This is a genomic window from Oceanobacillus sp. J11TS1 (genome assembly GCF_018333215.1).
In the GTDB taxonomy this organism is placed as follows: domain Bacteria; phylum Bacillota; class Bacilli; order Bacillales; family Amphibacillaceae; genus Oceanobacillus.
Window position 1 is genome coordinate 115,344 of record NZ_BORO01000004.1, and the last position, 55,045, is coordinate 170,388.

Consider the following 55,045-nt stretch of genomic DNA (forward strand, 5'->3'; position numbering starts at 1 on the left):
TTTCAGAGTTCTCTGGTACTTCTCCAAATACAGCTTCTCTTAACTTTTGATAGAAGTACTTATCACTGACGCCTTTAAATAATTGGTCTACAGTGAATTTCCCTTCAAACACAACATCAGCTAAAATGGAAGCCATCTCTGTTTCCTCATCTAGTTGTTGCTGTGCTGTCGGGCGGTAGTTTTCTCCTTTTTTCTCATTCTCAGCTTCAATCTTTAAATACATCCGTTTTGCTAGAACAGGGACTACCGGAGCTGTAAATGTTTTTAGTTCTCCATCAATGTGAATTTCTATATGCATTAGCCTTCAACCCCTCCGCCGCCAGTACCGGGTTTGTAATCACTATCAATTACCTGGTCAAACCAATCTTTAAAAATAGTCTCGTCTTTAACTTTAGGTGACTTGTCCCATAGTTTATATTTTTCTTTTCCATCATTAAGACGTGGCACTGACTCACCAGATAAGTTAGGTGTTTGATAAGTTGGAGTTTCCTGCAATGTTTCTTTATTTTCTTCTGCAGGAGCTAGTTTTACACGATAAATCCAAAAATACTCATAACCACCTCGTGCACTTAATGCACGGCCACCAATAGCAATATAAGGAGGATCATCATTAATACTATCTGTAAGACCTCCATTGTCATCTAAAGTCTTTCCTAAAATATCAGCTTCCACTTCTTCTTCCAAATATGCAGTATTAAGAGTAACTGCAGTCGGACCTTTTGCAGCGTCAGAAAATAAAACCCCATCATCCGCACGCAAGTTCCCACGGTTCACTGATGGTTGTAAATTCAACGCCATGGCTGGACCTAACTTTTTAATTTCACCATACGTTGTTTCCGATTCATTTTCTTCAGTAATTATTGCATAATGTAGATCTTTTAATCCTTTAATAGCCATTTAATCTTCCTCCTTTGATATATAACTAAATCGAATAATTCTTCGATACATTTTCATTTCTTGTTCATAGGTACCTGATTCAAACATTCTGCCGAATCCGGCTTTCTTCATTTCCTTTTTAACTTGTTTTACCAGAGCATTAAAATTACCAGCTGAGAAAACATCTACTTGGTAAAAGTGTTTTGTCCACATTTCTTCATCTTCTGCATTAATCCATGGAGATTGATTATATTCATTGAAGATAATGTAAGTCGATTCATCACCTACATAGGTTCCTTGTGATGTAGGGGCAAGAGCCTCTAGTGTATCTTTGACTAATTTATCTACACTCATGACATGCCAAGCCCCCTTTGAAATACGCCAACATATTGATCGAGAATATTTGCTTTGTTATTTTCATAAACAACGGATACTAACGGTTTAGGAGCAATAAAACGCTGTGCACGCACATTCCAAAATCCGAATTCATGCATGTATAGGTAGAATCCTGGTGCTTGGGCCCCGCCTTTTGTACCCACAAACAACTCATGATTTGATGGGTCCGTTCTGGTAATAGACCCCTGCGCCTCTCCAGATCTCCTGGTTAATCCATGAGAATAAACCTCGGAAGAAATTTTTTCTTTCAAAAAGTCTCCTCCTTTTATTAGAGCTTCATCCTTTAAGTCCTCTGCGACACCTTCTATTTTTTCTATTTCTCGAATCAGCTCATCAATACCATCAAATTCAATATTCATGAAATCACCTTCAATCGAACAGACATTGTCTTTTTTAGTCCGTCATCATCTTCAATAGATTCAATGCTGTGCTCTTTTCCTCTCCAAGTGACAATAAGATTGTTTGGGCGTTTTTCATCCGATAGTTTTGGTTGATAGCGAATTTGAAAATCTCTCATATTTTCATTATTCGACGTGGCAGCTGCATAAAAAGAGCGACCTTTTAATGTTTTCAGGCTCGCCCAAGCTCTCGTATATTCAATTGATTCAGTAATAGGAAATCCTTCATCATCCGTACCTCCTGCAGGCAGTTGAAATACCAATCTATGCCTCAGATCTCCTGAATTCATTCACTGTCACCAACCTTATAGCAATATCTTAACTGCTGGATAATCGCCTCAAAAGAATGAGGAATAGGGTAAGATGCGTTTCCGATGCGCGATAATTCACGATTATCGTACCAATGACCAACAAGAACAATGACAGCCATTTTAAACAGCTCATTGTTTTCATCTATCCTTCCCACACCATTCTCAATATACATCTTCGCTCTCTTCGTAAGAGATTGAAGTGTGAAATCATCTTCATCATGGTCAATACGCAAGTACTCTTTAATTTCTTCTACTTGCATAACATCACCTCAAATAAAAAGAGAGCGATATTATTCGCCCTCAATTAATGCTTTCAATGCTGTTACCTCATCGGCTGTAAATTGGTTGTCGCCTGGATCGCCTTTATCACCTTTGTTTCCTTTATCTCCTTTTGGACCAGGTTCCCCTTGTGGCCCTTGTTCTCCAGGATCACCTTTGTCTCCTTTTGGTCCACGAGGTCCCGGCTCACCTGTTCCACTACCGTTAGATTGTCGAACAAGCTTGGCAATTTTCCCTGCTTTAACTTCTTCTGCAACATAACCAATTCCAGTACCTTCGGCTGCAACAATCACACCATCTTCTCCAACTTCTACATAGGTTCCGGCAGATAAATCTTCACCTGCTTCCACTTCCCATACAGGACTATTTTTTAGTGTGACAGTAACTTCCGTTTCGGCCACAAGTTCTCCACTAGATCGAAAATCAGGAGTTCCACCAGGTTCAGTAATTGAAATAGTTGGAATACCATCTCCTCCAGCCAAAGATAAAAGACGATTACCAGGAACATCTTGTATAACGAATGCTTTAAAAGTAGTCATTATCCTTCAACACCTCCGTTGTCATTTCCGGTAGAAGATACATTAATTTGACCATATACTACTGCTTCTGGATCCCATTCACCAGTATCAAGACGCATGATTGCGCGAAATTCTGTTGTATTACTTCTCCAAGCATCCCCGCCGACTTTTGTCATTTCAATAGAAATTTGTTTTCTATCCCAATAGTTAACTGCTTCTTTCAGTACACCAATGATAAACGGCGCCAGCCCTTCGCTTGACGTTGCGATTGTCTTATTGGACAGAACGACAATCGGATGTGTTCCAGCAAAAAGTTTTCTCGTCGCTTGCGCTGGGTCTGGTTGTAGTAACGGACGGCCGTTTTTATCTTCCAACTTATCCAGATAATTAAATCCATCTTGGTTTGTGTAAATGACTGCTTCATTAGCAAACGCTGGATCCAACTCTACATTCAAAATATCCTTAATTCCTGTATAGTCATCAAGTACTTTTTTCTCGAATCCGTTTATTACTTCAAGGATAAAGTGGTTATCAGTAGCTTTTCCTTTTTTAGCAATCCATTGAATCAGATAATTTTCCAGCGCCTGGTCGCTATCTTCCAAGATGGAATTATAAACAGGTAAGAAACCTGCATAATCTTCGATAGCATAAGATTTTCGGTCGAATTTAGGAGAACCAATTTCTTGCATAGCATTTGGATCTCCGTATTCACTCAATGGAGCAAACGGTGTATGGTCTGCACGCTTCTCTAATGTTCTAGTTCCTTTATTTGTGGAAACTGGAACAACGTTAACATACTGCTTCAAATCGTCTGTTGTTTGGCGCAATTCGTTAATTTTGGTCTGGATGTCTTCTGGAATAACATACCCGCCATCTTCACCTTTTTCAGATGACATACGAGCTTTATATTGATTCATAACTTCCATTTCTTCGTTCGTTAACGTTTGTCCACGAACAGCTTTAAAGAAAACAGCCTTATACTCTGGCTTTTCCTCGCCCTTATTCGGCTTTGCCAAATTTGCTCCAGCTGCAGCTTGTGGCTCCGGAATATGAAGCCCTTCAAAATCATTTTTCAAAGCAAGGAAGTTATCAAGCTCCTGCTTGGCAGCCTTTGCCTTTTGAAGTTTTGCTTTCGCCTCGTCCTGCTTGCCATCATCCATAAGAGCTTTTGCTTCATCTTTTAAATCAGAAACATTTTGACGCAATTCCTGCTCTCTTTTTGTCATCCCCTGTGCACCATCCATTTTCACAGATAGCACTTTGTTGTCCTTCATTAATCGCTGTAAAGCTAATTCGAATTTTGTTTTCAATGTGATTCCTCCTTATTTTTGCATAAAAAATAGACCTCTAAATTTCTAATAGGTCCAGTTCATTTTGAAATTGAATTAATTCATTTTCATTATTTTGTTGTGGTTCTTCATCTGGTGCAGGGCTATCAGCTCGTGCAATTAATTTCTGTGGTGTCTTATCATATCTTGCTAAGATGTCTGTTGCGCATGCTGCAATGGTTTTTGATTCCTCTACTTCCACATTGAAATACTGCGCAGCTTCTTCACCAGTAAGCCAAGTTTCTTTTTCCATAAGGTCTTTGATAGTTTCAATATCTACACCTTCTTTAAGATTTTCCTCATAAATATTAACAAGGCCAGATTCCATTGTGTCTAGATCATCAGCTATTTTGCGAAAATCAGTCGCATTACCGATAGCTATCGTCAATGGTTTATGAATCATTAAAAAAGCATTTGAAGGGATATGAAGCGTGTCACCGACCATAGCTATAACAGATGCCATAGAAGCCGCTACGCCGTCAACATATACATTCTTTTTCGCTTTGTTGCGCTTTAGCATGTTATAGATAGCTTGTCCAGCGAATACAGAGCCTCCTGGACTATTGATATAAATATTTAATTCATCCAATCCATCTACTTGGTTTAATGCTTCTAAAACATCATCTGGCATCACATCTGCTTCATCCCATTTAAAATCCGTATTGTCTACAATCTCCCCATAAATATAAAGGTCCGCAGACTTAGAGGTGAGGTTTTTCACCGTCATTAATTGATTGTTTTTCGACTGGATAGGCGCTACGCTCACATAAACAGGGTAATTATTCTTCTTGATTGTCCTCACCTCCTTTCAAGCCTGATTTAGCAAGCTGGTACTCATCCGCGATATCCAGAGAAACATGGTTAAGATCTACTCGATGCTTATCACCGTTTTCTATTCCATCTCTTTCTTCCAATTCACGAACTTCATTAATGCTGAAAATACCCTTATCAAGCATTTTTTCATAAAACTCTGCCTGTGTTTTTTTATCTGCACGTAACAAGGTTTCTAAATTAAATTTAATGTAATATCTCAGCATTTCTCTTTCTGAAAATAAACCAAAAGTAAATTCTTCTTGGTATTGCGTATAAATAGGGCTAAGAGTATTCCGGATAAAATCAATAGCCCGTTGTTCGATATTAGAATGGGTTGACCTTTCCAGTTCGTTCACCATATGCATTGGTATATTGTAAAAAGTAGCGATTTCTGTTTTATCAAATTTCATACTCTCTACAAACTGTGCATCTTTCAAAGGCATCTGAATGCTTTGGTATTCTAACCCGGCATCTAAAATAGCCACACGCTGGGCATTATTTAATCCAGTATTAGCCTTTTCCCATTCATCTCTAACAACGTCTTTTGCATCTTGATTCAACATTCCCGGTACTTTTAAGACACCTGTCATAGAAGCTCCATTACGGAAGAATCGAGTTTTAAACTTATGAGCAGCCTGCGCACTTCCGATGGATTCTCTGATAACTTGGATAGGCGATTTTCCTTTAATGCCATCAGTGGAAAGAGAAGTAAGATGTATTACATCACCATTCCAAATTTTCACGTTATCCCCATTCGGCAAGGTAGTATGGTACCATAATTCATTTTTAGCTGTATCCACTATTGGCTCTGTTTGGGCAGGGTTTAATAGCCATAATGCTCTTGGCCGGCCATCAGCTCCCCAATCAATATTCACATATGCGTTCCCCCACAAATTACGGTGCGTCTCCATCAGATGCTTGAATTTAAACGGTCCTTGATATGGGTTTGGACGGGTTTCTAAAAGCTTGGCCACAGCATGTTTTTTGTCTCGGGTCCTGCCTGTAGTCGTCCTTTTAAATACCTGCATAGGTAAGGTTGCAATTCCATTCGCCAGTATATTGACACAGGCATATACTGCTGGCACACCGAGCGCTGAATTGACGGTAACCATCTCACCGCTATTTGTTTCATGGCCAAACATTCGCCTAAACCAAGGTGCAGGATTTTTTAAATCTGTTGTATCTGTTTGAGCCTTTGGAGTTAAGGCTTGTCTAAATATCAATGTCTATCACCTCCTTCACCTCCTCGCTATTACGACACCAATAATAAATAAAAAGGCAGCAAGTACATAATTGCCAGCCAAGATATTTGGACTAATGACAGTTATCAAATATGTGTTTACAATCCCTAAAATAACTGCTGATAAAATTAAAAAATCCTCCAACCATTTGGTGAAGAAGGAAATAAAAAATGCTGATATGAAATTCTTAATTGCTTTTGCCATATTCTACTCCCCCACAACTTCGATAGTCACAATAACTTTCTTACCCTTATATTTGCTGATATCATATTCAAAACAATCACTATCGTATATCGTACTAACATCATCTACAATTTCAAATCTTTCATGTCCTAAATCATCAAGGTACCTGATTACTGTACCTTCAAATATTTTTTCTTTCATATTTTCCCACCTCACATACTCCAATTATTTAAGAAATGAGCACTCAAATCTTGTGTTTGTTCTCCAGCTAATGCTCTACTTAAAGCATTAATGACCGCTGCTGCAGGGTCAATTCTTTCTATTGATTTCTCCTTGTCTAACATGATATTTTCCTGAGCATCTTGCTTTATGACGGCATTACTTAAAGCCCAATGTAATAACGGATCGCCAAAGTGCATAATTTGCTTCCTGTATACTCCACTTCTCAATTCTTTTGTTGGGAACGATAAGTGTCTTAAAAATTGCGGAATTTCCACCATTGTAAATCCATGGTTTTCTAATATTTGAACAAGATGAGTCGCATTCCATTTATCAAAATCAATCTCTATAATGTTGTACCCCTGTTCCCTCATATCCAAAATATGCTGTTCTACATAACTGTAATCAACTACACTTCCAGGGGTTGTTGTTAAGTAACCTTGGTCTCTCCATAAATCAAAACGAACATTATCTGTATTAATTCGTTCTGTTAATTTATCTTCTGGCATAAATGAATGTTGTTGAACAATGAATTTTCTCTCCGGCAGTTGAAACACCTTTCCGATACTTGTTAAATCTGTTGTGCTTGATAAATCCATTCCTAAAAATACTGGATAATCAATAACTGATTTCTTTATGATAATTGCGGCCTTCCACTTACCCATTCGCATATATCCATTTGGTTTAGCGTCAAGCCAGACATTCATGTTCTTTGTCATGAAGCTTCTCATTTTTTCAGGTTGTTCTAGAGCAACCTTTAACTCAGAACGAATTGCGGCCAATCCTTCGTCATACGTGGCAACAATTGGATTAGCTTTTATCCAATTGGATTCATCTTTAATATCATCAATCAAATTTCCTTCTTCGTCTTTATCCAATTCACAGATAATACCAAAATACTCATCATTCTCTTGAGGCATATCTGGATCAAGTAATTTGCTTACATACTCGTATTCCATGTAACACGGTTTTGACAAATCGAATCCAGCTGTTGTAATGATAATCATCAAAGGTTCCAGTCTCGCCATCATCCCCGATGCAAGCACGTCATAAATTTCACTTGTTTCATGGGCATGATATTCATCCACAATCCCAATAGATGGGTTTTTACCGTCACCAGTTTTTCTTGCCTCTTTCGACAATGGAATTATAACAGAACGATTTCTAAGAATTTCAATCTTCCCATAAGCTTCTTTCCATTTGCCTTCAAGCAATTCACTTGATTGAATACCTGTTCTTACTGCTTCATATACTTCTGAAGACTGGTCTCTTGTCCATCCAGCAATAAACGCCCGGTGTTTCTCGTCTCCGAAAAATGTAATATAAGCTGAAACAATAGCAAGGAATTGCGATTTAGCGTTTTTTCTTCCAAGTTGGATGTAAACTTTTCTAATCTTCCTAGCACCGTTACTCTTTTTCTTAAAACAAAAAATGTTAGTTGCTAAGAATAATTGAAAGTCTACTAACTCTATTCGTTGCCCTGCTAGGATTCCTTCTGCATGTCTAAATTCGTGGGCAAACCAATAAAAGTCCTCCAACTCATCTTCGTCAAAATAAAAAGGACTGTCATCATTTTGACAATCCTCATAATCATTCAAGAACCGTTGCACAGCCCATTTATGTTTTTTTCCTGCCTTGATTTTCCCTGTTAAAATACCGTCACAGTAATCAAGGACTCTTTCTAGTAAATTCACAATCTACCACCAAAGCGCTTTTCTGCTTCTGTTTTAGGTTTTTGCTCCTCCGTTTTCGGAATAACTAATTTCAAGCGAGATGTAATTGTAAGCCCTAGATCGCTAGCTGCAGAACGGCATTCATTAAAAAGTAAATTTTTGCTACGCTGCATTTGGGAATATAATTTAAAGTCATCTGCAGGTTTCGTTTTCCTTAAAAGCTTTACCAACTTAATATATTGATCTTTCGAATCGACATATCTAGCTAAATTGTCTACATCAAGATTGGTGAAAATATCTAAACGTAATAATTCTGTTGCGAGCTTTTCAAATTCATCCTTTTGTGATTTCAACAAATAGGACGGCGGTTCGATTTTATCGGTATGCCCTTTTATTTGTTCTTCTTGCTCTTGACGCTTCTTTATTTCTTCTTTCGTAAGATGGTTTGATTTTCCTTTTCCTTGAATAACAGATAAAGGTTGTTTGTTTCTTCCAGCCACGTTTTACACCTCCTTGAAAATTTTTCAAAAACGGATTTTTATGTGCACGTGAGGGGGCTGCGCTCCTGGTGAATGGACGTTTGTAAAAATTTATGGTGGGGGTATCCATTTATTTCTAGAATTGTTCATGATTTAGAAACAATTCCAAACGCCATTTACCAAACTGTAAATCTGTTTTCATTCTTTCGTTTATCATTTATAGTTTATTGTTTGTTGTCTTATGATCTATTCGATTGTGGCAAGAGTGACAAAGGCTTTCCAAGTTGTCTAAGTCTAAACGCTTTGACCAATCAACAAGTAGCTCAACGATGTGATGAACAACTTGCGCCTTCGTAATCTTCTTCTCTTTCAAACACCTCTGACACAAATGATTATCACGTATCAAAGCTAGCTCCCTAACACGCCTCCACTCTGGTGAATGGTAGAAGGCATTCGCCTTACTGTTGCGTTTATATTGATTGTAAATCCTATCAGATTCCTGCGCCATATTTGCATGAGAATCACACCAAGTTTTCCTGGTTAAATTATTACAGCCTATCTCTCTGCATGGTCTCAATGGTTTGAGCATCATAAATCAGCACGACCAAACCGAATGAGATTATCTTTAAGCTTAGACATGCGTTCATTGATTTGCTCCTGCAGTTCTAATCGCTTGTTTATATAATGGTCTCCTTTTAATTGTTCCTTTTTTTCCTGGAGCTTCCTTACTTTTTTATCAGTCACAAAAGATGTGTAATGATAATAACAGCGATCACATTCGAAATAGGTTTCCTCGATATTGTTTGGATGCTTTTTCTTTTGAAACTTTACGGTAAGTATCTCCCCACAATTATTACACGTAGCAAGCATTACTTATCACCATCCTTTTTATAAAGTAAAAAGACACCTCGCAATTGAGATGTCTTATATGTAAGTTATTTAATCTATATTATAGCCTTCCCCAGTAGAAATGAATTCTTTAAGTCGTTCTTCGCTTTCTTTTAAATTTTCCTTTTCTGTCTCAAGGGTTATTCCATCCATGTACCTTACAGTTGTTGCATTTGCAATGATCAATATATCTTCATTAACTCCGCTGTAAATACCCTTCTTTGTACTGAATTCCCCTAGATACTTTTTATAGTATTCATCTACAGTTCCTTTATCATCTGAATCTTCATAGGCAATTCCCTTATCGACATTAGTTGTAACAACGTCCATCAATTGCAATGCATCTTTAGCAACTTCTTCATTTACATCTTCATGTATTTCTACATTGCCACACGCTGAAAGAAACAGGACTAATAATAAAATAAATAATACCTTTTTCAATCTAATCTCCCCCATATCTATGTATAGGTCAATTATCCAATAACTATGAATTAAATTCAATAAATTCTTTTAAGAGGTATTTTCTTTATATTTTTCTTTATATTTTTCTTTAGGGTTTTTACATATAATGAAGGAAAAATTTCTACTGCCCACCTATTAGTATGCAGTACTGCACACTGTATAGTATGCAGTGGTGCTCACCTATTAGTATGCAGTGACACTGCCTACCGTGTAGTGTGCAAACAATCGTTCCTAAATTTTCGATACTACCAATTTATCACTGATAACAAGGAATGACACAACTTTTTTTAGGAATTATTTTGGAATCTTTTTGGATTTGGTTCGTATCTTTTTTGGAAGTTGTCAGAATACTAAAAGGCACACCTTATTCTGGTGTGCCTTTATCAGTAGGATTTATAACAGCAATATTTAAGTTTAAAGCTATTTTGTAAAATGCTTTCCATCTAATCTTAGAATATGTTTTTTCACTAATAGGTGGTTGAAATTTAAAATTATAAACATTGTAATCTGTAATGTATTCCGATTCCTCGCTCATGTACCTGGCCTCAATTAAATATCTCTCCATCTTAGGAAGACGTTTAACAGCTCGTTCAATTCGTTCACAATAACGGCGCCGACGTTCCTTCTCATCTACATTATGCATTGCGATGTTACCTGTCTGGTCTGATATGGTATTAGACTTACCGCCACCTATATCATCAATACTACTTGTTATGTTCGCTTCTTGCTCGTCATAGTAAACATATTTAAAAATACGATACTTTTCCAGTGCAGCTTCCACTTCTGTTTGTGTTGCTTTTCTGTCTAGTGCTGGTAATTCAAAGCTCATGCTCTTCCCCCTCGAATAAAATTAGGGAAGCCCTGCAAAGAACAGGGCTTTTCATCTATTAATCTAATAAGAAATCTGGATCATTAATATCAAAGTCTGGCAGTTCATCGTCTGAAATAGTTTCTTCTTTTTCCTTCAGCTCCTCTGAATCTTCATTCTCATTCGGGATGTCATCCATGCTGACTTGCCCTTCAACCTGAACGGTTCCATCTTTCTCCACTTGATAAGGCATGCCTTTGTGTGTATTTTCATTTTCGAAATCTTCCACGCTCATCTGGGATGGTTCAACAAATAATGTCACGTTATGCCCAGCAAAAGGATATAGTTTAATAACCTTGTCTTCCGTATCACCTTTAATATTAAATAGCAATTTGGTTTTCTTGCTGTCACGTTGAATGTTTTTATATTCAGCTGGGAAGTTTTCAATGTCTTGCTTGTCTACCTGTAAAGTAAGATGCGCCATTCCGCCAGCCATGTTCACTAACTCTTGAGATGATGGAAGCTCCTCGCCTTGGACATGAAATTCCAACACCTCTTTTTTATCGTCCTTCTGAATCTTTTTAAACAGTACACTTAATTCTACTTTAGCCATAATTGATTTCCTCCTTAAATTTACGTTCATATCCTCCACTGGTGAAGCTTCCAAACTATTTTTGACCCAATTATAGCCGATTAGGTAAAATCGTCTATGAGACAGTTTTAAACGCCTCAAAACGCTACGTTAGATTTTCGCCAACACATCAGCCTGTTGCTCATACAACACAACGCCTTTATGCTTGGATAATGCGATCCTTGCCATGATATAAGCATCCACCACGTTATCGCTGGAATGGGTAAAACCATAATGTTCCTGAACAGCATCCATAACAGCACGCTTTTTAGCGGCACCAGTCAACCTTTTTTTATTGCCTGGTTCACCTTCCCATCCGGTAACACCGACAAATTTCTTTACAGCATTGGGAGCGGCTTCGATATACTTTAAATTGCGTTTAAACAATTCATTTCGGATGCCGTGGTGTATTCCTCCGGCAAACATTGCCTTTTGTGTATTAAATGGAAACCCCTCAATACAAATCAAATCACCAGGCTGTACATGCTGCATAATGTCATAAATAAGGGTAGTCATCCGTTTTGGATCCTTATTGCCGATTCCGGTTAATTCTTTTACTTTTAGCACGTTCCCTTTATCATCAAGGGCAACGAATCCAGTCTTAGAAGCTGGGTCAATGCCTACAAAGCGGCTCATGACAAATCCTCCTCTTTTACAAACATTCCATTAACAGTCTTACCTTTACGGTCTTTGATTTCGTCATATGCCATATTAACGCAATCTTCAATTTTGGTTGTTAGCTCGTCCATATTTTTCATTCCGACTCTCCTTTCAGCGATTCACGTGCTTTTTCGTTCTCCAACTGCCGTATATACTTAATGGCAACATCAGCTACATGCAGCCCCCAAACCTCATTAATCGGCATTTGCTTACTGCGTTGCTGGAGAAATTCATTTAAATCCACAAGGAATTTTGCGTTGACGTTTCGATATTCTTGTAAATCATGTACCATTTCAGCTTGTTGGATAAGCCACTCAACATCTTCATGAGTCAATGCCAGACCTGCGCTTTCTTCCCACGTTCGTTTGATTACTTCCAATCGTCCATCCATCACTCGTCATCCTCCAAATAAAAACCACCATCGATATAGTTCCCAGACCACTCTGACCATTCATCTTCTAGTAACGCTTCTAATTCGTCTCTAGATTTATAGTCTTCTCCTTCGACAAAATTAAAATCATCTTCTAAATCAAATGTATCTTCATGATTGCATCCCACTAATCCGATACCTAACGTAAAAGTTACTTTTGGCATTGTTCCTCACCTTCCTAATTAGATTAATTAATCAAACATTCATGGAGTTAGATAAAACCATCTATTCTTCCGTCATCTGTCTGTTATGCTCGTGCCACGTCTTATCCAGCAACGCATCATAACTTGTCTTAATCTGTTCATAATCGTCCCAGAGCTGCATATAATCGTGATATAGATTGTCATAAGCGTCACGTTCGCTTTTTATGGTGATAACCATAAATAACATCGCTAGCACTGCTCCGATTATCAAAACGTAGTAGCTAATATTAAAAATCTTTTTTAGCATCCTCACCCTCCTTATTTCCGTTTATCAAGTTCCAGGAATTGCTGTTTCCATCCCCTGAACAACAATCGGAACTCATTCAACCCCGTGTTCCTACCTTTAGCAACAAAATGTTGAACAACTTTACCTTGTTGCTCATTATTATCGTTTGCATCGACCCAAAGAAATTCAATGACATCTGCATCTTGTTCAATGGATCCTGATTCTTTCAAATCTGAGAAAGTAGGTTTTTTAGGAGCTTTATCGCTGTCTCGGTTCATTTGAGAAAGTAGCAGGAAACAACAATTTAAATCTCTAGCAATCTGTTTAGCTGCTTGTGTTACTTCTCCGATAGCTTCGGCTCTGGATTGGTTCTTCTTACGATTTATTTTCATAATTTGCAAGTAATCAACGGCAACAACAGCCAAATCTCCATATTGCCTTTTGAACCTTCGCGCTGTTGCTCTTACTTCTTCGATAGTGACGCCACTGCTATCCTGGATATGCAATGGTAATTTTTCCAATTCGTTATAAACTTCTTCTATTCTTCCTAGCTCTTGAGGTGTTAAATCTTTGTTTTTCACTCTGTTGAAAGGGATAGAAGTTTTTCTAGATACAATCCTATCTAAAAGCTGTTCTAAATCCATTTCTTGAGAATACATTAATACTGGTCCTCTCTTTGCCATATATTCCAACCTTTGCAGAGAAAAAGCTGTTTTCCCGACAGATGGACGTCCAGCTAAAACAACTAGATCTCCTCTGTACAAGCCTTTAGCCCATGTATCAAATTGTGAAAAACCTGTTTCAATATAATTAACTCTTTTGTCCATCAAATAAGAAAAATATTCTTTACGTACATCGAGTAAGTTTTTCATTTTCCCACGTTCATCTGGACGTAATTCAGAGACCAAACTCTCAACAGCAGAAAAGTAATCATCATCCGTATCAAAATCATCTCGAGACAGAGCTTTGATTTGCTCGCCCATTTCAACGCCTCTACGCCTTATTGCTTTGGAACGTACAATATTTGCGTAATACAGTACATTAGCTGTTGTCGGACAAGAATCTGCCAACTTAGTTAAATACGCCACACTCAATTGATCTGCCTTGTTGTTTTGGACATATAATTCAGTAACAGTGACAATATCAACAGGTTTATCTTTATTTTGGAGCCACCGCATTACTCTATAAATCTGCTGGTGAGTAACGTCAATGAAATCTCTATCCTCAAGAAAAACAATTTCATCAAGCACGTTAGGATCCAGAAACACCGCACCTAAAACAGATTGTTCAGCAGATAAATCCTCAATTACTCCAATCGAACTCATTAGGGTCACGTCCTTCTGCTATCCATTGCTGCAATGCTATTTCTTTATCACGGCTATCTTTTACTGGCACTTGTCGTTCCTTCGTCTGCGGATTCTTCTCTGCATTCATCTTTATAGCTAGCTGAGGGAATTGCTTTCTTAATTTAGCTGCAGAAAGAATATTGGTCCGCCAAAACGAATCCGTAACAACCCAGTCCATAACATCTTTAGCAAGCTTTTTATCTACTTCGTCCAATTCAACTAGCTTCCTCATTTCATCCGCCCAGGTTTGCATGTTTGCTTTTCTAGTTAAATGAGGGATACCAGCTTCTTGTGCCACCTTTTCAACCTTTTTATAAAAGTAAATGGCCATCTTATAGTAAGTGTTTTCCTCATCATATTTTGGTTTTTTATTAGTTTGTTTCTTAGGTTTGTCTTCTTTTTGAGGTTCAGGAGAAACGTCCTTGTCTCTCCACTCCTCATAATTCTTATTAAATGACAAAATCCGTGCTCCTTTCTGACCGATCTCGCTAACAGTAATAATATTTCTGTCTATCAACGTGTTAAGCTCTCTTCCAACAAAATTTCTGTTTTTTTGATTGATAAGCTTAGCAAGGAAACTGGTAGACATTTCATACTCTTTACGTCTAAATCCGTAAGTGTATCGCCAAATGGCCATAACAAGCCGCATTTGTATTCCATTGAGATCAGTCTGCATAATCTGATTTAATATTTCATTGGCAATCCGTGTGTAGCCTTTATTTAATTGTGGATTTGCCATAAACTATCATCCGTTCATTAGTATTTTCATTGCAGCTCTTTCCTTATAAAGTCGGTTAATCTGACGGCAAAAATCTTACGATCATTTTCTGGGCTACCTTCAAATGAAGCATCTTGCCATTCTTTGATTTTGTAATCCACTTTCTTCTCCAACGAACAACAAGCCAGCAATTCTTTAATATCTTTCTGCTGTGCTTCTATTTGATTTCTGAGCCGCTGGTTCTCTTGCTGTAGTTGTTTCTTTTCTTCAACAATTTGGCCTAACTTATTTAAAGTGCTTTGATATGGTCTGTAAGGATAATTTTCTTCACTCATTCAATTACCTCCAGTTTGTAATGTTTGTCCCTTATAAAACCTCTCTTCAACAGCGCGTTTTCCGTAATTCCTTTTGCTAAGAAAGGTAAATTATTGCTACTGGACAAGTGGGTCAAATAAATCTGTTCACCTTTTCCTTGCACTAATTTTGATAATGCGTTAGCTGTTTGTTGATTGCTCAAATGCCCGATATCCGATAAGATTCTGGCCTTAACGCTGTTAGGATAATCAGATGCAGCAACCATGTTTTCAACGTGATTGGATTCGATAATGTAGATGTCTGAATCTTTCATAGCTTGTAGCATGTCCTGGTCAACCTTTCCAGTGTCTAGGCAAATGGAACATTTTAATCCAAGATATAAATCTTTTACAACGTACCCTAAAGGCTCATAAGCGTCATGATGTGTATTGAAACATTTCACTTCGAATGTGTATTCCGTCCCATCATTTAATATGGCAGGAGGTGTTTTTCTGAGCTCTTCATCTACTCCGTGGATGTCTTTCCATTCATCAGCACCCGCAAAAACAGGAATGTGATACTTGTTAGCAAGTGGCAATCCTTTTGTATGATCCTTATGAGCATGGGTAATAAAAATAGCTTGTACATTATTTGGTGTGATACCGACCTCTAGTAATCTCTTTTCTATCTTTGTTTTTGCAATGCCAGCATCTACTAGAATGATAGATTCACCAGATGAAAGAGCAATGCAGTTACCGTTCGATCCCGACGCTAAAATGTCTACTTTCATAGTGCGTTCATCTCCGTTTCATCAACTTCTTGTTTTGCCTATTTGCGTTATATGCTTGTTGAATTTTTTATTGTCAAAGCAAATTGATGTTTGGTGCGTTATATAAATGTGCGCCCTTTTTAAAACTTCTTCTTTTAAACCGATAACCGTATCAAAAAAGTAAACATATTCACTGTCATCAGATGCTGCAATAAATGATTTTCCAGACATTTTGAGAATATCCCTTGTATGCCGAACAGCATTATTCCATTCCTTTTCAGCAAAACTTGTTCTTCCGCATTTTCTCCATGCAATTCGCTCATAGTCTGTGTCATCATCTGGCCCTCCTTTAAAAACGGGTCCATTCTCTATTTCAATTACTTGTTCATTGCTTAGTAATGCTTCAAAGTAAACATCTACGTGATACATATAACCATGTTCACTTTCTTTTGGTTCATAGACTTTTAACTTAATATCCCTCATTTCCTTTTCAACTCCCTATAGCATCTAAGACAAACCCTCAAACGCCTGTAATAATATTCCGTGTGAGGATTTAACTCATCCCCACACAGCTTGCAATCATCATTCCGTTCATAAACAATAACTTTGGGAAGATGCTTATTCCGGTAGCTCATCAGCAGCTGCCTTTGATGCTTCAAGTTCAATGTGCATGTCCAACAATTCGATCAAGCCGACAAGTTCCGATTCTGTTGGTGGAGTAGACAATTTAACGTTATTTTTTTTCAAATATTCGTTAATAGCTGCATTTGTTGTCATTCCTAATTGTGTAAATTTTTTCTTCATGTCAGCTCGGAGTTTTTCAGTCTTATCTTCCGGCTCTGATCGTTCTTGAGACGTACCATCCTGTTTTGGTGATTCGACAACCTCTTGATTAGGCGTGATGTCTTTGCGTTCTCTTGGTTGTTCTGGCTGTGTATTTTCTGTGATGGTTTCATCATCAAAGTTCAATCCATATTGTTTTTTCAAAGCACGTTGCTGCACATGCTTTCCAAACATGTCAGCAGTCCATTTTTTCCAGTTGTCCTTGTTTTGACCAGTAAACATATGAGAAACCTCGTCGATGTCCATAATTACAGTTACAGGTCGATGTCCGTCACGATAAGCGATAGAGTAAGCCCCGATAATTTTGCCACGAGGGAAACCGATATCATGTTGCACAACTTCCAACTCTTTTGTTTCTTTGTTCATGGAAACTTTAAATTCGTCGTTCTCATGTACCATCTGTGTATCTGGTGGTTGGAATCCTTCTTTTTCTCGTGCTTTAGAAAGATAAGCTTCAGCTGCAAATTGGATGCGTGCTGTTTGTCCATATTTGATAAAGAAAATCTCATTCTTAAATGGATCCAATCCATAAGCTGCCGCCTTGTGAGCAAAGAGTAAAAACTCCTGATCGTTTGCAGTTGGCGCAATGGAATTACGCATAACCTCAATTACTTGTGGTGCAAATGCCTCTGTGATTTCTGGTGTTAATGATGGTAAGTTGTTGTTATTTGCCATTATTCATTCTCCTTTTGCTCGATTAATTTAATGTGATACGCTTCATCAATTGCATTTCTTAGCTCCATTGCTTCCTGCAGGGACAATTGAAAATTCGGTGTGTCCTCATGGAATGGGAAAGCTAATTCAATGTTTCCTGTGCCACCACCGAAACTACGAACATTCCTAATCACTATGCAGTCGTTTTTATCGTTCGGGTTTGGTAAAAACCTACTTTCAAAAGGAACAATTTTTACGGGCATCATTCATCCGCTCCTTTAAATTCAATAAGTTTATTTATTTCAGCATTGACCTCATCCAATGATTCTTTTAATTCAGCAATAATCAGGTACTTAACTTTACTGAAAAAACGTTCTGGGTTAATTAATTCAACGTTTTTCCATCCTCCACGGACGTTATTTAACCTTATCTCCGATGCTCCGTTCGTTTCTTCGCTCTCGACAGCTTCTAGCCATTTATTTAAATCTTCTTTTTTGAAAATAAGTTTCGCTACGTGTTTTAATACATCTACTTCCTTACTATTTCCATTAAATTCACTCATTGACAGACACCTCCAATTCTTTTCCTTCAACAACCTTGAGCATCAATAGCTGACCAGATGGCTGTTTAAACTTAGTGATTGATTCAGAGTTATCCACTACAGCTGGAGCAACAATGTCACTTTGGCCTGATAAGACTTCCCGCAACTCTAATCCAGCTTTTATTTTTTCAGACAAGGACAATTGGAGATAATCCTTGCCGTCCATCTGAATAACAAAAGTAGTTTTAATTTCTCCGTTCTTTTGTTGCTCAAATAATTTAACAGACAATCTATCAAATAAGTCCTGTACCTTCTTGGCTTGTAACTCTGCTTCTTTGCCGTAAAAATCCTTAATGCTGTCCAGGATAAAGATAGATTCATTCAATTGTTCCAATGTCTCTTTTTCTTGCTGCTCAGCATCTGTAACAGCTTCCTTGACCATTTCAAAGCGTTCATGTTTTTGCATTTCTTGCTCAATTGGTGCGATTTTTGCTTGCAGTTCATTTGCTTTTTGTAGCTGTTCTGACACATCAATGTATTCTAATTGGGCAAGTTCTTCTTCGAGCTTCTTTCTCTCCGCAACCGCCGACTTGAAATCTTTAGCGACACTATCTTGACGTTGCTGTTTATCTTCCTCAACAGCCTTGAGTGCATCACCTTGTAAAGGCTGCTTACATGTCTGACAATGATCTTGTATCTGTTCTTCTTTGATGCGCTCAAAATTCGTTCTAAGAAAATCTCTGTCATCTTGTAATCTTTGAATCTGAGATTGTAGTTTATTAATCTTAGAATTGTTACTTCCAGCTAAATCAATCACTTCCTGAATTTCATCACGCTCTTTTGAGAAAATCTTCAACTCTGTTCTAAGAGATGGGAGAGGTACGAGTGTCTGAAATTCATCCAGCTGTTCTTTTAATGTTTTTGTACGGCTTTGAGCGGCGATATACTGCTTGTCCAGCTTGTTTTTGTTATCTCTATGAATCTTGTTAAGGTCCACAAGAGAATGTTTTTTAACCAACGCCCCTAGCTTTGCCGCCTGTGCCTCTGGCAACTCTTTGAAAACTTCTTTATTGCTTGGAGCAGTTACATAGTTTAATAGCATTGCTCGCTGTTTTTCCCAGTGCATGGTAAAAAAATAAAGTGGATTAAACAGTGACAAGAAAAGTTCTTTAGTAAACAGTCCATCCAGGTACTCATTAAATTCAGACGCTTTTGATGGCACTTCATTTATTAAATATTTGGTCTTGCCTTTTTTGAGCTGACGCCCTAATTCTGTTTCAATTCCATCCACATCTAACAGCAAAGAGACTAATGTTTCGTCTGCATCATACGTTGTTGGTGTCGGGTCTAACTTGCTACCAAACGTATCAATGCCGTATAATGACCAGGTAATAGCACGTGGAATGGTTGATTTCCCTTCTGCGTTGTCACCAGTGATCTTAGTTACCTCGCCAAAGTTAACAGTAAGGTCCTGGTGACTTTCAAAGTTATTTAGCTTCAATTCTTTCAATTTAATTTCCATGTTTCTTCCCCTTTCTAGGTTTGTATTCTAGTATTTGCAAAGGCTCTGGATAACATTGAGCCACATCACTTCTTTTCATATTCTCAGAACGTTTTCCAGGATATTTATCCTTCAAATACCTAAAGCAATACTCTTCGGTGCCTTTTACGTAAAGTTTGTTGGTGATTAAGCCCACAACTTTGACATGCTTGTATCCGTTGATTTTGTGTTCTAGTTCCGGCAATGTTTTTTCACCTCCTTTTAGTTACTTGACCAACGCCCGTTTCAGAATCTCTTTATAAACCGCATGTGCGTCATTTTGGTTTAAAAATGATTTATCATAGATTTTTTTGCGCATAACAGTGTATAAACCTCCTGTATCTGGTTCATCCCATTTTTTAATCAATACAACCGATGTTAAGAGAGGGTACTTGGCTTCTTTCATCATCGTTAATTCATAATCAGTGCCGTCTTTTTTGAATTTCTTTTCTTGGATTTTGTGGCTTTTCTTCATTCTCGCCAACCTAGTCCCACTCCTTAAAATTACTTGTCTAATCTTTGTTCTACTGGACAGATAAGTTTGAAACTAACTATTTTTGCGGGGATTAGTCCATTTCTCGCCACTCGATATATCTGCTTAGTTGATTCATTAAAGACGATATCTCCCGTTTTATATTCATCCACATCACGCCCTAACTTATCCCAAAACCGACGCTTCTTTTCTTGCTGGATTTCTTCTGGTGTGGCGTGACGTAATGAATCTGGATAATTGATGATAGAATTTACAACGATACGTTCGCTGTTACCTAACGCGCCATTAACATTTTTGAAAGCTTCTACTTGACCGATTTCACCAGTATTTAAATTGACTACCCATTCTCCTAGCTTGAATTGAGGAATTACTTCGTAGCTGTCTGGAACAAGTAGGCATTTTGAAAAGTCTTCTAAGGCTAATCCATTGAGACGTTTGTGTTCTTGGACTATCCAACCGTCCATTTTATTTTTAATCCCCTCAATAGTATCTACTTGCCCTTGCGTCAATTTAATCTTTTGCATATTCTGCCTCCTCTTTTTCTGCAAGTTTGATATAACTTTCTATTCTTTCCTCTGTTTTTTCGATCCCGGCAATAATAACCATACGAACGCTCATAGGGAGTTCAACCCATTTACCACCCGACGTACACCAGTCATGCGTCACGTTTAACCTTAATTGGAGGTTTTTCGCCTCATCTCGATAATTCATTTCTAATCTCCTCCTTCAATTGTGAACCATCATCAAAAACAAAAATCCCATTGCTCCTGCAAACAACACGTTTAAATAAAAATCTGTCTTGTCCATCAGAACATGTGCCGCCTTATATCTTCGTTTATTGGCTTAACCGCATCAGCGTCTTTCTTTTTACGATTTAAGATAGAAAGATTTTCTAATGCTCCATTAATTTCTAATATGGCATTTCCTTGAAGTTCAAACTGTGCGGTATCTGCCATTTGGAATACTTTTTCTGTTGCGCTGAATAGCCGCTCGTATTCCTGCATGACTAATGCCAAATCAGTTGCTTTGTAGTTATCACTTAGTGGCATGATTCTCCTCTCCCCCATTTAAAACGTCTACCCACGTATTTTTTTGATTACCATTCGGACACAATGTCCACAATTGCTTTGAATGTTGGCTGTGCTATCCACCAACGCTTTCTGTTTTTACGAACCTCATGGACCCTTACTCTTGGATCGTGTAAGATTTCTGCTTCCAAATAACGAATGGACATGCAAGTTAATTCAGATAGCTTGTTAATATCTACTAAAAGTAATTGCTGGTGAATCTGTTTACTGATTTCTTGATCAATGTGTTGCCTTAAAGCTGCCTCATCAAGAGATATTTTTATTTCTCCTTTTGGAATCAAGAGATCACCTCGTTTCTATATTCAGAATTGCACAGATGTGTTCAAGATGTTTTTGTGCTTTTGGACCATCTTTCTTCCCTCGTAACACTTCGCCTAAGTACGCACTTGAAATTCCAAGTAATTCGGCAAGATCTTTCTGTTTAACGTTTTGTTTAAACATTTCCGACTTTATAATTGCTCTTACATCTAGCGGCATATCGCCCCCTCCTCTCGTTGACATTGACGTTGCAACCGTCCTGTTATGCTATAAGAATGAACAACTTATACCGTCATTGGCTCGGTATCACAGCGCACATATTAAACAAAAAGCTAACTAATTAGCTAAAAGGTATTGACCTTTTTATACGAATAGTTTAATATAAACTCATAGCTAAATAAGACTTTAAAAGCCTGTTAACACTCACTTTTTATCCGTTCCCAACGAAAAAATGTGTTTATATAGGTCGTGTTTTTTATTGCCTTTTAGCTAACTAATAAGCTTATGTCAGTAATATTAAACTATATGCATAAAATAGTCAACAATTTTTATGCTAATTATTTAATTTAATTTTATTGGCAGGTAAGGATGGTTGATATGACAACGTTTGAGAGGGTTAAAAAATTATGTGAAGAACAAAAAATATCCATTAATGATCTAGAAAAATCATTAGGTTATTCAAAAAACACTTTATATCGTTTGAAAACTCAAAAGCCTGGTGCAGATAAACTACAAGCAATAGCTGATTACTTTGACGTTAGTACTGACTATTTACTTGGACGCACAGAGAAGAAACGATACTTTGATTTAACTAAAAAAGATGAAAGAGATATACAAAAAGAACTTGAAGACATATTGAACGACTTTAATAATAGTGGTTTTGCGATGGCAGACGGAAGCACTCCAGATGAACTTGATCCAGAAGATAGAGAGTTGTTGATAGCTTCATTAGAACAGTCGTTAAGAATCGCTAAAAGAATCGCTAAACAAAAATTCACTCGTAAAGACTACCGTAATTAGGAGTGTTAATGTGGGGTTAATTGAGGAGAAAGTTACAAAGTTAATAAAAAAACATGGGACAAACAATCCTTTTGAAATAGCTAATCAAAAAGGTGTAATCGTTAGATATGTCCCTTTAGGAAACGTATTAGGTTTTCATGCTAGATATTTTAGAACATCGATTATTCACATAAATGAGGCGTTAAGTGAACAACAACAATTGTTTACCTGTGCCCATGAACTTGGGCACGCAATTTTTCATCCAGACGCCAATACGCCTTTTTTAAAGAAAAATACATATTATTCTACCGACAAAATTGAGGTAGAAGCTAATGAGTTCGCAGTAGAACTTCTGTTTAGCCAAGATACAAATAACTCTATAACGATTAAAGAAGCTACACAAGATTACGGTATACCCGAGCAGCTTCTCTACAAAAAATTTTACACTTAGAAAGAACATACATTCTCTATTTAAGGAGGTGATGCAAATTTTAGCCTGCATGATATTACGCCCCTGTGATACGTCTGCCCACGTAATGAAGGGATATAACAAATTATGGCTAAATTAAATAAATCAAAAAAAGATAAAGAAATATATTGGTACACAAATAAAAAAGGTGAAAAATTATGGATGTATCGCCATAAGTATAAAGATACTTTGGGAAATCGAAAGGAAAAGAAAAAGAGTAAATTTGAATCAGAGGATGCGGCTTTAAGAGCCCTTTTGAAAGTTAAGTCTGATTTGTTAGATGGGAATATAAAACAGGTAGAAAAAGACCAAATGACTGTCTCTCAATGGCTTGATATTTGGTATGAAACCTATCATGTTAATTGGAAGAAACCTACTCAAATACTTCATAAGGATATAAAAGATCGAATTATAAAACCTTTGTTGGGTAAATGCGTTCTTAAAGATTTGGATAAATCAACATATTTGCGCTTATACATTAATAAGCTGTCTGAAAAATATGCACCCAGCACTGTGAAAGCATATAACCGAATTTTTAAGATGGCTATAAATGCTGCTGTAGATGATGAAATTCTTCCACGGAATCGATTTACTAAGATATCCATCCAAGAGGACAGACTTAAAGATAACTTTTTCACTGCAGCCGAATTAAATAGGTTACTTGAAACCGCAAAAGATTTTTCGAATAAAACTACCTATATTTCCTTGTTGACTTTGGCTTACACCGGACTGCGTAAAGGTGAAGCTTTGGGATTGCAATGGAATGATATTGATTTTAAAAGGAAAACGATCACCGTGAATCGTACAAGAGATAGTGAAGGGGTAAGGTCTCCCAAGACTAAGAATAGTTACAGAACCATTCAGATTGATGATCTGGTAATTGCGCAATTGAAGAAATACAAAATATGGTGCAAAGAACGGAAATTAAAATACGGTTTACGACTAAATGATGATGATTTTGTTTTTATCTCGTATCAGAATGGAAATCCTGTATCGAGCACCACAATCAATTACGCTTTAAAAAAAGCTATAGAAACAGCCGGACTAAAAAAAATTACCGTCCACGGATTAAGGCATACGCATGCCACTATATTGCTCAATAAAGGAATACCATCTAAGGTTATTGCGGACAGGTTGGGCAACACACCACAAATGATAGATAAAGTGTATGGGCATGTGTTGAAAGAAACGGAAGACAAGGCTGTTCAGATCTTTGGAGAGAGTTTGGGGCTATAATTGGGGCTAAATCCAAAACAAAGCCCCTCATCCCCTTTGCTACGCAAGAGATTAAAGAGGCTTTATTATACAATTGATACAGCTGAAACTCAATGGTTGCGCAATTTCTTCTTAGTTATACCTTCCTGTTCCATAATTGGAGGGCGAGACATTTTTAATAGTGTAGCAAGGTTTGCGCCGATAAATAGGAATGCAAATAATAACCAGCACCCCCAAAAGAAGAATTCTAAAGAGCTAGTAGATTGCGGTATCATGGGCCAAGCGATATAGAGAAAAAAACAAGCTAGTAATAATCTTAATATAATATTTGTTCTCAAAGTCATATCCCCCTTTATTATAAGTCTATGAGAAATGATTATTTCTATGCACAGAACAAAGGCCAGAGTCCCTTCTTAAAAACACAGAGACCTGATTCCTTATTGTTCGGGGGACTTCTACATTCCTCAAACTAAGATAAAGTTATCATGCCGCTTCAGGGGATATACGAACGTTAGTGCGCTCAAAGCTAGAACCAGCTATTTTATGTAAATAGTTATTCCATGGAAATAATTCTATAATTTCGTAGACAATCAGAAAACCACAGTTATATTCTATAAGCTGTGGTTTTCTGATTAAATATATTCTGTTATATCCACGTCCAAAAAGCCAACGTTTTAATAGGACGAGTAATCGAGTCCCAGTCCCATCGAAAAAAACACGTTAACATAGAGATTGCTACATAATTATTGGAGGAGGAATTTTTGAACATCCTCCTTATATGAAGCAGGCATTTACATTCACCCATGCTATGATAAATCAATTGTTTCTCCAACCTGCATCACATGGGCGTTGCCAGCTTTCACTTTGGAAGCCCACTCTTCTGGATTCTGCTCAATTGGCGGAAATGTATTATAGTGAACCGGAACTACCTTTTTCGCACCTATCCAATCGGCCGCAATCAATGCATCGCTTGGTCCCATTGTAAAGTTGTCCCCGATTGGAATAAAAGCAACATCAGTGTCGTTTAATTCACCATACATTTTTAAATCGGAAAATAATGCAGTGTCTCCCAAGTGATAAATGGTTTTTCCATTCACTGTCAGGAGTATCCCGCCAGGCATCCCTCCGTAGATTACCTTTCCATCCTCTTCTGTATAGGAAGAGCCATGGAATGCTTGCGTAAATTGCACTTTACCAAAATCAAATTCACGGGATCCGCCAATGCTCATGGAATGTGTCTTTAACCCTTTCGATGCAAAATAATCAGCAAGCTCTGCAACTGCTACAACCAAAGCATCATTATTCTTAGCTATCTCCAAAGTATCTCCCACATGATCATTATGTCCATGTGTTAATAGAATAACATCAGCTTTTTCAGTACTTGCGTTTAAATCACACGCCTCATTTCCATTTATAAATGGATCAATAATAATTCGATGTGAACCTGTGTCTACTTTTACAACCGAATGTCCATGAAAAGATACTTTCACTAAAAATCGCTCCTTTTATTCGTTGGATTATTGTTTTATCGCAGTGTATCTGGCTTTAAGACTCCCACTTCAAGAAAAGAGTAAAAAATTATATTTCTAAGCGAGAGATCTAACAGCCAGTAACGGCCCGATTCGTTCAACTAACCTTCAGTGGCGGATGAAAGAACCCCCCCACTGAAGGAAGTTTCACTTTATACAATGCTCTTCCCGCTATCAACTGAAAGTATGCATCATTTCTTTAATTATTTATTTAATTTCTTTTTTAGCGCTGCCAATTCATCATCAACATCATTCGTTTCCAAGATTTTAAATTCATCATCCAGTGAACGCGCACTTTCATTCAGGTCTTCAGAAGTTTCTGCTTCTGCTTCATATTGAAGAACTTTTTCTTCCATTCGCTCAAACCCTTGACGAGATTGATCGTTGCCGATAGAGGACATTGTACGGTTCATTTTTGTCCGCGTTTTTGCTGATTCTGCACGTGCTTTTAAGGAATCTTTTTTCAATTTCATTTCTTGATATTCGCGCTTCATCTCAGATAATTTTTCTCTTAGGATTTTTACATCTTCATCCGCACGTTCCCAAGATGCTTGCAAAGATTCATAAGCTTTCTCTTGTTGTTTTTTGTCTTCTAATGCTTTACGTGCTAATTCATCATTATCCGCTTCAACTGCTTTTTCAGCTTGTTCTTGACGTTTCTCCACCATTGCTCTAGCATCATTTACCTTGCGTTTCAACATTTTTTCATTTGCCATTTGTTTGGCTACCGCTACTTCTACCTCTTCTATATCTTTGCCCATATCTCTCAAATATTGCTCTAACATTTTTACCGGATCTTCCGCCTTATCAATCATTGCATTTAACTCTGAGCTGACAATTGTTTTCAATCGACTAAAAAATTGAAACATACAAATCCTCCTTTTTGAATAAAAAATAATAATTTGTGGTTATTGTACAGTAAGAAATACGATTGAAATCGAAAAAGGTTTCGTTTTAATCGGATTTTTTCTTTCTATCTGCTATAATTTTTAATGAATATATGATTTTCATTAGAAAACTTGGCGCTTGCCAAGCTATTGAGTGGATATCTACAACTATGATTAATATAAATGAAAGGAAGAGAATAATGCTAGACAGAATTGATAATTTGTTAGCAGAACTAAAGAAACAGCAAGCAGACAGCTGTTTTATCAGTTCAACAGCAAACGTATACTATTTAAGCGGGTATTATACAGACCCACACGAAAGAATTATTGGAATTATACTTGTCGACCAACTTGATCCCATTTTCCTATTACCTAAAATGGAGGAAAAGGACGCAAGAGAAGCTGGCTGGAAACATTTAATTGTGGGCTATTATGATCACGAAAATCCTTGGCATTGTTTACAGGAATTTTTGAAAAAACAAGAAAAACAACCTGCTGTCATGGCTATAGAAAAAAATCATTTAACAATCCAACGTTATAATGAGCTACAAGAAACGTTTCCAAATGTTACTTATACCGACGCAACAGAAGCGATACAAAATTTACGCCTAATCAAAACTAAAAAAGAGCATGATTTATTAAGAACAGCAGCAGAACTTGCTGATTTCGGTGTTAAAACTGGCGTTGAAGCTTTAAAAGAAGGTGTAACCGAATTAGAGGTTGTTGCAACCCTAGAGCACGCCTTGAAAAAACAAGGAATACGTGAAATGTCTTTCCAAACGATGGTATTGTTCGGACCAAAAACGGCATCACCTCACGGGAATCCCGATAAAACAAAACTAGAAAAAAATAACCTTGTTCTATTTGACCTTGGTGTTATCTATGAAGGATATTGCTCTGATATCACCAGAACAGTTGCGTTTGGTAATATTACAGACCAACAAAAACACATTTATGATACTGTACTCGGAGCACAAGAAAGAGCAGTTGAAGCTAGCAAAGCAGGGACAGCAGTCGGGGAACTTGATAAAATTGCAAGAAATTATATAACAGAACAAGGGTATGGCGAATATTTCACACATCGTCTCGGACATGGCTTAGGAATTGAAACACATGAATATCCTTCCATGCACAGCGAAAACACATTACCAATTGAACCAGGAATGTGCTTTACTATTGAGCCGGGTATTTATGTACCAGAAGTTGGCGGAGTAAGAATTGAAGACATGTTATTCACAACCAATTATATGCCGATAGAACTTACGAAGTATCCAAAAACCCTGCAAATTATTTCTTAAGTTTGCTCAAAACCTAGTAAAAATGAATCGGTTTATCACGGAGAATCCACAATCTTATTAGATTGGAGATTCTCCGATTAAATGTTTGGGGACTTATGATTAGTCGCCTTTGTAAACGATATTGCATATGATAAACGGATTCATTTATTTTTTTGAATATTCCTGAAGTTTTGTTTCGATTTTTTATACAATTTACCACGATTTGTTTGTAACGCTTACAAAACGGGTATATAATAAAAGTAGGAAGGGGAGATGAATCATGGAATATAAAAATATTGTAGTTGCAGTGGATGGATCTAAAGCAGCTGAAAAAGCTTTTAGTCAATCTCTCGACATTGCAAAACGAAATAATTGCAGATTAATTCTTGCTCACGTGGTGGATTCTCGCACTTTTTCAACTGCTGAGGCGTATGATCGTTCCTTATCTGAAAGAGCAGAAACGTATGCTAAAGAATTATTAGATAATTATGTGGAGCAAGCCGAAGCAGCTGGATTAACCGATATTGTTCGCTGTATTGAATACGGCTCTCCTAAAGTCAAAATCGCAAAAGAAATAGCTGGTAACTTTGGTGCTGATTTAATTATTTGCGGCGCTACTGGTATGAATGCGGTGGAACGATTCTTAATTGGAAGCGTTTCAGAAAGTATTACAAGATATGCAAACTGTGATGTACTTGTTATTCGCTAACCTCGGAACGCACATCCTTTGGGAGCGCTCCTCTCAAAGGGTGGAATTACTGGTCAAGTTCTAAATAATTAATTCAAACACGGTTGCGTTTTTCGTTAAATCCTGAGGAACGAATGGAAAGGAACATAACATGAGAAAAATTGAAGGGCTGGCTTTCTCAAAAAGCTGGGAGTCGGATTTTCAAAAAGAGGCTTATTTAATTAAGAATAGCCTGAAAAACAAGAATAATATCATTCCTCTCATTCACATCGGCAGCACATCTGTCAAAGGTTTAAAAGCAAAACCAATTATTGATATGCTCCTTGTAGTAAATGATAATTAACCTTTTGGACCAAGAGCAGAAGCATATTGAAGCTATAGGATACGAATTTCTTGGCGAAAACGGACTCCCAGGAAGACGTTTTATGTGTAAAGGCGATGAGAACCGAACCCATCATATTCATGCCTATCCGTATGATAATATCCATGAAATTCAGAGACATATTTCCTTTAGAAATTATTTAAGAAATCACCCGGATATTGCAAAGGAATATGGAGAATTAAAGTCGCATTTGGCTCTATCCTTTCCTAATGATATTACACGTTATAGCAAGGGGAAAGACAGCTTTATAAAAAAAGTGGAAGCACGAAGTTTAAAAGAAGATTGGAGAAAGGAACAATAGCAGGTAGCGCTATATTTGTGGCGCATCCCGGCAATTCTTAACTGCAAAAAAGCCAACCTCCTCGCATGTATTTTTTACACACAGAAAGAGATTAGCTTTTTAATGGTTACTGCATAGCTGCCTTAAGTAATTTTCCTAACACATAAAGCAAAGACAATGTGTAACCCCATTATTTACTTAAACGCATTGTATCGCGTGCAATCATCACTTCTTCGTTGGTTGGAATGACCATTACTTTTACCGGAGAGTGTGGATAGTTAATAAACCTTAATATAATAGTATTTTTCCTATGTAATTAACTATAATATACAGAATTCGTGGTGGTTAGTCAAGGGATTTAATAGAATAGTTTCATCTACTAGATTGAATTTGTTCCATATTAAATATACGCAAACCATTTTGGAATAAATCTATATTATTTACTCGATAATAATTTTCTAATAGATAATGTTCTGAATTTAATTCTATTTGATTGGCATATTCGTCATCTGGCATGATAACTTTAACACGATCATCCGGTATATTAATTTTTCCACCAAGCTCTAAAAATGAAGATCCGTCTTGATAAGCTATACATGGTAAGTCCACTATTACTTCTTCTGGCTCTTCAATCCATATTGGATTCCCCAACGGATCATATTCTTCAAAATATCCATCTGTCATATACTTTAAATTAAATTCATTCTCCATCGGTCGTATTGTAGCTTTATATTTAAAACCACGTTTACTCTGAATATCGCTGATAATTAGATATTCGACACCTTCATATTTGATTACATCGCCACGTTTAATTTTAAAATTGCAGCTAATTGTTTTCTCATCAAAGTTAGGAAGTGAATCGGATTGTTTTTGGTGGGATATGATTGCCTTACGTTCCTTTGTTTCATTGTTTAAAAGAATTGGAACAGCAAATTCATCCATAAGAATATCAAATTCTTGATTTAACATTTGCTCACCCTTTCTTTAGTTTCTAAATAACCTAAAAGCGTTTGAGTTTAATTGCGATTGCTCATCCGTTTTAAGCTTTCTAATTTTATATTCGAGTTGGTCAATCCGATTTTGAATATTTGTAGCAAAATCTTGAACCGTCATATCGTCCATTTTGATATTTTTTAATGTGGATGGAGAGTTGGCGATTGATTCTAATGCCGATAACGAAGCTCTATATATATTACGCTTATTAGTTGGTGATTTGGGATTATATTCGTCGTGTGGTGGTAAATCATTCTCATCAAGATATACGATTAATTCTGATTGATCTAGTGGAATACCTTTCGTTTCCATTTGTAACCGTTGGATATTATTTATGATAAAAACCTCCTATTTTCTTATTTTTTCTGGGCGGGCAACATTTGATATGCTAGGGGACTATATTGGCAAGGGGGAGTGAATATTCGTGCATATATATACGTAGATTATTACGTAAAATATAGTTTTGACGTAATGATGTAACTATAAAACCTTGATATATCAACGTTTGTGATGACGATCATTTTATTCTATATACATTTTTTATACATTGCTGTTACATCAAGGTTTAAACCTATTTATTAGAATATTTAACAACTCCAAAATGTATAAAATCACTCATATTTATGTCCGTATAATTATAGTTATGTAGACAAACGCTAAAATACCAACGTTTCAGCATCATTTTAGGATCAAAACAGGTAAATTTTCAGATATTTTATTATAGGGACACCAATTACGGCACGCCCGGGAATTCCCAGTGTAACAGGAAGAGAAATTTTTAGCATACATTCCCCATCCATTTTTCCTATTATATCAGCATTTACCTGTAATGTTGACCCTTCTAAATCCAGTATATCATCCCACTAAAAATAATATCAATAGCATCAGTCACTTAGCTCATCTTTATTACCTTGTGTTATACTCTCCTTGGCTAATCGTTCTGTCTCGCTCACCTTATCAATAAATGAAACATTATCCAAGATAGTTTCAACACTGATTGCTCCAATATCTTTAAGCTTTTCAATAATCTCAACTAATTGTTTATCATCTTTCGGCATGTTCGGACTGAATACAAATTGCACTCGTTCATAATCATCGTCATTAAATGTGATCCCTTGCATTTCCAGTACATCCCTCATTTTCTGTATTCGAGTCTCAAAGCCATCTTGAAGATACTTACTATTCATATTAGCTTTGATTAACGACAAGTAAAATATAGATTCAATTGCTACGTCACCAACATTACTAATCGTACTACTTCCATTCAACAACACATTCGGCATTGAAGATATATCACCCAAAGCATTTTTCAATGTTCCATACAATTCTTTAAACGCGTTATGGTCGAATGGATTAGTAACATATTTAAAATCTCCATCATCATCCAAAGCAATTCCAAAACCATTGCCATGCTTAGGTAGATCTACATTAGTCAAAGTTCTGCCTACACTAACAGGCGTACCCATAATGTGACGATAGTAACCATCGACTGCCTTAGATAACAACGATTCCATACTGTCAATAATCTCTATGTAATCCAGCACCTCGCTGTATCCTCTGGTATTGTCATATTCGTTCTCGGTCTTATAATGTATAGGAAGTCCAGTATTGTTAGCACGCTGCTCAACTAACCGTATCTCTTCACCTTGCGAATCATTATATTTATAAACTAAATCCTCTGTAAACAGAACATAATAATCCGTGTAATCGCTATGATAATACTGAATAAATGCCAACATCTCGTTTGTCTCTGGATCATAAACAGGATAAGCTTCGGATGGATCGATAATATGACTATAAATATTATTATTTTTCACATATACATATTCGAAAGCTTCACCATAACGAATTAAATGAGAAAGTATTTTATAATCTGTTTTATGATATTTCCCTTTCCTGTAGACGCGATTTAATTCTTTGACAACATCCTCTGTTCCCGATAATTGAACAGGACTGCGCCCCAACAAGAAATTAATACTAAAATTGATAATTGTCTTGGCATAATTCAAAGTAATCCGTTCGACCTCTACTACTTCATTATTAAATGTTTCATTTGGCCTTTTGTGAATCTTATGTACGTTCTTTCCTAAATACTCTTTTATGTCTGTTATCTGATTCATATGTAGTTGCTGGCTAACATTGCCAACTTCACTCTTCACAAAATCTTCAAGTCCATCATATCTGCCACTAATATATTCATTTAAATCCATTTCATCATTCCTTTCATCGAAAATTGACGCTGAGAAACGCCCTGTGTTGCATTTACTTTTAACTTTGTGGGTAATGGTTCAACTAATTGCATTCTATGGCTCTTATACATACCACTTATTCTGATCTTTCGCCAAGTTTGCTAATGCAGCGCTTATTACCTTGTCATCGTGTAAATTTTCGCCTTGCTTATTTCCTAATTTATTATTAATATTTTGATAAATTTGCATCTGTTCCAGAGTCTCAACATCATTGATAAGGATACGCCCTAACTCAAAGTTTTCTTTAAATTTCTCCAAAAGCACCGGTTTATTATTTTGATTCGAAAGGAAGCCAAGTTGTGACCTACGACTACCCTTTTGTGTGAAGAGTTTTTCCTTATATAAATTGTAATATTGTTTCTCATCCTTCATTTTTTCGAGTACCACAACGCCCACATTGTTTCTTTCAATAGCTGTAAACGGTTGCCCGTACCACATCAGCAAGTCATAAAGGACATCTGTGAATTTATAAACTGGTAATTTGTTCGTACCAAAGCTAGCTACTTCTACGCCTTCTTCATCAATAATTGTGCATGTGGAGGCATCCCCATTACCGCTGCCATGCGCCACATCAACACCGGCATAAAAGTATTTTATTTTAGAATTATATTCATGAAAGATTTTCAATTCTTTTCCTATGTATTTACGCAAGCTTTCGGGAACATCTTGAAGCTCATTGAATGGAATATGTGGGATAACATAATTAATACGTTCTAATACTTTATTTTGGTCAAAGACCGATTTATTCGACGATATGAAGGACTCCATGTCATTGCTTGGATATTCCTGGAAAAAGGATTCTAGGGGAACGTCTTGCAGCTTGAAGTCTCTCCACATTAATTGCCTTAAATCTGCGCCCTCATTGTATAAACGTAACTCTTCACCCTCCAAATCTTTTTTAGCAAGGCGCTTTCCATACTTGGCTTTGTACCATTGTTCGGCCTCATCGTATTCGCCTTTTTTACTTTCCTTATAAAAGGGATGAAACCAAGGAACAAAGTAATTTTTATACTTGGAATTGCCGCGCTTAGAACGCTGGTAAAGAGTGTAATAATAATTACCAATACCGTTTGAAGTGGTTTCTATGGAAATTCTTCCCTTATCTATTAATGCCTGTTCGATAGATAATAATTGTTCCTCTTGATTGGAATAGAAACTAAACTCCGAAAGATGCGCCCATGATATACTCATACCTCGGCCAATGTCCTTATACCCAGCAACCGTACTCACAACACGACTTCCATTTGTTAGTAATAATTCATTTTTATTATCACGTTTTGTATCTGGGAACAGACCAGGATTTTTGTCTCTTGGAAGGTTGTCATTCATAAACTTTAATGTATTAAATAATGCCTTGGCACTATCTCCTTCATAAGAAACAATTAAAATTTGACTGTTTGGTTGTATACATGCTTCATAGATTGCCTTCGCCAGCATTAGAGTAGAAATTCCGGCTCTACGGGCTTTATTACAAATTATGTAACGATGATCTTCCATGAGTCCTGTAATTTCTTCTTGCGCCTTGTTAAGTTTCATAGGCACAATTTCATTTTGAGTATTTACGATGAATATGAAGTTCTTCGCAAACAATTCAAATGAATCCATTATCTTTTGCAATTTTTGTTTTCTTGTCATAGCTACTGCCATTTAGTCACCCCCATTCTACAACTCTAAATCGTCAATTTCTTCATCGTCATCTGTACCATTAAATATTTCATCAACAATTTTATTATTTTCTCTTATTTCTTTTCTAAGCTGCAGAAAAAGTTTAACGTCTTTGTCCTCGCCTTTATCCTTCGCACGATCTGAAATGAGATTATATATTTCTTCAAAGTCTTGGGTAGTTTTGTAATCCAAATATAATTGAAGCAAAGCTTTATACTCTGGCGTTTTCTCCCAATCATAAAAGCTATTCATTGTTTTAACGTCCGTATATTTCATTAATTCTTCTTCTGTTTTCTTCGGCATGCGCTGGTCATACCGTATATCAAACTTCCACTTGAAATATTCTGCCTTTTTCCAAAATACTTTTTTAAGAGCGTCTTTTAATATCATTAATTGGATTCTCCTTTTAAATTAATTTTAAAATAAAAAAAGTCCCAACAAGACGTTAGGACTTACAATGTAATTTTATATTTATTATCAAATTCACGCTTACGTTCCTGTAAAGTCAGATTTACTGGTTGCTCCATGCCCATTGAATCATGAAACAAGTCACCTTCCCAATCTTCATCGTAGAGTTTATTTGCATTGTAAGTACGAGCAATCTCTGTTCTGATTGATTCCATTTTCTTTTCAACAACATTTATATCGAAACGGCCATGAAAGTGAACAATTTCCTTTAATTTATAAAGTAATTCGTCCTTAGCATCATCGGAATAATGATAGAAATCCAAGTCTTCAGTCCGTCCAGTAACAAGTGCATCTATTGTAGTTGAAGTTAGTTCATTGTTAGAATCTATGAAGTAGAACCCATCGCCTAACTGTACTTTATTAAAACTATCCAAGTAAACTTCTTCATTGTCAAATGGATCTGTAGCGCCCGATTTCAAGCGCTCTACAAGGATTTTCCCATCCTTGATTTGATCCATTTTATCTTGTTCCTTTTGCTGCTCTTTTGCTTGTTTCTTCTTCTGTTCTCGATTAGAAATTTCTTCTTCTGCTGACTTTTTTAATTTTTCTTCAACATGTTTAAATTTATCATTTTTACTGAAAATAACTTTTCGTCTTTTATTACAATCAGCAACAAAATCTTGAGATATTGGATCATCTTTTTTCATTTGTTCAAGGTAAATGATGTAATCATCAACTGTTAAATCAATTCGTTCTTCTTTCAACCAATTGCCTGTATTAAATGGGTAATCACTATCAATTTGTAAAGACTCTTGAGGTTTATCTTGTTCTTTTTTCTTATCTTCAAAAGGTGTTAAACTGTATTTATATGTATCACGTTTCTTTTGGCCACTTCTAGCCATTTCATCCGTGTAATCACTGTAACTACGATAAATAAGCTCTTTTTCAATAGCTAGATTAATATACTTTTCGGCTGTTTTAGACGATACATCAAGGATACTTGCCCATCTACCATAAGATGACGCAAAGCCGCCTTTAACCTTCTTCCAGCTCGCCACAACAAAGTAAATATAAAATAAAGTTTTATCTGTTACATTGTCAAAGTCATCGAAATTAATTTGTTCATGGCCTTCGCCAAAAGTATAATTAAATGTAATCTTTAATAGTTGGCTGTTCTTAGTCAACTCACCTTCAATGTTAATTAAACCTTTTTCTTTCAGCGTAGATAAAGTTTGTTTGATAATTTTCTTGCTTTCTGTTGCTCGACTATGAAATGGAACACGAGAATACTGTTCAAGTACATCTACATTCACAATAGTTTCATCTTTAAAATTTACCAAACGTCTTAAAACTGAATACAGGTACAGCTCATCAATTGTTAGATGATACTTTCCACCCTCTTCACGAAACTCATTGTACAACATTACAAATTGACCATTACTTTTTTTCATTTTAGATTTTCTCCTTTTAAATTAATTTTAAAATAAAAAACAAACACACAAACCTATATGTGTAGTTTATATGTAATATAGTATATATGTATACATAGCAATTCTATGTTAGATTTAACACAATTTTACTAGATGGTAAAGAAAAAAGATGTAATTTTTAACATGTTTTTTTAAAAAAGATGTTAAATTTAACACGATTTTACCATAGTGTAATAAATTCATGTGATTTTTAACATCTTTTTTCTTATTAATTTTCTCTTTTATACTGATCCAAAACCACTTGTAAAGATGCTGATTTAGAATAAAGGGAAAATGTTCTTCCACTTTTTGGGTTGATTGCAATTGTTAAAGGAACAATCTTAGGATCACTTTTTTCATAAATGTAATCCGATAATTTTCGTGAATAACAATAGAATAAATCTTCATTGCGTACAGTCATAGCTTTATTCTCCTTCATTTTTCCATTGTAAACTTGTAAAGACTTCTACTAGTTAGAGCGAAACTGATTACTTTTTTATTCAGACTTCCTTTTTCATCACCTTTTATATACCGTCCAATACTTTTATATTCAGTTTGCAAGGTAAATGGCTGCGATGGTAATTTTAAATCCAATTCCAGGACTTCTGATAACTCTGATAAAGGTAATTCTGTTCGCAACTTACCGTTCTCATCCAATTCTATATGTTCATATAGCTTATATTTCTTGATTAAATCATAGTAATCCTGCTTTTTTGTTTCATTTAACAGGACAATCAGCTCATCAAATCCTAATAATTTTAAATATTTATTATGGACTTCTTTAAATCTCGAATCATAATGCCCCTTGAATCCCACGTCTATAGCTAATAGCGTCATCTTTCCGACTTTTGTAGAAGGTAAAGGCAAATTATAAAATGACCACATCTTAATTGCGCTCGACATGGAGTATTTCGTATAGTAGTTATCGCCACTTATTGCTAAAATTGAGTTGATATTCGCTGATTCTGGATTTACTTTGTTGTTCTTTTTTAATCTTGTGACATGATTATCCCAGCATTTGCCACTGGTAGTAGCTAAATCAATAGCTAGCCGTTCTAAATGATTATCCTTGTCCATGACATACTGATTGTTGAAATCATAGAAATAATTGATTTCATTTCCATTTATTTTCTTTTCAATCATATTGCCGACCAAGCTATCTATGTCATTAGATAACACTGTTGCATATTTTTTATTATCAAAGCACCATTCTGGAAATCTTTTCTTTAATTTTTCGTTCATACCATGTGAAATATTATCTTCACACGTCTTTCACCTCTCCTAAAATCCCCCCTTTAGAAGAAGTGTTAAGTTAAATTTTTCACACCTTCACCTCAACTTTCCGATTCATATTTATGATTTTTTTAGACCTCTAAAACCTTGATATATCAACGTTTATTTTCCGATAAAATACGTCTTTCATTTGAAAATTACATACTGTCTATATATTTTTTATATTGCTCAACCTTTTCTTTACCCATTTCACAATCCCCGGTCTCGTAACGCGAAATCAAGCTCTGTGAGCATGAAATAGCTTTGGCGATCTCTTTGTGGGTCAGTTTCTTCCTTCTCCTTTTTAACCAATATTCTTCTCTATCATTCATCTTGATTCTCCTTTTAAATTAAAGAAGGGATACCCAATAAAATGGATACCCCTTATTATTATTCTTTTTCTAAAGTAGCTACACCAACGCCTTTAGGTGATTTAACAACTAGTGTGCTTTCTGCAACTACTTGAAATTTATCACTATCACCAGATTTAGCCAACGGAGATAATACTGGCTCTCGAAGGTACGCAAGGTCTACATAATTATCATTGAAAAATACAACTTTATCAGAAGGTACGTGTTTGCTAAGAATAAAATTAATTTTCCCATAATTCGTATTTACACTCTCTGCCAACGCCCCGAAGTTAGTTGTCACGTGGTTGTAGTTATAGCGATCAACGTAGATAGAATCAATGGTTTCTTTAATGTCTGCGTTCACCAATGCATAAATAGTCCCTTCTGCAAGGTCTTGTTCCCACAATTTGCGCGCCATCTTCTTAACATCATCTTCTGTCACAGTACCAGTTGCAGTTACGGCATTTGTAGGATCTGCAAATTCGATTAAGCCGGACATTTTACGGACGCCAGTTGTTGAGCCATCATCTTTAAGGGAATTAATTAATGCTTTTTCCATGTTCACCTTCAACTCAAAAAGACGGTCTTCTAACTCCTTATTGAGTTGACCACCGTTCATAGCTTGAGCAGAACCACTAATAGCAACGGCTTTTTTAAAGATTTGAAGCACGTTGTTTAGCTCACGTCTAGAAGTGGTTTGAAATTCAGTAGTTTCTGCACCTTCTGCTGCGGTAATATCCTCATCATGAGATAAAGTTTTCTCTCTGAAAGTGTAGATAGTAGAGGTTGCTTTCTCTACACCTTTGGACATTAATAAAGATGTAAGAGGCGTTTGCTGTATGCCGATTTTCGTAACCTCTTGAGCTAGTGAAATTTGTTCGACTGGTGTAAAATTATCTGATTTAAACAATATAATCATCCTTTTTATAGTTTTATTTTTTTATACATTGAATATTTTTTACCTATCCCATTTCTAACTTATTTACTTTAAGAAATACTTCTGGTAATACCTTTGGTAATTACAGCTTGGTAATGAGGTGGGTAACCGTTACTTCCCTTATTGCGCGTGCATTTAACGCCCTTTTCTTCATTACCAGTTGAACTAACTTATTTACCTACTTAAATAACTTGCTTAACTTTACTCCGATCATTCCTTGAACGTCCCTAGCTTTAGAATATTTTTCATACTCACTCTCTTTTAAGTGCTCCTCTGGGACATAACCAGAATCCAATTTTACTTGCTTGACAATTTGTGTTAGTGAATCGACAACTGTATTCAATTCTTCTTCATTATCAACTTTGATAATGTCTTTAAATTGAGTCAATCCGTTTTTCTCTAATTGGAAGTCAACCTTTTGATTAAAGAAGTCTTGTTGCTGTTGTTTAAATTGTTTCTCTTCTTCTGATAGCTCTTTTGGCTTGTATTGGAGTAGGTTGTCGCGCTCTGCAACAATTGGATCCAGTTCGTTATTAATCCATTCTGTTTTAGCATCCTCGATTGCTTCATTTACTTGTTCTTGCGTGAAATTTTCTTCTGCCATTCAAATCTCTCCTAATTAAATTTTGTTGTGAACGAATCCCTTACAACAACAGGGAAGAAACTATATATTCCCTTAAATTCGAATATAATTTCCAGTTCGTCCGGGACTACATAATCATAAAAATAGAGACCTACGTCTTTGCGATTACTGTCATCAAGTGAAAACTGTTCAATTTGTTTTCGATTGCTATCGTAAATTGTTAAAGTTATATTTTTTGGATCAATAGCTTGTCCATCAAACCTTTTAAAATTGCAGATCAATCGAACTGTATCGCCTGTTAAAATCATTTGACCACCTCACAGTATGAAGGATTTTGTATAGAAGAATATGTAGATAAATTATGACTACTAAAAGCCACAGAATGGCTTTCTAATACCGTTATGGTTGCCCGAATAGGAATAGGCGTAATGTACGTTGAAACGTCTGTACTAGCTTGTATTGGCTCCACATGACTCGTTATGTCCCTTAAAATAAACAAAGGTTGTCTGAAAATATCAGTGACAACATTTGAGTTTAGTGCACCTACATGACTTGAAACTTCTCGAATCTCTTCTGAACCACTTAGGGGTGTCACAGTAACGTTTGAATTGATAGGCGATGAATACTCTCGCTACTTCTAAAAACGCCCACATGACGATCTGTGTTGCTCTCAATTGAAGAGACTCGCGACTCAACTTCTATTATTACGTGCTGTGGGAAATCTTTTTCATCAATGCTGGCATGAATAGGTTTTATAAATGAATTTACTGTTACATTCATTCGACCACCGCCTTATAGTTGCGGGACTTCGATATTATGTACAACTGTAATGCTGTCATTTTCATTAATCATTACAAATGGTGTGAACAATTCAATGCTTAACGGCTCTCCATCGCTCCGTACATCATAAATGGCTGACTTAGCGAATGTTTTAGGCGTGGAGATGTCAACACCCTTGATAATAATTTGAATCTGTAATGTGTTAGGTAGTTTTTTGATTATTTTAGTTTCGTAAATCGGGTAACCCATCGGATCGTATCCTTTTAAAACTTGCTCTTCTTTTTCAATCAATTCATGTACCCACTCAACTCGTGGATCGTCTGGTGACAATCTAATGATAGGATTACCATCTTCATCTTGCAGCTCTATATAATGCCATTGGTCGATGATGTACTGACGTAAACTTTCGTATGCTTTTTCTGTTATTTCTGCCATCTACTTATCCCCCTTCGCTTCAAATTTTGTTAATCTAGTGTCAATATGATCAACCTTTGTACTTACGTTTTCCATGCGCTGGCTTAATGTGTCGAGCGTGTCTGTTGTTTTATTTAAATGCTCCATTAAACGCTCTTCTCGTGCTTTTGAATCTTTCTGTTGGTTAAACAATAGCCACACAAATAATAAAGCAAATATGCCTTGCTGCAGCCAGTTTTCAATTGGGATTGCTGTTATATCCATCAGCGTTCCCCCTTTCCATAGTAAGATTATGCAAATTAATAATTATGAGTAAAAAAGAGGTAGTTTTAAACTACCATCAGAAAGTTGAGGTGAAAATATGAAATCTTAACCAAGGAGGGAAAAGGGTAATATAATTCTTGAAAGGTAAAAATTTACAGTTGAATTATATTGGAGGTAATTGAAAGAAACACTTTACAAATTTACGTGGGTATGATAAAATTAAATTTTATTCTCTCTTAGAGAACCTTTTTGTTTCGATAAAAATAGAAGGACAATATTATTCAAACTTTCGATAATATCGCCCCTCTGATTATAAATATATTTATTAATATTTATTAAAACGTTGATGCATCAAGCTTTAGCTCGCTTTAAGCTTTCCTCTTTTCGCCTTTTCAGCACAATCTGAACAATACTTTTTATTAGTTACTGATTTGATTCTTGCGTGGCAATGAGAACATTGGTTCGTGTTACCTACATTCTGTTTTAAATTATAGATAATCTCTTTCCCGAAACATTCCCATAACGTAGTTTTAAACTCGCTATTTTTATTTTCATATAGATATTTAATCAGAACATCAGCAACTTTATAAGAGTCTTTATTAATTGCCAGCAACTCATTTCTGATTGCTTGATAAACATACGGTTTACCTTGACTTTGTTCGCTATTCATTCGCCACGTTTTATTTCTATCTAATTCTGTGTATGCTGATACAATATTTTTATTGATACTGGCTTTCGGATTAGACATGAGCATTCTGTAATCAAATACACCGTTCACATCTTCTAATTTAATATTGTTCGTTGGAATTAACTCATTGATGCGATTAACTGTACTATTGTTGATTGGAGCTACATCTTTAATCTTTTTGTTTTTCGCATATTGGAAAAACCGAGGTACTTTGCCTTGAATTGATTCCTTAATGATCTTATCTACATGATCTGGACGTTTTGGCAACCACAAGTTTTTAGCATAGTCGATCATCAGATTATTTTCAAAAGTTAACCATTTCACCACATCAAGATTAGAATAATCACCATTCCAAAAACGTGTGATTTCATTTGATTTCTCACCTATCGAAACCTTATACGAATTGATAAGGTTATTGAATATGTTTTCATTTGTGATTTGTGATGTTTCAGCAGTCGGCTCTTCATAATAAATCGGAATGATGTTATCGTTAGTCATATTACGTTCAGCAATTTCTACAAATTTACTATTTGGCTCAAATACGTTAACCATGTCCCCATCGAAATCACACTGCAGCAATCGTGGAAGGAATGAATGATTAGAAATATAAATGGCATTTGTTGTAAACCATTCTGATTTAGCTTCATCAATCACATTCATTTTGATTCCATGTTCTCTTGATAAATGGGGACTGCGTGCGATTGAGACTTTCCCACTATCGTAAAGATTACAATAAACCTCATCTTCTTTTAGTAATGGCTTTAATTCACCAGTAAACAGCCATGAAACAAATTCATATAAATCGGGTAATATGTATGTATAGCGACTGGCAACTTTTAATTTGCCGGCTTTTGCTTGTTTAATCATGGATCTTCTCTTATTTTTAATAATTTCACGACTATATGTATCATTCAGCAATTCTGGATATATTTTTAAAGCTTGCTGCAAGGAGTTTAAGTGTTTTTTATCATCCGTAACCCCTAAACTTTCAAGCATTGTCTGTTGGTCATTCCCCATTAATTCAATAGCTTCGACCGTTTCGGCAACTATTTCCTCTAATTCACTACCAGAAACATCTGTTAAAGTTTGTATAAATTGATAGTTTAGCAATCCGTCATTAAATTCATCATCCTCAACATTCACAATACTAGCTTTACAGTCATATTTCTTGAATTTGGCTTTATAATCGTTCCAGTTGTTATAATATAAATGTGCTTTAAATTGCGATTTAGTCAGAATAATCTTGATATTATCATCTACAATATCATATGTATCACCGTAAATATCAGTAATCTTAGTGTTACCATACATTTTTGCTTGTTTAAGAAAGTCATAGCTTGCCAATAACCCTTTCTGCCAAGGTGCACGATACTGGAAGTTCTTTTCTGATAGCTCGGGTAAGATAAGCCCCACGCCATCATTAATTTCCATTGGAAGAGTCTTTTCAACATTAGGCGTGATTTCATATGTATCCTTATCAATGTAATCGACTTTGCCAGTAACCATCATTTCTAAATCATCAACGACAACCACTTGATCTATGTTAAAGTCAGTCCATTCCACACTAGCTGTGGCGTTCATGGCCAAGTACGATTGATATTTATTTGTAATCATACCATTTTTACGATTGATGTCAGTTTTATCTAAACCACAAGTCAAGGTGTCCTTGTGTTGCTGCCATTTGTCTTTACGGATCCACATTGACTTCTTTTCTCGAATTCCCCCAGCACTTGATGTGAAGTATTGATAATCTATGTGTTCGTCATTCTGTTTATCGTAATATGTAAAGCCGTTGTGTATTAAATCTTCTAATATAGCTTGGTGGTATGTACGGATAGTTATAACATCCATTGATGCTGCATTGATTTCCATTCCTAATGTACGGGTTAAATTGCTATCAAATAAGCTGATTAGATGAACGTCTTTGATGAATTCTTTTCTAAGTACACGTTTCCCTTCATGCTTATCAAATTCATTATGTAGTGCTTCATTTAATTCTTTCACACGTTCGTTTGTAGCTAGTTTTAATTTCTTGTCCCTTTCATCCTTCAATTGCTTTACCAATTCTTTTTCTTCTGATTTAGCTTTATGTATAGCAACCTCCCGATCACTAAATAAAGCATTCGTCGGAATACTATAAATGTAAACTTGATTCTGTAAATTTTTTACCTCTTTTTTCATTGAATTATCTCCTTTTAAATTATCTCTTATTATTATAAACAGAAATACCAAAATAAACAGGTTGTTTTTTTAGTAACTTTTCTTATTTTTTTCTTGGGATATACTTTCTATCTATGTTTGGGTTTTGGCGTAAATATTTTATAAGATTTTTTAGCTTTTTTGGGATGTTACACTTGATTTGATTTGAGCTGTCTGGCAACATCGGTTGAGGAAATGGAAAACGGCTAGGCGAAAGGTTGTTGCCTACATTCAAAGATAAAAAAATCAATGAACATAGACAAGCAACATCGTATATCGGATTATGGTTTCCGTATAGTATGACCCTATTTTGTCGGGGAATATTCTTCCCAATGAATCTACTGTTTCAGATAGCCCTGACAGTGGTATGTGATTCATTTTGCGAGTATATCTACTCCTATCCTTCCTTCCTATGCCTAACCGTTTGTGGTCGTTAGCACCATTCAGCGACATACAAAAATAGGGAATTGTATATTTGTCACCTATCCCCATTTTAAGCGATGGCTGGGTCATTACCTGTCAAGGTTAGATTATAGACGTATTAGTTGGCTTGTCCACGTCTGGAATACCCTAAAAAAGACAATACTTAATAAACCTTGCACATATCAATTTTTTTGATATAATGAGGATAGGGTAATTCCATATTCAGTTATGGGATTGTATAGTTTTAAACAAGGCAGGGTACGCCAATACCCTGTTATTTTTTTATTTTAAAATAACTTTAGGATTACTTAGTTGATATGCTAATTTCTGTATCTTTTCGTCGTTGTTAACTATCCAATATTTATTCAATACATTGAGAATCTCTGACGCTTCAATAAAACTAGCTTCAATTTTTATATTTTCACCATCATTAGTAACCTTCATTTTCTCGATTCTCCCCTTTTTGTCCTTGTCTTAGCTTTCTTTTTGAGCATATTGATTGGTGTAAACTGTTTATGTTGTGCTTTGACGGTATCATCTAATACATGAGCATACCGAGCTGTTGTTGAACTATCGGCATGATCTAATATCTGCTGCAACACTCTGATTGAGCCATTTTGTTCAAGAAACATCTTACTTGCCGTATGTCTAAATAGGTGGGGATGAACACGTTTTTTAATTCCCGAACGTTCTACAATCTCTCTCAAATGTTTTCTGAATGTGTCGGGTCTTAAACGAGTTCCAAAAACCGATAAAAACAGATACTCACTTTCAAAGTCTTCTGTTTCATCAAGCAATTCTTCAATTAGTTTCATCGATTGATTTGTTAAAGGGATTGTTCTGACACGCCTATTTTTAGTACGTTGAAAAGTGATCGATTTATGCTGAAAATCAATATCCGTTTTTTTCACGCTTAGAACTTCATCAACTCTGCCAAAAGAATCTAACATCACGAAGCAAGCTACATAATCACGGAATTCTGTATAAATCCCTTTATCCATTGATTTGAAGAGTTTATTTAATTCATTGACGGTTAAAGTGTCAACCTTCTTCTGCCTTTCTTTAATCTTAGGAATGCTTGAAAAGATATTAGTTGTGATCCCCTCTTGCTCAAGTATTTTAAAAGACGTTTTCCCATAAGTTAAATAAGTGTTTGCACTCACTGGTGATATACCTTTTTTAGTTGGGTCATAGCGTATTGATTTTAGAAATGGCGTTTTCTCATAAAGTTGCCAGTGCATGAAATCTCGCGCATCATCTGCTGTTAAATCAGCAACATTCATCTTTTCATCGAAAAACCTGTCCATGTCATTCCAAAACTTTTCATAACCATGAATTGTATTTTTAGACAATCCTTCTAATTCTTTAATTTTAATTACGAAATTACGCGCATCATCAATCGAGTATGTTCTTTTTATTTTCTTATAGCTTTTCGTCTTTCTATCTTGTGGCCTTGGCATAAAAAAATAGACCTCCCTCCATGTAGTTTTTACATAGAAAAAAGATCTATTTTAGTAGTGGTTACAACCAAGACAAAATTAATTTAAATCATATTGTCTGAATATTAAAATCAACCACAAACGTTGTCATATCAAGGTTTCAGCGACTTAAACGCATTGTATCGCGTGCAATCATCACTTCTTCGTTGGTTGGAATGACCATTACTTTTACCGGAGAGTGTGGATAGTTAATAAATTGTTCTTTGCCGCGAACTTCATTTAATTTCGGATCCCAATAAATTCCCATGAATTCTAAACCAGTAAGAACTTTTTCACGTGTGATTATGCTGTTTTCTCCTACACCAGCAGTGAAAATAATCGCATCGACGCCATTCATCTTCGCAGCGTAAGAACCGATATATTTGTGAATTCTTCCTGCAAATACGTCTAATGCAAGTTCAGCACGAGGATTTGTATCTGCTTCATCTTGGATATCACGTAGATCACTGGAGAATCCGGATAATGCCAACATGCCGCTTTCTTTATTTAGTACATGTAATACTTCATCCACTGTTTTACCAGTACGCTGCATAATATAAGGAATCAATGCAGGGTCAATATTCCCGGACCTTGTTCCCATTGTAACCCCGGCAAGCGGTGTGAAGCCCATAGAAGTATCAATTGATTTACCATCTTTAATTGCTGTAACACTAGCTCCATTACCAATATGGCAAGAAATTAAGCGAAGACTTTCTAACGGTCTGCCTAACAGTTCTGCCGCCCGTTCGGAAACATATTTATGAGAAGTTCCGTGGAAACCATATTTACGAATGCCATAATCTTCATAGTAATTTCTTGGCAAGCTGTATAAATAAGATGATTCTGGCATAGATTGATGGAAAGCAGTATCAAAGACAGCTACCATTGGTACATGAGGAAGGATTTCTTTAAATGCACGTATTCCTGTTAAGTTAGCAGGGTTATGCAAAGGAGCTAACTCAGATATTTCCTCAATTTTTTGGATAACATCCTCATCTAATAAAACAGAATCAGAGAAAGTTTCTCCACCATGAACAACACGGTGTCCGACTGCATCAATTTCATCAAAGGATTTAATAACGCCTGTAGAAATTAACGTATCTAATAGCATTTTAACCGCAACACTATGATCCGGTATATCCGTTACCGTCTTGTCTTTTTGTCCGTTTGCTTCTATTTGAAAAATAGAATCCGACAATCCGATTCTTTCTACCAGCCCAATTGCAGCTACTTTTTCTTCTGGCATTGAAATAAGCTGAAATTTTAAAGATGAACTTCCAGCATTAATTGCTAATACATTACTCATGTTATTCCACTCCTATATTCTCATTTAATCCTATTTGGATAAGATGTAAACCATTGATTCATTTGTTCCACGATATCTGCCATTGCACGAGCATTTTTAAATGAAGGTAATTGTACAAGCAACGGTTGTTTCGGTTCTTTTGTACCTTTCCCTTTTTTCTGCAAGATTAATACACTTTTCGCCTGATTTTTTGATTTGAAAGAGGTTTCTGGTAATCGGATCACACCAACAATATGCGCTTTTTCATGTAGAAACGCATGTAATTTATCCGATTGATCACTTTCAAACAAAAATTCCGGAATAACTCCTACAAAGAATCCACTATCTTTTAAATACTTCAAGCTTTGCTCTATAAATAAATGGTGTGAATAAGAATGTCCCTCATCTGACTTCAGCTGATATTCACCAGCTGTCACATCATCCGGATAATAGCCTACAGGAAGATCTGTGACAACCATATCTACAGGCTCTATTAGAAAAGGTCTTAAACTATCTTGATGATAGAAACTAACTTCTCTTCTCTGCAAATTCGCATTTAATACAGCTATTTCAATTAAAGTTTGATCCACTTCTGAAGCATACGCTTTGACGGGATTTTCCATTTGATTTAACACAGCCGTAAGCAAGTTTGCTGTTCCACTAGCAGGGTCAAAAATGGTTACTTGTCCCTTTTTATCAATTAATTTGTTCACCAGATAACTGATCAAAAGGCTAACCGTATCAGGTGTCATTAAATGCTGCGGTTGTGCTGCACCCTTCATCCCTTTAAGAATAGAAAGACCAATAGCTTTTCGATAAGTTTCTGCGTCAAATTCTACTTCATTAAAAGTTTGAACGAGTTTTGTAATTTTACGTTTTGTAATATCATCCAATTCATCCCGAGCTTCATCAGACAAGAGGATATCTAATGATAAAATCAAACTTTCTAGGTAGATTTCTTCTTTTGCACTCTGTATAATTTCAGTTACTTCATCAATACATTTAAATAATTTCTCGACATTCGATTGCTCCATGGCATGTCCTCCTATCCAAGCTGACAACTTTCTATTTTAACAATTCTTTTGTCATATGTAAAAGATATTCCATTATTTCCATATAAAATATTTGCTACCACGCAAAAAGGATGTTACTTATGTAAATTTTGTATAATAGAAAAGTTCCGTATATTCTGGCATAGGGGGTGTCAGCGAGCAGGGAATCCTCTTCCATAGGCTTGCACTTCCCATGGAATCGGCTACTTTGTATCTGTATTTTTTTATTTATTAAAAGAGCATGACTCAAAAAGAATCATGCCTTTAATTCTATTATTTTGTTTTTAAATGTTCTAATACGGCATCGTAGTTTGGATGGTTCGTTACTTCCGGAACATATTCTACATAAGTAATTTCATTATTTTCATCTACTACAAAGATTGATCGAGATAATAGACGAAGTTCTTCAATCAATACACCGTACTTCTTGCCGAAATCTGCTAGGCGGTGATCAGATAGTGTTTCAACGTTTTTAATTCCATTAGCGCCACACCAGCGTCCTTGAGCAAATGGTAAATCCATGCTGATTGTTAAAACAACCGTGTTATCAAGATTTGCAGCTTCTTCATTAAAGCGTCTTGTCTGATCAGCACATACTCCTGTGTCAACAGAAGGCACTACACTGATTAATTTAACTTTTCCATTGTAATCAGCAAGTGTTTTCTCGGATAAATCATTAGCTACTACAGTAAAGTCAGGTGCTTTATTTCCCACCTTTTGCTCTTCCCCTAATAGCGTAACAGTTTCTTGTTTAAATGTAACATGTTTTGGCATTATTTGTCTCCTCCCCATCTTTACAATTCTTATTCTATTATGAGACTTGTTTAGACAACTGTCCATTCATAGCTACTATTTACCAATTTAAATTTCAAAACGATTCAGAATGGACTCCAGCCCTTCTTTATCTTTCTCTGAATCCTGATCGGAAGCTTGTTTTTGATCTTTGTCACCCTTTTCATTCTTTACCTGATTCTTCTGCTCGACTTTCTTTTCTTCATCCTTTCCTTTTTTTGATAAGCCTGATTGCTGAAAAAGTTCCGGAAGTAAACCAATGATTTTTTCATATAAGTGCGTATGCTGATCCATATGCACTAACTCCATATTTCCTTCTTTTAATACTAAGAAAGCAACAGGGGTGATAGAGACTCCTCCCCCGCTACCTCCACCAAATGGAATTTCTTGCTCTTCAAAGTCACCAGACTTTACTTCTGCCGGCAAAAACTCACTTCCACCAGCTGCAAAACCAAAGCCAACTTTTGACACAGGGATAATAACTGTTCCATCTGGAGCTTTTAAAGGGTCTCCAATAATTGTATTTACTTCCACCATCTTTTGTATGCCTTTCATCGCGCTAGACATTAATCCTTCTATCGGGTGTTCTGTCATCCTCTTTCTTACCTCCTTATTATTTCAAAACGTGCATGATTCCCAGAATAGTTTTACCTAAGCGAAAGGAAATCATACATGAAAAACTCGTTTCTAAACTAGTTCTTTCGAAATCAGGCTGAACATCTATTTGTGGATTTTTACAAAGCTTTAGACGTTGCGCGAGATATCCAATAAGCCATCCTTTCATTGCCCAAATTGTCCCGCTAGCAACAGAAGTCGTAAAAGCATTTCCTGTCCCGCCTTTAGTAAGCCAATTGAACTCAAGCAGCTTTATTTCCTTTAATAATGGTTGAAATCGTATGTCTTTTAATAAATGGAGCTGTTTTAGCGGCAAACGCTTATGAAAGGTCATAAATTCTATTTCCGTTCCTTTATGATTTGCCGGGAACGAGTGCATCCGCCGTAGCACACACCATTTATAAAAATAAACAGAAACCTGCACGCCTCTCATTTCTGGAAATCGATAGTTCACTTTAATAGACCATTTACTTTGATATAAAAGAACGATAATGAAAATAATAACTGTGATAATTATTAATACGATGTATAAGCTATCCATAATCCTCTCTCCCAAGTAATGAAATAAATGACAAAATAAAATACGACATTAGTTTTCCGTATTCAATATAATCAATTCATTTTCTTTTAAACATCTTTGGCGAAAAGCCATATCGAAAGTGTTATGATGGAGATAGATAAAATCCATGCCTTAGGGGTTAAGCCTTCTTTTGTCTTCCAATGTTAAAGACAAAAAGTACGAGCCAAGCCTCTATATAGATTTTGAGTTACTTAACAATGTTATAAATTTTTGTTTGGAGGTTATCGTATGTCAAATCGTAATAATATTTTCTTTTTTTATCATCCTCGAATAGAAGGAAAGAATATAGAACATCTAAAATCGCTTGCTGAGCAAAACGATTTACATGTTGTCACCGAGCCTGAGAACGCTTCGATTATTGTCAGCGTTGGCGGGGACGGCACATTTTTACAAGCAGTTCGCCAAACTGGATTTCGTCAGGATTTTATTTACACCGGTATTGCCAATGACGGACAAGTTGGATTATATTGTGATTTCAGCGTAGAACGTTTTGATGAAATGATTGAGGCAATTAAAAATAAAAAGATTGAAGTACGACGTTTTCCAGCGATTAAAGCACGTGTTGATGGTGAAAAAGCTTTTTATTGCTTAAACGAGGTATCATTGCGTTCCAGTATTATTAAAACCATTGTCATTAATGTCAACATAGATGGAGAACACTTTGAAACATTCCGCGGAGATGGCATGATTGTATCCACTCCTACTGGAAGTACAGCCTATTCCAAATCTGTGCAAGGAGCAGTAATGGACCCTCTGCTTTCTGGTTTTCAAGTATCTGAGGTTGCTTCTTTAAATAATAATAGTTATCGTACACTAGGATCTTCTTTTATTTTAAGCAAAGATAGAAAATTACGATTAGAAGTTATTCAAGATGGCAATGATTATCCAATTATCAGTCTTGATAATGAAGCTTGGCCTGTACAGCGTATTCATCACGTTGATATAGAAATGGATGAAACCGTGGTTAAAACAGTAAAAATGAAAAACAACACATTCTGGAATCGTGTGCAGCGAACATTTTTATAATAGCCAAAACGCTTACACACTTCCATCGGGCTGCAATTACCAGTCTCATGCAAAACAAGGATAAAACCTTATCCAACGTGCAAAAAAGATAGCGTCCACACCTTTTTAGTGTTTGCGCTATCTTTTATCATAATAATTAAAAGCTGCCTCCGCTTTAGCGGAGACAGCCAGCCATTCATATTATAATTTGATTATTTTGTTCCGCTGAACTGCTGTTGAGCCATTGTTACTAATCTTTTCGTAATTTCTCCACCAACAGATCCGTTTGCGCGAGAAGTTGTGTCAGCACCAAGTTGAACACCAAATTCCTGAGCGATTTCATATTTCATTTGATCAAGTGCTTGTTGCACTCCTGGAACAACTAATTGATTTGAATTATTGTTTGCCATGTTGTTCACCTCCTTGGTACTTATAGAATGTGCCAAGCGGGGTGATATCATTCATCGAATTTAATGGCACTTTTTTCTATTTTCAACGTAAAGAAAGGGAAGAAAGTCAATCTAAGCGTGATTCAGCTTATCCTTTTTTAGTTTTAAAAAAGCTCCGTAAAATCTTCGTTAAACATCGTTTTCTCTGTTACTTTGATTGTTTCTATTCCTTCCACCGCTTCTTCAATAGACGGCGTAAAGTCATATTTTGATTCATAATAATTCACTTTATCTCTTTTAGGTTTTGTTTTTGGAGATTTCGGCACAAAGATTGTACAGCAATCTTCATACGGCAAAATGGACGTCTCATACGTTCCAATATCCTGCGCAATCTGAATAACTTCATCTTTATCCATCGCGACCAACGGACGAATGATTGGATAGTTAGTGACTTCATTGATGGTATGCATGCTTTGCATCGTTTGGCTTGCTACCTGTCCAAGATTCTCTCCCGTGGTTAGAGATAGGATACCTTCACGCTTACAGACCTGTTCACTGACACGGAACATGACCCTGCGCATAATCGTCATTGCATAGTCATTTGGCATCTCTCTAAAAATTTCTTGTTGTAATTTCGTAAACGGCACAATATGCACTGTAATTGATTTCCCATATTTCGTAAGTTGTTTCGCTAAATCCAATACTTTTTGTTTGGCACGATCACTTGTAAATGGAGGAGAATGAAAATGAATTGCTTCTAAATGAACGCCTCTTTTCATTGCTAAGAATCCAGCTACCGGGCTATCAATCCCCCCTGATAATAATAATAATGATTTACCAGAAGTTCCAACCGGCAGTCCCCCGCGGCATCGAATCGTTCCACTAGTAATATAAGTTGCCTCTTTACGAATTTCTACCTTGATTTCTAAATCAGGATCGTGGACATCGACTGTAATATCTTCTGTATTTGTTAATAAATGACTTCCTAATATATGGTTCATTTCCCCAGATCGTTTTGGAAAATCTTTTTTCGTACGACGGACGCTAATTTTAAATGTTTTTACATCCACTTCTTGCTTTAAAGCATAAAGAGCAGCTTCTTTTATTTCTTCAACATCATTCTCTACACGAATTGCTAAGCTTAAACTATGAATGCCAAATACATCTCTTAATTTCTCCACAATGGGTTCTGGATCATGGCCATTCAACAAGACGAACATTCTACCTTGTGTCCGCATTACTTTCACACCATCAAAATCTTTCACTTTTTGATGAATATTATCATGAAGCTTTAATATAAACTGTTTTGCATTTTTTCCTTTTAACGCTAATTCTCCATATCGGATTAATATATGATCATATTGCATATCTATCTACCTCAATACTTCTTTAAATTGTTGAATTGCTTTTTTTAATTCCTTTACAAACACTTCTACCTCTTCTTCCGTGTTCTCATAAGAAAAACTTATGCGCAAGCCTGCGGATGCAACTTCTTTCGTCTTCCCGCAAGCAACTAATACATGGCTCTCGGTTTGTTCCCGCGAGGAGCATGCAGACTTTGTTGAAATATATATTTCTTTTTGACTTAAGCTGTGAATGATAACTTCTGGTTTGATGCCAGGCACGGAAAAATGAACGATATGATTTGCTCCATTAACAGGGCTGTTTATTTCAATATCTTCAATCTGCTTGAGCTCTTCCATAAGCTTATCATGCAATCTTTTTAAAACATTATCCTTCTGATTAGTTTGCTTTTCTTTAACTAAACGCAATGCTTTTACAAATGAAACAGCACCAGCGACATTTTCTGTCCCCGAGCGGATGCCAGATTCCTGACTTCCTCCATGAAGAAGGGGATATAATTTCGCCGTATGATTTACATACAAAAGACCCGTTCCTTTTAACCCATGAATTTTATGTCCAGAAAAGGTACAGAGATCAATGCCTGCATTGGCAAGGTTTAACGGAACCTTGCCTAAGCCCTGCACGGCATCCACATGGAACAATACTTTTGGATATTTTTTTAACATCTTTCCGATCTCATCAATCGGTTGAATAGAACCAATTTCATTATTCACTTGCATCATCGTAACAAGAATGGTATCTTTTCGGATCGCCCTCTCCACATCTTCTGAAGAAACCATCCCTTCAGCAGATACTGGTAAATAAGTTACTTCAAAGCCTAATTGCTCTAAACTTCTGCAAGTATCCTGAATAGATGGATGTTCTGCATTGGTGGTAATAATATGTTTCCCCCGAGATTGATGCTCAAGAGCAACCCCTTTAATGGCTGTATTATTTCCTTCTGTTCCACCAGAAGTAAAAACCACTGTCTCCTTAGGAATACCCATTAAATCAGCTGCTTGCTGTCTTGCAGCCTGTAATAATTTTTCCACTTGTCCGCCTAAGGGGTGGATAGACGATGGATTAGCAAAATAATGGGCTGCTGCTTTTGTAAAACTTTCAATCACTTCCGGATGAGGCTTGGTTGTTGCACTATTATCAAAATATATCAAGATTTCCACCTGCTTTTTAACAAAAATGTAAGGCTGACCTAAGCAACAGGAGATATCCTATCCTTAGCGACAGCCTTAAATCGTATTTCTCATGTAATTACATCTATAACTTCTCCCAAATCAAAGTAAAAAAACGACTTACCTGCAGCATGTCAACTCTGTTTTAACTTTGAGCAAGTTAAGTAAATGATTGTAGTTTCTTGTCTTAACTGCGAGTATCACTATATTTACTTACTTGTTTCCATTTGGTAAGCTTCAATTTTCTTTAAAGATCCTGGTTCAATCTCTTCTATCGCTTTCGCAGCATGCTCTAAAGAAAGTTCGTATTCATAATTACGGAATAACCTTTCCGCCTCTTTCAGCTTGTTATCAAGCTCAGGATGTTTGCTTCTATAGCGGTTGGCATATTGAATCACTTGCTCTGTTAAATAAGCCTGATCCAACATCATATCCACCTGCTCATAAGCTTGTTCTATTGCTTTCTTCGCCTCTGATAACGCTTGTTGGACATTGTTCATATCTAATGGATATGTGTCTAATTCCTCCATGACCTTCTCATTTTTTTGTATTGCTGTTTCAAAACGCGTCCATATAAAATTTGGTACACCTGGTATATTACTCTTTTTTAATTTCCAATTCAAATCAGTGATCTGCCAGCGCATTTCCACTAACTTATCTCTTGCTTCCAACTCATCTTTCCGTAAATTTGCAATGGATTTCTTAAAGGATTCATGCTCTTCTTCCAGTTGTTCAATCTTCTTAAATCCTTCTTCAATTTCTTGCTTTAATTCGGAATGTGATTGCTTATCATCTTCTAGGCTTACATGCAATGCTTCTATATGTTCTTTTAACGCTTTAATTGTCTTCCCCATGGATGTAAAACGTTCCATATCATCGTTTTCTACGTGGTAAGCTTTTTTAATGTCTTCAATTTCTTGCTTTGTTGCTTCATACGTAGCACTTATTTGGTTTACAGAATCTTCATACTCTGGCCCTTTTTGTTCCATATAATGCTTCGCTATCGCTTCGCCTTCCAGCGCTTCATACATTTCTGTAATACGCATCTCCATGTGTTGAAGCTGCTGTTCCACATTTGTTGTATCGGCTATTTCAAGCTGAGATTCTATATCCTTTAATTGTTCCTGATATGTAATGATTTCTTTTTCAAATCCTAAGTGTCTAATTCGGTATCCATCTTGTCTCATCTCTTTCATTCCAGCAGAAAGATTGGTTAATTGAGATGGCAACTCTTGTTTTACTTGTTTAAGCAAATCAGGAAATGTATCTAATTTACTTTCTAACGCATCTGCATTTTCTTTTAAGTCATGAATAATGTCATTCGCTTGT

At 36.1% G+C, this 55,045-nt stretch carries 76 protein-coding genes and 2 pseudogenes (2 of these 78 only partly in view); 8 read left to right on the plus strand and 70 right to left on the minus strand.

What is annotated here, in order from left to right:
* The 40 genes and pseudogenes from gpG to KI343_RS05145 form a co-directional block, all read right to left on the minus strand.
* Positions 1–298, minus strand: partial view of a phage tail assembly chaperone G gene (gene gpG, locus KI343_RS04955; protein WP_212925331.1) — the 5' portion only. It extends 38 nt beyond the left edge of the window; only the first 298 of its 336 coding nucleotides appear in the window; the start codon lies at positions 296–298; the stop codon falls past the left edge of the window.
* Positions 298–897 (minus strand): major tail protein, encoded by a 600-nt coding sequence (locus KI343_RS04960; RefSeq protein WP_212925332.1) that lies wholly within the window; start codon positions 895–897, stop codon positions 298–300. The genes gpG and KI343_RS04960 overlap by 1 nt, the downstream gene beginning before the upstream one ends.
* The gene (locus KI343_RS04965; RefSeq protein WP_212925333.1) at positions 898–1,230 is read right to left on the minus strand and encodes a hypothetical protein; all 333 of its coding nucleotides are present in this window, start codon (positions 1,228–1,230) and stop codon (positions 898–900) included.
* On the minus strand, positions 1,227–1,631 hold the full coding sequence (locus KI343_RS04970) for an HK97-gp10 family putative phage morphogenesis protein (RefSeq protein WP_212925334.1): 405 nt from the start codon (positions 1,629–1,631) through the stop codon (positions 1,227–1,229). Before KI343_RS04970 ends, KI343_RS04965 begins: the two co-directional genes overlap by 4 nt.
* Positions 1,628–1,933 carry a phage head closure protein gene (locus KI343_RS04975; protein WP_244856737.1) on the minus strand — a complete coding sequence of 102 codons (306 nt, stop codon included), beginning with the start codon at positions 1,931–1,933 and terminating at the stop codon, positions 1,628–1,630. Before KI343_RS04975 ends, KI343_RS04970 begins: the two co-directional genes overlap by 4 nt.
* Before the next feature lie 23 nt (positions 1,934–1,956).
* Positions 1,957–2,241 (minus strand): head-tail connector protein, encoded by a 285-nt coding sequence (locus KI343_RS04980; RefSeq protein WP_212925336.1) that lies wholly within the window; start codon positions 2,239–2,241, stop codon positions 1,957–1,959.
* A gap of 87 nt (positions 2,242–2,328) precedes the next feature.
* A pseudogene (locus tag KI343_RS20010) lies at positions 2,329–2,451 on the minus strand (collagen-like triple helix repeat-containing protein); the annotation flags it as partial.
* A 347-nt stretch (positions 2,452–2,798) separates the two neighbouring features.
* A complete protein-coding gene (locus tag KI343_RS04990; RefSeq protein ID WP_212925435.1) occupies positions 2,799–4,004 on the minus strand; it encodes a phage major capsid protein in 1,206 nt (401 codons plus the stop codon).
* Positions 4,005–4,125: 121 nt separating this feature from the next.
* Positions 4,126–4,833: a head maturation protease, ClpP-related gene (locus KI343_RS04995; RefSeq protein ID WP_212925436.1), complete on the minus strand. Its 708-nt coding sequence runs from the start codon at positions 4,831–4,833 to the stop codon at positions 4,126–4,128.
* A gap of 52 nt (positions 4,834–4,885) precedes the next feature.
* The gene (locus KI343_RS05000) at positions 4,886–6,142 is read right to left on the minus strand and encodes a phage portal protein (protein WP_374705412.1); all 1,257 of its coding nucleotides are present in this window, start codon (positions 6,140–6,142) and stop codon (positions 4,886–4,888) included.
* A 15-nt stretch (positions 6,143–6,157) separates the two neighbouring features.
* On the minus strand, positions 6,158–6,364 hold the full coding sequence (locus KI343_RS05005) for a hypothetical protein (RefSeq protein ID WP_212925337.1): 207 nt from the start codon (positions 6,362–6,364) through the stop codon (positions 6,158–6,160).
* 3 nt (positions 6,365–6,367) lie between these two features.
* Positions 6,368–6,544: a hypothetical protein gene (locus tag KI343_RS05010; RefSeq protein ID WP_212925338.1), complete on the minus strand. Its 177-nt coding sequence runs from the start codon at positions 6,542–6,544 to the stop codon at positions 6,368–6,370.
* Between the two features lie 11 nt (positions 6,545–6,555).
* Entirely contained in the window at positions 6,556–8,256 is a 1,701-nt protein-coding gene (locus KI343_RS05015) for a terminase large subunit (RefSeq protein WP_212925339.1), read from the minus strand.
* A complete protein-coding gene (locus KI343_RS05020; protein WP_212925340.1) occupies positions 8,253–8,735 on the minus strand; it encodes a phage terminase small subunit P27 family in 483 nt (160 codons plus the stop codon). Before KI343_RS05020 ends, KI343_RS05015 begins: the two co-directional genes overlap by 4 nt.
* A gap of 196 nt (positions 8,736–8,931) precedes the next feature.
* Entirely contained in the window at positions 8,932–9,306 is a 375-nt protein-coding gene (locus KI343_RS05025; protein WP_212925341.1) for an HNH endonuclease, read from the minus strand.
* Positions 9,303–9,584 carry a hypothetical protein gene (locus KI343_RS05030; RefSeq protein WP_212925342.1) on the minus strand — a complete coding sequence of 94 codons (282 nt, stop codon included), beginning with the start codon at positions 9,582–9,584 and terminating at the stop codon, positions 9,303–9,305. The genes KI343_RS05025 and KI343_RS05030 overlap by 4 nt, the downstream gene beginning before the upstream one ends.
* Positions 9,585–9,653: 69 nt before the next feature.
* Positions 9,654–10,043 (minus strand): hypothetical protein, encoded by a 390-nt coding sequence (locus KI343_RS05035; RefSeq protein WP_212925343.1) that lies wholly within the window; start codon positions 10,041–10,043, stop codon positions 9,654–9,656.
* Between the two features lie 385 nt (positions 10,044–10,428).
* A complete protein-coding gene (locus KI343_RS05040; protein ID WP_212925344.1) occupies positions 10,429–10,893 on the minus strand; it encodes an ArpU family phage packaging/lysis transcriptional regulator in 465 nt (154 codons plus the stop codon).
* Positions 10,894–10,951: 58 nt separating this feature from the next.
* On the minus strand, positions 10,952–11,485 hold the full coding sequence (locus tag KI343_RS05045) for a hypothetical protein (RefSeq protein ID WP_306432539.1): 534 nt from the start codon (positions 11,483–11,485) through the stop codon (positions 10,952–10,954).
* A 129-nt stretch (positions 11,486–11,614) separates the two neighbouring features.
* Positions 11,615–12,139, minus strand: coding sequence for a hypothetical protein (locus tag KI343_RS05050; RefSeq protein WP_212925345.1), 525 nt, complete (start codon positions 12,137–12,139; stop codon positions 11,615–11,617).
* Positions 12,136–12,261, minus strand: coding sequence for a hypothetical protein (locus tag KI343_RS20325; RefSeq protein ID WP_280530114.1), 126 nt, complete (start codon positions 12,259–12,261; stop codon positions 12,136–12,138). The genes KI343_RS05050 and KI343_RS20325 overlap by 4 nt, the downstream gene beginning before the upstream one ends.
* Positions 12,258–12,554, minus strand: a complete 297-nt coding sequence (locus KI343_RS05055) for a hypothetical protein (protein WP_212925346.1) — start codon at positions 12,552–12,554, stop codon at positions 12,258–12,260. The genes KI343_RS20325 and KI343_RS05055 overlap by 4 nt, the downstream gene beginning before the upstream one ends.
* Positions 12,554–12,757 carry a DUF7167 family protein gene (locus KI343_RS05060; RefSeq protein ID WP_212925347.1) on the minus strand — a complete coding sequence of 68 codons (204 nt, stop codon included), beginning with the start codon at positions 12,755–12,757 and terminating at the stop codon, positions 12,554–12,556. The genes KI343_RS05055 and KI343_RS05060 overlap by 1 nt, the downstream gene beginning before the upstream one ends.
* 61 nt (positions 12,758–12,818) lie before the next feature.
* On the minus strand, positions 12,819–13,043 hold the full coding sequence (locus KI343_RS05065; RefSeq protein WP_212925348.1) for a hypothetical protein: 225 nt from the start codon (positions 13,041–13,043) through the stop codon (positions 12,819–12,821).
* Between the two features lie 11 nt (positions 13,044–13,054).
* The gene (locus KI343_RS05070; RefSeq protein WP_212925349.1) at positions 13,055–14,347 is read right to left on the minus strand and encodes a replicative DNA helicase; all 1,293 of its coding nucleotides are present in this window, start codon (positions 14,345–14,347) and stop codon (positions 13,055–13,057) included.
* Positions 14,325–15,107: a replication protein gene (locus tag KI343_RS05075; protein WP_212925350.1), complete on the minus strand. Its 783-nt coding sequence runs from the start codon at positions 15,105–15,107 to the stop codon at positions 14,325–14,327. The genes KI343_RS05070 and KI343_RS05075 overlap by 23 nt, the downstream gene beginning before the upstream one ends.
* Before the next feature lie 26 nt (positions 15,108–15,133).
* The gene (locus KI343_RS05080) at positions 15,134–15,421 is read right to left on the minus strand and encodes a hypothetical protein (protein ID WP_212925351.1); all 288 of its coding nucleotides are present in this window, start codon (positions 15,419–15,421) and stop codon (positions 15,134–15,136) included.
* Complete coding sequence (locus tag KI343_RS05085) at positions 15,418–16,170, minus strand: MBL fold metallo-hydrolase (protein ID WP_212925352.1); 753 nt, start codon at positions 16,168–16,170, stop codon at positions 15,418–15,420. Before KI343_RS05085 ends, KI343_RS05080 begins: the two co-directional genes overlap by 4 nt.
* A 21-nt stretch (positions 16,171–16,191) precedes the next feature.
* Positions 16,192–16,632, minus strand: a complete 441-nt coding sequence (locus KI343_RS05090; protein WP_212925353.1) for a hypothetical protein — start codon at positions 16,630–16,632, stop codon at positions 16,192–16,194.
* Between the two features lie 135 nt (positions 16,633–16,767).
* Positions 16,768–17,667, minus strand: a complete 900-nt coding sequence (locus KI343_RS05095) for a RecT family recombinase (protein ID WP_212925354.1) — start codon at positions 17,665–17,667, stop codon at positions 16,768–16,770.
* Positions 17,667–17,912: a hypothetical protein gene (locus tag KI343_RS05100; protein WP_212925355.1), complete on the minus strand. Its 246-nt coding sequence runs from the start codon at positions 17,910–17,912 to the stop codon at positions 17,667–17,669. The genes KI343_RS05095 and KI343_RS05100 overlap by 1 nt, the downstream gene beginning before the upstream one ends.
* The gene (locus KI343_RS05105; protein ID WP_212925356.1) at positions 17,909–18,208 is read right to left on the minus strand and encodes a hypothetical protein; all 300 of its coding nucleotides are present in this window, start codon (positions 18,206–18,208) and stop codon (positions 17,909–17,911) included. Before KI343_RS05105 ends, KI343_RS05100 begins: the two co-directional genes overlap by 4 nt.
* Positions 18,201–19,709 (minus strand): AAA family ATPase, encoded by a 1,509-nt coding sequence (locus KI343_RS05110; protein ID WP_212925357.1) that lies wholly within the window; start codon positions 19,707–19,709, stop codon positions 18,201–18,203. The genes KI343_RS05105 and KI343_RS05110 overlap by 8 nt, the downstream gene beginning before the upstream one ends.
* The gene (locus KI343_RS05115; RefSeq protein WP_212925358.1) at positions 19,699–19,932 is read right to left on the minus strand and encodes a hypothetical protein; all 234 of its coding nucleotides are present in this window, start codon (positions 19,930–19,932) and stop codon (positions 19,699–19,701) included. The genes KI343_RS05110 and KI343_RS05115 overlap by 11 nt, the downstream gene beginning before the upstream one ends.
* A gap of 21 nt (positions 19,933–19,953) precedes the next feature.
* Positions 19,954–20,211, minus strand: coding sequence for a hypothetical protein (locus tag KI343_RS05120; RefSeq protein ID WP_212925359.1), 258 nt, complete (start codon positions 20,209–20,211; stop codon positions 19,954–19,956).
* Between the two features lie 20 nt (positions 20,212–20,231).
* Positions 20,232–20,744, minus strand: a complete 513-nt coding sequence (locus tag KI343_RS05125) for a hypothetical protein (protein ID WP_212925360.1) — start codon at positions 20,742–20,744, stop codon at positions 20,232–20,234.
* The gene (locus KI343_RS05130; protein ID WP_212925361.1) at positions 20,731–20,931 is read right to left on the minus strand and encodes a hypothetical protein; all 201 of its coding nucleotides are present in this window, start codon (positions 20,929–20,931) and stop codon (positions 20,731–20,733) included. The genes KI343_RS05125 and KI343_RS05130 overlap by 14 nt, the downstream gene beginning before the upstream one ends.
* 95 nt (positions 20,932–21,026) lie before the next feature.
* Positions 21,027–21,269 carry a hypothetical protein gene (locus KI343_RS05135; protein ID WP_212925362.1) on the minus strand — a complete coding sequence of 81 codons (243 nt, stop codon included), beginning with the start codon at positions 21,267–21,269 and terminating at the stop codon, positions 21,027–21,029.
* A gap of 47 nt (positions 21,270–21,316) precedes the next feature.
* Entirely contained in the window at positions 21,317–21,589 is a 273-nt protein-coding gene (locus tag KI343_RS05140) for a hypothetical protein (RefSeq protein WP_212925363.1), read from the minus strand.
* Between the two features lie 4 nt (positions 21,590–21,593).
* On the minus strand, positions 21,594–21,785 hold the full coding sequence (locus KI343_RS05145; protein WP_212925364.1) for a helix-turn-helix domain-containing protein: 192 nt from the start codon (positions 21,783–21,785) through the stop codon (positions 21,594–21,596).
* Between the two features lie 378 nt (positions 21,786–22,163).
* On the opposite strand from KI343_RS05145, the gene KI343_RS05150 reads away from it, so the two are divergent.
* From KI343_RS05150 to KI343_RS05160, 3 genes are all read left to right on the plus strand, one after another.
* On the plus strand, positions 22,164–22,586 hold the full coding sequence (locus KI343_RS05150; RefSeq protein WP_212925365.1) for a helix-turn-helix domain-containing protein: 423 nt from the start codon (positions 22,164–22,166) through the stop codon (positions 22,584–22,586).
* Between the two features lie 10 nt (positions 22,587–22,596).
* Positions 22,597–23,016, plus strand: coding sequence for an ImmA/IrrE family metallo-endopeptidase (locus KI343_RS05155; RefSeq protein WP_212925366.1), 420 nt, complete (start codon positions 22,597–22,599; stop codon positions 23,014–23,016).
* Between the two features lie 105 nt (positions 23,017–23,121).
* The gene (locus KI343_RS05160) at positions 23,122–24,270 is read left to right on the plus strand and encodes a tyrosine-type recombinase/integrase (protein WP_212925367.1); all 1,149 of its coding nucleotides are present in this window, start codon (positions 23,122–23,124) and stop codon (positions 24,268–24,270) included.
* 785 nt (positions 24,271–25,055) lie between these two features.
* Here KI343_RS05160 and KI343_RS05165 read toward each other — a convergent pair.
* Positions 25,056–25,739, minus strand: coding sequence for a metal-dependent hydrolase (locus KI343_RS05165; RefSeq protein WP_212925368.1), 684 nt, complete (start codon positions 25,737–25,739; stop codon positions 25,056–25,058).
* A 242-nt stretch (positions 25,740–25,981) separates the two neighbouring features.
* A complete protein-coding gene (locus KI343_RS05170) occupies positions 25,982–26,647 on the minus strand; it encodes a PspA/IM30 family protein (RefSeq protein WP_212925369.1) in 666 nt (221 codons plus the stop codon).
* Between the two features lie 218 nt (positions 26,648–26,865).
* On the opposite strand from KI343_RS05170, the gene KI343_RS05175 reads away from it, so the two are divergent.
* From KI343_RS05175 to KI343_RS05185, 4 genes are all read left to right on the plus strand, one after another.
* Positions 26,866–27,963 carry an aminopeptidase P family protein gene (locus tag KI343_RS05175; protein WP_212925370.1) on the plus strand — a complete coding sequence of 366 codons (1,098 nt, stop codon included), beginning with the start codon at positions 26,866–26,868 and terminating at the stop codon, positions 27,961–27,963.
* Positions 27,964–28,222: 259 nt separating this feature from the next.
* A complete protein-coding gene (locus tag KI343_RS05180; RefSeq protein ID WP_212925371.1) occupies positions 28,223–28,651 on the plus strand; it encodes a universal stress protein in 429 nt (142 codons plus the stop codon).
* A 130-nt stretch (positions 28,652–28,781) separates the two neighbouring features.
* Positions 28,782–28,973: a GrpB family protein gene (locus KI343_RS20450; RefSeq protein WP_306432540.1), complete on the plus strand. Its 192-nt coding sequence runs from the start codon at positions 28,782–28,784 to the stop codon at positions 28,971–28,973.
* Complete coding sequence (locus KI343_RS05185) at positions 28,963–29,313, plus strand: GrpB family protein (RefSeq protein ID WP_306432541.1); 351 nt, start codon at positions 28,963–28,965, stop codon at positions 29,311–29,313. The genes KI343_RS20450 and KI343_RS05185 overlap by 11 nt, the downstream gene beginning before the upstream one ends.
* Positions 29,314–29,482: 169 nt before the next feature.
* On the opposite strand, the pseudogene KI343_RS20015 reads toward KI343_RS05185, so the two are convergent.
* The 24 genes and pseudogenes from KI343_RS20015 to KI343_RS05300 all read right to left on the minus strand — a co-directional run.
* Positions 29,483–29,578 (minus strand): annotated as a pseudogene (locus tag KI343_RS20015) (hypothetical protein); the annotation flags it as partial.
* 86 nt (positions 29,579–29,664) lie between these two features.
* On the minus strand, positions 29,665–30,261 hold the full coding sequence (locus KI343_RS05190) for a hypothetical protein (protein WP_212925372.1): 597 nt from the start codon (positions 30,259–30,261) through the stop codon (positions 29,665–29,667).
* Positions 30,262–30,276: 15 nt separating this feature from the next.
* Positions 30,277–30,597: a hypothetical protein gene (locus tag KI343_RS05195; RefSeq protein ID WP_374705413.1), complete on the minus strand. Its 321-nt coding sequence runs from the start codon at positions 30,595–30,597 to the stop codon at positions 30,277–30,279.
* A gap of 572 nt (positions 30,598–31,169) precedes the next feature.
* Complete coding sequence (locus KI343_RS05200; RefSeq protein ID WP_212925373.1) at positions 31,170–32,495, minus strand: phage portal protein; 1,326 nt, start codon at positions 32,493–32,495, stop codon at positions 31,170–31,172.
* Between the two features lie 102 nt (positions 32,496–32,597).
* Positions 32,598–34,181, minus strand: a complete 1,584-nt coding sequence (locus KI343_RS05205; RefSeq protein ID WP_212925374.1) for a terminase large subunit — start codon at positions 34,179–34,181, stop codon at positions 32,598–32,600.
* A gap of 15 nt (positions 34,182–34,196) precedes the next feature.
* On the minus strand, positions 34,197–34,589 hold the full coding sequence (locus KI343_RS05210) for a hypothetical protein (protein WP_212925375.1): 393 nt from the start codon (positions 34,587–34,589) through the stop codon (positions 34,197–34,199).
* A 62-nt stretch (positions 34,590–34,651) separates the two neighbouring features.
* Entirely contained in the window at positions 34,652–36,058 is a 1,407-nt protein-coding gene (locus KI343_RS05215; protein WP_212925376.1) for a hypothetical protein, read from the minus strand.
* A gap of 247 nt (positions 36,059–36,305) precedes the next feature.
* A complete protein-coding gene (locus KI343_RS05220) occupies positions 36,306–36,497 on the minus strand; it encodes a hypothetical protein (RefSeq protein ID WP_212925377.1) in 192 nt (63 codons plus the stop codon).
* A gap of 14 nt (positions 36,498–36,511) precedes the next feature.
* Positions 36,512–37,318, minus strand: a complete 807-nt coding sequence (locus KI343_RS05225; protein ID WP_212925378.1) for a hypothetical protein — start codon at positions 37,316–37,318, stop codon at positions 36,512–36,514.
* Positions 37,319–37,506: 188 nt separating this feature from the next.
* Positions 37,507–37,680, minus strand: a complete 174-nt coding sequence (locus KI343_RS05230; protein WP_212925379.1) for a helix-turn-helix domain-containing protein — start codon at positions 37,678–37,680, stop codon at positions 37,507–37,509.
* A 58-nt stretch (positions 37,681–37,738) separates the two neighbouring features.
* On the minus strand, positions 37,739–38,608 hold the full coding sequence (locus tag KI343_RS05235; RefSeq protein WP_212925380.1) for an SU10 major capsid protein: 870 nt from the start codon (positions 38,606–38,608) through the stop codon (positions 37,739–37,741).
* A 205-nt stretch (positions 38,609–38,813) separates the two neighbouring features.
* Positions 38,814–39,239, minus strand: coding sequence for a hypothetical protein (locus KI343_RS05240; protein ID WP_212925381.1), 426 nt, complete (start codon positions 39,237–39,239; stop codon positions 38,814–38,816).
* An 11-nt stretch (positions 39,240–39,250) separates the two neighbouring features.
* Positions 39,251–39,526: a hypothetical protein gene (locus KI343_RS05245; RefSeq protein WP_212925382.1), complete on the minus strand. Its 276-nt coding sequence runs from the start codon at positions 39,524–39,526 to the stop codon at positions 39,251–39,253.
* 283 nt (positions 39,527–39,809) lie between these two features.
* Complete coding sequence (locus KI343_RS05250; protein ID WP_212925383.1) at positions 39,810–39,998, minus strand: hypothetical protein; 189 nt, start codon at positions 39,996–39,998, stop codon at positions 39,810–39,812.
* 12 nt (positions 39,999–40,010) lie between these two features.
* Positions 40,011–40,433, minus strand: a complete 423-nt coding sequence (locus KI343_RS05255) for a hypothetical protein (RefSeq protein WP_212925384.1) — start codon at positions 40,431–40,433, stop codon at positions 40,011–40,013.
* Positions 40,434–40,676 (minus strand): BhlA/UviB family holin-like peptide, encoded by a 243-nt coding sequence (locus KI343_RS05260; RefSeq protein ID WP_212925385.1) that lies wholly within the window; start codon positions 40,674–40,676, stop codon positions 40,434–40,436.
* 358 nt (positions 40,677–41,034) lie between these two features.
* The gene (locus KI343_RS05265; RefSeq protein WP_212925386.1) at positions 41,035–43,545 is read right to left on the minus strand and encodes a hypothetical protein; all 2,511 of its coding nucleotides are present in this window, start codon (positions 43,543–43,545) and stop codon (positions 41,035–41,037) included.
* Positions 43,546–44,268: 723 nt separating this feature from the next.
* On the minus strand, positions 44,269–44,430 hold the full coding sequence (locus tag KI343_RS05270) for a hypothetical protein (RefSeq protein ID WP_212925387.1): 162 nt from the start codon (positions 44,428–44,430) through the stop codon (positions 44,269–44,271).
* Positions 44,427–45,446: a tyrosine-type recombinase/integrase gene (locus KI343_RS05275; RefSeq protein WP_212925388.1), complete on the minus strand. Its 1,020-nt coding sequence runs from the start codon at positions 45,444–45,446 to the stop codon at positions 44,427–44,429. Before KI343_RS05275 ends, KI343_RS05270 begins: the two co-directional genes overlap by 4 nt.
* A 139-nt stretch (positions 45,447–45,585) precedes the next feature.
* Positions 45,586–46,770, minus strand: coding sequence for an acetate kinase (locus tag KI343_RS05280; RefSeq protein WP_212925389.1), 1,185 nt, complete (start codon positions 46,768–46,770; stop codon positions 45,586–45,588).
* 20 nt (positions 46,771–46,790) lie between these two features.
* Positions 46,791–47,783, minus strand: coding sequence for a class I SAM-dependent methyltransferase (locus KI343_RS05285; protein ID WP_212925390.1), 993 nt, complete (start codon positions 47,781–47,783; stop codon positions 46,791–46,793).
* 291 nt (positions 47,784–48,074) lie between these two features.
* Entirely contained in the window at positions 48,075–48,575 is a 501-nt protein-coding gene (gene tpx / locus KI343_RS05290) for a thiol peroxidase (RefSeq protein ID WP_212925391.1), read from the minus strand.
* Between the two features lie 87 nt (positions 48,576–48,662).
* On the minus strand, positions 48,663–49,187 hold the full coding sequence (gene ytfJ / locus KI343_RS05295; protein WP_212925392.1) for a GerW family sporulation protein: 525 nt from the start codon (positions 49,185–49,187) through the stop codon (positions 48,663–48,665).
* Positions 49,188–49,206: 19 nt separating this feature from the next.
* Positions 49,207–49,749, minus strand: a complete 543-nt coding sequence (locus KI343_RS05300; protein WP_212925393.1) for a DUF2953 domain-containing protein — start codon at positions 49,747–49,749, stop codon at positions 49,207–49,209.
* 267 nt (positions 49,750–50,016) lie between these two features.
* Between KI343_RS05300 and KI343_RS05305 the strand changes: the two genes are divergently transcribed.
* On the plus strand, positions 50,017–50,814 hold the full coding sequence (locus tag KI343_RS05305; protein WP_212925394.1) for an NAD kinase: 798 nt from the start codon (positions 50,017–50,019) through the stop codon (positions 50,812–50,814).
* A gap of 191 nt (positions 50,815–51,005) precedes the next feature.
* On the opposite strand, the gene KI343_RS05310 is transcribed toward KI343_RS05305, so the two are convergent.
* From KI343_RS05310 to ezrA, 4 genes are all read right to left on the minus strand, one after another.
* Positions 51,006–51,203, minus strand: a complete 198-nt coding sequence (locus tag KI343_RS05310) for an alpha/beta-type small acid-soluble spore protein (protein ID WP_212925395.1) — start codon at positions 51,201–51,203, stop codon at positions 51,006–51,008.
* Between the two features lie 143 nt (positions 51,204–51,346).
* A complete protein-coding gene (gene thiI, locus KI343_RS05315; protein ID WP_212925396.1) occupies positions 51,347–52,549 on the minus strand; it encodes a tRNA uracil 4-sulfurtransferase ThiI in 1,203 nt (400 codons plus the stop codon).
* A 6-nt stretch (positions 52,550–52,555) separates the two neighbouring features.
* Complete coding sequence (locus KI343_RS05320) at positions 52,556–53,698, minus strand: cysteine desulfurase family protein (protein WP_212925397.1); 1,143 nt, start codon at positions 53,696–53,698, stop codon at positions 52,556–52,558.
* Between the two features lie 227 nt (positions 53,699–53,925).
* On the minus strand, positions 53,926–55,045 hold the 3' portion of the coding sequence (ezrA, locus tag KI343_RS05325; RefSeq protein WP_212925398.1) for a septation ring formation regulator EzrA. Its footprint extends 575 nt past the window's final position; the window shows 1,120 of its 1,695 coding nt (coding positions 576–1,695); its start codon lies off the right edge, out of view; the stop codon is at positions 53,926–53,928.

Excerpts from the sequence above, each read along its gene's own strand:
- KI343_RS04960 (WP_212925332.1), bottom strand. The coding sequence starts at position 897 with ATGGCTATTAAAGGATTAAAAGATCTACATTATGCAATAATTACTGAA.
- KI343_RS04965 (WP_212925333.1), bottom strand. The coding sequence starts at position 1,230 with ATGAGTGTAGATAAATTAGTCAAAGATACACTAGAGGCTCTTGCCCCT.
- KI343_RS04970 (WP_212925334.1), bottom strand. The coding sequence starts at position 1,631 with ATGAATATTGAATTTGATGGTATTGATGAGCTGATTCGAGAAATAGAA.
- KI343_RS04980 (WP_212925336.1), bottom strand. The coding sequence starts at position 2,241 with ATGCAAGTAGAAGAAATTAAAGAGTACTTGCGTATTGACCATGATGAA.
- KI343_RS04990 (WP_212925435.1), bottom strand. The coding sequence starts at position 4,004 with ATGACAAAAAGAGAGCAGGAATTGCGTCAAAATGTTTCTGATTTAAAA.
- KI343_RS04995 (WP_212925436.1), bottom strand. The coding sequence starts at position 4,833 with ATGACGGTGAAAAACCTCACCTCTAAGTCTGCGGACCTTTATATTTAT.
- KI343_RS05005 (WP_212925337.1), bottom strand. The coding sequence starts at position 6,364 with ATGGCAAAAGCAATTAAGAATTTCATATCAGCATTTTTTATTTCCTTC.
- KI343_RS05010 (WP_212925338.1), bottom strand. The coding sequence starts at position 6,544 with ATGAAAGAAAAAATATTTGAAGGTACAGTAATCAGGTACCTTGATGAT.
- KI343_RS05025 (WP_212925341.1), bottom strand. The coding sequence starts at position 9,306 with ATGATGCTCAAACCATTGAGACCATGCAGAGAGATAGGCTGTAATAAT.
- KI343_RS05030 (WP_212925342.1), bottom strand. The coding sequence starts at position 9,584 with ATGCTTGCTACGTGTAATAATTGTGGGGAGATACTTACCGTAAAGTTT.
- KI343_RS05040 (WP_212925344.1), bottom strand. The coding sequence starts at position 10,893 with ATGAGCTTTGAATTACCAGCACTAGACAGAAAAGCAACACAAACAGAA.
- KI343_RS05045 (WP_306432539.1), bottom strand. The coding sequence starts at position 11,485 with ATGGCTAAAGTAGAATTAAGTGTACTGTTTAAAAAGATTCAGAAGGAC.
- KI343_RS05050 (WP_212925345.1), bottom strand. The coding sequence starts at position 12,139 with ATGAGCCGCTTTGTAGGCATTGACCCAGCTTCTAAGACTGGATTCGTT.
- KI343_RS20325 (WP_280530114.1), bottom strand. The coding sequence starts at position 12,261 with ATGAAAAATATGGACGAGCTAACAACCAAAATTGAAGATTGCGTTAAT.
- KI343_RS05055 (WP_212925346.1), bottom strand. The coding sequence starts at position 12,554 with ATGGATGGACGATTGGAAGTAATCAAACGAACGTGGGAAGAAAGCGCA.
- KI343_RS05060 (WP_212925347.1), bottom strand. The coding sequence starts at position 12,757 with ATGCCAAAAGTAACTTTTACGTTAGGTATCGGATTAGTGGGATGCAAT.
- KI343_RS05065 (WP_212925348.1), bottom strand. The coding sequence starts at position 13,043 with ATGCTAAAAAAGATTTTTAATATTAGCTACTACGTTTTGATAATCGGA.
- KI343_RS05070 (WP_212925349.1), bottom strand. The coding sequence starts at position 14,347 with ATGAGTTCGATTGGAGTAATTGAGGATTTATCTGCTGAACAATCTGTT.
- KI343_RS05075 (WP_212925350.1), bottom strand. The coding sequence starts at position 15,107 with ATGGCAAATCCACAATTAAATAAAGGCTACACACGGATTGCCAATGAA.
- KI343_RS05080 (WP_212925351.1), bottom strand. The coding sequence starts at position 15,421 with ATGAGTGAAGAAAATTATCCTTACAGACCATATCAAAGCACTTTAAAT.
- KI343_RS05085 (WP_212925352.1), bottom strand. The coding sequence starts at position 16,170 with ATGAAAGTAGACATTTTAGCGTCGGGATCGAACGGTAACTGCATTGCT.
- KI343_RS05090 (WP_212925353.1), bottom strand. The coding sequence starts at position 16,632 with ATGAGGGATATTAAGTTAAAAGTCTATGAACCAAAAGAAAGTGAACAT.
- KI343_RS05095 (WP_212925354.1), bottom strand. The coding sequence starts at position 17,667 with ATGGCAAATAACAACAACTTACCATCATTAACACCAGAAATCACAGAG.
- KI343_RS05100 (WP_212925355.1), bottom strand. The coding sequence starts at position 17,912 with ATGATGCCCGTAAAAATTGTTCCTTTTGAAAGTAGGTTTTTACCAAAC.
- KI343_RS05105 (WP_212925356.1), bottom strand. The coding sequence starts at position 18,208 with ATGAGTGAATTTAATGGAAATAGTAAGGAAGTAGATGTATTAAAACAC.
- KI343_RS05110 (WP_212925357.1), bottom strand. The coding sequence starts at position 19,709 with ATGGAAATTAAATTGAAAGAATTGAAGCTAAATAACTTTGAAAGTCAC.
- KI343_RS05125 (WP_212925360.1), bottom strand. The coding sequence starts at position 20,744 with ATGCAAAAGATTAAATTGACGCAAGGGCAAGTAGATACTATTGAGGGG.
- KI343_RS05130 (WP_212925361.1), bottom strand. The coding sequence starts at position 20,931 with ATGAATTATCGAGATGAGGCGAAAAACCTCCAATTAAGGTTAAACGTG.
- KI343_RS05135 (WP_212925362.1), bottom strand. The coding sequence starts at position 21,269 with ATGCCACTAAGTGATAACTACAAAGCAACTGATTTGGCATTAGTCATG.
- KI343_RS05145 (WP_212925364.1), bottom strand. The coding sequence starts at position 21,785 with ATGCCGCTAGATGTAAGAGCAATTATAAAGTCGGAAATGTTTAAACAA.
- KI343_RS05150 (WP_212925365.1), top strand. The coding sequence starts at position 22,164 with ATGACAACGTTTGAGAGGGTTAAAAAATTATGTGAAGAACAAAAAATA.
- KI343_RS05160 (WP_212925367.1), top strand. The coding sequence starts at position 23,122 with ATGGCTAAATTAAATAAATCAAAAAAAGATAAAGAAATATATTGGTAC.
- KI343_RS05170 (WP_212925369.1), bottom strand. The coding sequence starts at position 26,647 with ATGTTTCAATTTTTTAGTCGATTGAAAACAATTGTCAGCTCAGAGTTA.
- KI343_RS05175 (WP_212925370.1), top strand. The coding sequence starts at position 26,866 with ATGCTAGACAGAATTGATAATTTGTTAGCAGAACTAAAGAAACAGCAA.
- KI343_RS05180 (WP_212925371.1), top strand. The coding sequence starts at position 28,223 with ATGGAATATAAAAATATTGTAGTTGCAGTGGATGGATCTAAAGCAGCT.
- KI343_RS20450 (WP_306432540.1), top strand. The coding sequence starts at position 28,782 with ATGAGAAAAATTGAAGGGCTGGCTTTCTCAAAAAGCTGGGAGTCGGAT.
- KI343_RS05185 (WP_306432541.1), top strand. The coding sequence starts at position 28,963 with ATGATAATTAACCTTTTGGACCAAGAGCAGAAGCATATTGAAGCTATA.
- KI343_RS05190 (WP_212925372.1), bottom strand. The coding sequence starts at position 30,261 with ATGTTAAATCAAGAATTTGATATTCTTATGGATGAATTTGCTGTTCCA.
- KI343_RS05195 (WP_374705413.1), bottom strand. The coding sequence starts at position 30,597 with ATGGAAACGAAAGGTATTCCACTAGATCAATCAGAATTAATCGTATAT.
- KI343_RS05200 (WP_212925373.1), bottom strand. The coding sequence starts at position 32,495 with ATGGATTTAAATGAATATATTAGTGGCAGATATGATGGACTTGAAGAT.
- KI343_RS05205 (WP_212925374.1), bottom strand. The coding sequence starts at position 34,181 with ATGGCAGTAGCTATGACAAGAAAACAAAAATTGCAAAAGATAATGGAT.
- KI343_RS05210 (WP_212925375.1), bottom strand. The coding sequence starts at position 34,589 with ATGATATTAAAAGACGCTCTTAAAAAAGTATTTTGGAAAAAGGCAGAA.
- KI343_RS05215 (WP_212925376.1), bottom strand. The coding sequence starts at position 36,058 with ATGAAAAAAAGTAATGGTCAATTTGTAATGTTGTACAATGAGTTTCGT.
- KI343_RS05220 (WP_212925377.1), bottom strand. The coding sequence starts at position 36,497 with ATGACTGTACGCAATGAAGATTTATTCTATTGTTATTCACGAAAATTA.
- KI343_RS05225 (WP_212925378.1), bottom strand. The coding sequence starts at position 37,318 with ATGAACGAAAAATTAAAGAAAAGATTTCCAGAATGGTGCTTTGATAAT.
- KI343_RS05230 (WP_212925379.1), bottom strand. The coding sequence starts at position 37,680 with ATGAATGATAGAGAAGAATATTGGTTAAAAAGGAGAAGGAAGAAACTG.
- KI343_RS05240 (WP_212925381.1), bottom strand. The coding sequence starts at position 39,239 with ATGGCAGAAGAAAATTTCACGCAAGAACAAGTAAATGAAGCAATCGAG.
- KI343_RS05245 (WP_212925382.1), bottom strand. The coding sequence starts at position 39,526 with ATGATTTTAACAGGCGATACAGTTCGATTGATCTGCAATTTTAAAAGG.
- KI343_RS05250 (WP_212925383.1), bottom strand. The coding sequence starts at position 39,998 with ATGAATGTAACAGTAAATTCATTTATAAAACCTATTCATGCCAGCATT.
- KI343_RS05255 (WP_212925384.1), bottom strand. The coding sequence starts at position 40,433 with ATGGCAGAAATAACAGAAAAAGCATACGAAAGTTTACGTCAGTACATC.
- KI343_RS05260 (WP_212925385.1), bottom strand. The coding sequence starts at position 40,676 with ATGGATATAACAGCAATCCCAATTGAAAACTGGCTGCAGCAAGGCATA.
- KI343_RS05265 (WP_212925386.1), bottom strand. The coding sequence starts at position 43,545 with ATGAAAAAAGAGGTAAAAAATTTACAGAATCAAGTTTACATTTATAGT.
- KI343_RS05270 (WP_212925387.1), bottom strand. The coding sequence starts at position 44,430 with ATGAAGGTTACTAATGATGGTGAAAATATAAAAATTGAAGCTAGTTTT.
- KI343_RS05275 (WP_212925388.1), bottom strand. The coding sequence starts at position 45,446 with ATGCCAAGGCCACAAGATAGAAAGACGAAAAGCTATAAGAAAATAAAA.
- KI343_RS05280 (WP_212925389.1), bottom strand. The coding sequence starts at position 46,770 with ATGAGTAATGTATTAGCAATTAATGCTGGAAGTTCATCTTTAAAATTT.
- KI343_RS05285 (WP_212925390.1), bottom strand. The coding sequence starts at position 47,783 with ATGGAGCAATCGAATGTCGAGAAATTATTTAAATGTATTGATGAAGTA.
- tpx (WP_212925391.1), bottom strand. The coding sequence starts at position 48,575 with ATGCCAAAACATGTTACATTTAAACAAGAAACTGTTACGCTATTAGGG.
- ytfJ (WP_212925392.1), bottom strand. The coding sequence starts at position 49,187 with ATGACAGAACACCCGATAGAAGGATTAATGTCTAGCGCGATGAAAGGC.
- KI343_RS05300 (WP_212925393.1), bottom strand. The coding sequence starts at position 49,749 with ATGGATAGCTTATACATCGTATTAATAATTATCACAGTTATTATTTTC.
- KI343_RS05305 (WP_212925394.1), top strand. The coding sequence starts at position 50,017 with ATGTCAAATCGTAATAATATTTTCTTTTTTTATCATCCTCGAATAGAA.
- KI343_RS05310 (WP_212925395.1), bottom strand. The coding sequence starts at position 51,203 with ATGGCAAACAATAATTCAAATCAATTAGTTGTTCCAGGAGTGCAACAA.
- thiI (WP_212925396.1), bottom strand. The coding sequence starts at position 52,549 with ATGCAATATGATCATATATTAATCCGATATGGAGAATTAGCGTTAAAA.